Origin of the sequence: Nostocoides sp. F2B08 (assembly GCF_009184895.1) — a bacterium.
Classification (GTDB): domain Bacteria; phylum Actinomycetota; class Actinomycetes; order Actinomycetales; family Dermatophilaceae; genus F2B08.
On the sequence record NZ_WESE01000005.1, the window covers coordinates 230038 to 282518 of the forward strand.

General features: G+C 70.7%; 42 protein-coding genes and 1 pseudogene (1 of these 43 running past the window's edge). 15 read left to right on the forward strand and 28 right to left on the reverse strand.

The genetic code is table 11. The annotated features are described in order from the left end of the window. The 3 genes from GA707_RS13580 to GA707_RS13590 form a co-directional block, all read right to left on the reverse strand. Window positions 1–309: the 5' portion of a carbamate kinase gene (locus GA707_RS13580; protein ID WP_152178977.1), read on the reverse strand. The gene continues 627 nt to the left of window position 1, outside the view; only the first 309 of its 936 coding nucleotides appear in the window; it begins with the start codon at window positions 307–309; the stop codon falls past the left edge of the window. 183 nt (window positions 310–492) lie between these two features. Beyond that, window positions 493–1293, reverse strand: a complete 801-nt coding sequence (locus tag GA707_RS13585) for a DeoR/GlpR family DNA-binding transcription regulator (RefSeq protein ID WP_152178978.1) — start codon at window positions 1291–1293, stop codon at window positions 493–495. Window positions 1294–1298: 5 nt separating this feature from the next. Continuing rightward, on the reverse strand, window positions 1299–3290 hold the full coding sequence (locus GA707_RS13590) for a beta-galactosidase (RefSeq protein ID WP_152178979.1): 1992 nt from the start codon (window positions 3288–3290) through the stop codon (window positions 1299–1301). A gap of 270 nt (window positions 3291–3560) precedes the next feature. Here GA707_RS13590 and GA707_RS13595 point away from each other — a divergent pair, with 270 nt between their 5' ends. From GA707_RS13595 to GA707_RS13610, 4 genes are all read left to right on the forward strand, one after another. Beyond that, window positions 3561–4913 (forward strand): ABC transporter substrate-binding protein, encoded by a 1353-nt coding sequence (locus tag GA707_RS13595; RefSeq protein WP_152178980.1) that lies wholly within the window; start codon window positions 3561–3563, stop codon window positions 4911–4913. 19 nt (window positions 4914–4932) lie between these two features. Further along, the gene (locus tag GA707_RS13600) at window positions 4933–5841 is read left to right on the forward strand and encodes a carbohydrate ABC transporter permease (protein WP_152178981.1); all 909 of its coding nucleotides are present in this window, start codon (window positions 4933–4935) and stop codon (window positions 5839–5841) included. Continuing rightward, window positions 5838–6773, forward strand: a complete 936-nt coding sequence (locus GA707_RS13605) for a carbohydrate ABC transporter permease (protein ID WP_193315336.1) — start codon at window positions 5838–5840, stop codon at window positions 6771–6773. Before GA707_RS13600 ends, GA707_RS13605 begins: the two co-directional genes overlap by 4 nt. 84 nt (window positions 6774–6857) lie before the next feature. Continuing rightward, entirely contained in the window at window positions 6858–7796 is a 939-nt protein-coding gene (locus GA707_RS13610; protein ID WP_226963792.1) for a DMT family transporter, read from the forward strand. A gap of 156 nt (window positions 7797–7952) precedes the next feature. On the opposite strand, the gene GA707_RS13615 is transcribed toward GA707_RS13610, so the two are convergent. From GA707_RS13615 to GA707_RS13695, 17 genes are all read right to left on the reverse strand, one after another. Continuing rightward, complete coding sequence (locus tag GA707_RS13615) at window positions 7953–9449, reverse strand: carboxyl transferase domain-containing protein (protein WP_152178983.1); 1497 nt, start codon at window positions 9447–9449, stop codon at window positions 7953–7955. Then, the gene (locus tag GA707_RS13620) at window positions 9442–10620 is read right to left on the reverse strand and encodes a CaiB/BaiF CoA-transferase family protein (RefSeq protein WP_152178984.1); all 1179 of its coding nucleotides are present in this window, start codon (window positions 10618–10620) and stop codon (window positions 9442–9444) included. The genes GA707_RS13615 and GA707_RS13620 overlap by 8 nt, the downstream gene beginning before the upstream one ends. A 197-nt stretch (window positions 10621–10817) precedes the next feature. Continuing rightward, window positions 10818–11501: a 3'-5' exonuclease gene (locus GA707_RS13625; protein WP_152178985.1), complete on the reverse strand. Its 684-nt coding sequence runs from the start codon at window positions 11499–11501 to the stop codon at window positions 10818–10820. Between the two features lie 7 nt (window positions 11502–11508). After that, window positions 11509–13380 (reverse strand): putative nucleotidyltransferase substrate binding domain-containing protein, encoded by a 1872-nt coding sequence (locus GA707_RS13630; RefSeq protein WP_152178986.1) that lies wholly within the window; start codon window positions 13378–13380, stop codon window positions 11509–11511. Between the two features lie 161 nt (window positions 13381–13541). Beyond that, complete coding sequence (locus GA707_RS13635) at window positions 13542–15527, reverse strand: hydantoinase B/oxoprolinase family protein (RefSeq protein WP_226963793.1); 1986 nt, start codon at window positions 15525–15527, stop codon at window positions 13542–13544. After that, complete coding sequence (locus GA707_RS13640) at window positions 15524–17758, reverse strand: hydantoinase/oxoprolinase family protein (protein WP_152178987.1); 2235 nt, start codon at window positions 17756–17758, stop codon at window positions 15524–15526. The genes GA707_RS13635 and GA707_RS13640 overlap by 4 nt, the downstream gene beginning before the upstream one ends. A 263-nt stretch (window positions 17759–18021) precedes the next feature. Next, entirely contained in the window at window positions 18022–18444 is a 423-nt protein-coding gene (locus GA707_RS13645) for a pyridoxamine 5'-phosphate oxidase family protein (RefSeq protein ID WP_152178988.1), read from the reverse strand. Window positions 18445–18520: 76 nt separating this feature from the next. Continuing rightward, window positions 18521–19627: a cell wall metabolism sensor histidine kinase WalK gene (locus tag GA707_RS13650; RefSeq protein ID WP_152178989.1), complete on the reverse strand. Its 1107-nt coding sequence runs from the start codon at window positions 19625–19627 to the stop codon at window positions 18521–18523. Further along, window positions 19627–20373: a response regulator transcription factor gene (locus GA707_RS13655; RefSeq protein WP_152178990.1), complete on the reverse strand. Its 747-nt coding sequence runs from the start codon at window positions 20371–20373 to the stop codon at window positions 19627–19629. Before GA707_RS13655 ends, GA707_RS13650 begins: the two co-directional genes overlap by 1 nt. A gap of 148 nt (window positions 20374–20521) precedes the next feature. Next, window positions 20522–21337 carry a DUF2202 domain-containing protein gene (locus GA707_RS13660; RefSeq protein WP_152178991.1) on the reverse strand — a complete coding sequence of 272 codons (816 nt, stop codon included), beginning with the start codon at window positions 21335–21337 and terminating at the stop codon, window positions 20522–20524. A 200-nt stretch (window positions 21338–21537) separates the two neighbouring features. Further along, the gene (locus GA707_RS13665) at window positions 21538–22452 is read right to left on the reverse strand and encodes a carbon-nitrogen hydrolase family protein (protein WP_152178992.1); all 915 of its coding nucleotides are present in this window, start codon (window positions 22450–22452) and stop codon (window positions 21538–21540) included. Beyond that, window positions 22449–23105 carry a carbon monoxide dehydrogenase subunit G gene (locus GA707_RS13670; protein WP_152178993.1) on the reverse strand — a complete coding sequence of 219 codons (657 nt, stop codon included), beginning with the start codon at window positions 23103–23105 and terminating at the stop codon, window positions 22449–22451. Before GA707_RS13670 ends, GA707_RS13665 begins: the two co-directional genes overlap by 4 nt. Beyond that, window positions 23102–25489: an aerobic carbon-monoxide dehydrogenase large subunit gene (gene cutA / locus GA707_RS13675; protein WP_152178994.1), complete on the reverse strand. Its 2388-nt coding sequence runs from the start codon at window positions 25487–25489 to the stop codon at window positions 23102–23104. The genes GA707_RS13670 and cutA overlap by 4 nt, the downstream gene beginning before the upstream one ends. After that, complete coding sequence (locus tag GA707_RS13680) at window positions 25486–26064, reverse strand: (2Fe-2S)-binding protein (RefSeq protein ID WP_152178995.1); 579 nt, start codon at window positions 26062–26064, stop codon at window positions 25486–25488. Before GA707_RS13680 ends, cutA begins: the two co-directional genes overlap by 4 nt. Next, entirely contained in the window at window positions 26057–26908 is an 852-nt protein-coding gene (locus GA707_RS13685; RefSeq protein ID WP_255425086.1) for a xanthine dehydrogenase family protein subunit M, read from the reverse strand. The genes GA707_RS13680 and GA707_RS13685 overlap by 8 nt, the downstream gene beginning before the upstream one ends. A 180-nt stretch (window positions 26909–27088) precedes the next feature. Continuing rightward, complete coding sequence (locus GA707_RS13690) at window positions 27089–28588, reverse strand: uracil-xanthine permease family protein (RefSeq protein ID WP_152178997.1); 1500 nt, start codon at window positions 28586–28588, stop codon at window positions 27089–27091. A gap of 384 nt (window positions 28589–28972) precedes the next feature. Continuing rightward, entirely contained in the window at window positions 28973–30370 is a 1398-nt protein-coding gene (locus tag GA707_RS13695) for a CdaR family transcriptional regulator (RefSeq protein WP_152178998.1), read from the reverse strand. A 225-nt stretch (window positions 30371–30595) separates the two neighbouring features. Here GA707_RS13695 and GA707_RS13700 point away from each other — a divergent pair, with 225 nt between their 5' ends. The 3 genes from GA707_RS13700 to GA707_RS13710 are packed head-to-tail and all read left to right on the forward strand — an operon-like array spanning window position 30596 to window position 34274. Continuing rightward, window positions 30596–31360 carry a DUF2877 domain-containing protein gene (locus GA707_RS13700; protein WP_152178999.1) on the forward strand — a complete coding sequence of 255 codons (765 nt, stop codon included), beginning with the start codon at window positions 30596–30598 and terminating at the stop codon, window positions 31358–31360. Next, a complete protein-coding gene (locus GA707_RS13705; RefSeq protein WP_226963794.1) occupies window positions 31357–32874 on the forward strand; it encodes an FdrA family protein in 1518 nt (505 codons plus the stop codon). The genes GA707_RS13700 and GA707_RS13705 overlap by 4 nt, the downstream gene beginning before the upstream one ends. Next, window positions 32871–34274: a DUF1116 domain-containing protein gene (locus tag GA707_RS13710; protein ID WP_152179000.1), complete on the forward strand. Its 1404-nt coding sequence runs from the start codon at window positions 32871–32873 to the stop codon at window positions 34272–34274. Before GA707_RS13705 ends, GA707_RS13710 begins: the two co-directional genes overlap by 4 nt. A gap of 121 nt (window positions 34275–34395) precedes the next feature. On the opposite strand, the gene GA707_RS13715 is transcribed toward GA707_RS13710, so the two are convergent. Beyond that, the gene (locus GA707_RS13715; RefSeq protein WP_226963795.1) at window positions 34396–34989 is read right to left on the reverse strand and encodes an NTP transferase domain-containing protein; all 594 of its coding nucleotides are present in this window, start codon (window positions 34987–34989) and stop codon (window positions 34396–34398) included. A gap of 120 nt (window positions 34990–35109) precedes the next feature. Here GA707_RS13715 and GA707_RS13720 point away from each other — a divergent pair, with 120 nt between their 5' ends. The 3 genes from GA707_RS13720 to GA707_RS13730 all read left to right on the forward strand — a co-directional run bounded on the left by GA707_RS13720 (window position 35110) and on the right by GA707_RS13730 (window position 38045). Continuing rightward, complete coding sequence (locus GA707_RS13720; protein WP_152179001.1) at window positions 35110–36666, forward strand: ATP-dependent DNA ligase; 1557 nt, start codon at window positions 35110–35112, stop codon at window positions 36664–36666. Between the two features lie 103 nt (window positions 36667–36769). Further along, complete coding sequence (locus GA707_RS13725) at window positions 36770–37621, forward strand: bifunctional methylenetetrahydrofolate dehydrogenase/methenyltetrahydrofolate cyclohydrolase (RefSeq protein ID WP_152179002.1); 852 nt, start codon at window positions 36770–36772, stop codon at window positions 37619–37621. A gap of 22 nt (window positions 37622–37643) precedes the next feature. Next, the gene (locus GA707_RS13730) at window positions 37644–38045 is read left to right on the forward strand and encodes a DUF3017 domain-containing protein (RefSeq protein WP_152179003.1); all 402 of its coding nucleotides are present in this window, start codon (window positions 37644–37646) and stop codon (window positions 38043–38045) included. A 119-nt stretch (window positions 38046–38164) separates the two neighbouring features. Here GA707_RS13730 and GA707_RS13735 read toward each other — a convergent pair whose 3' ends face one another. The 5 genes from GA707_RS13735 to GA707_RS13755 all read right to left on the reverse strand — a co-directional run bounded on the left by GA707_RS13735 (window position 38165) and on the right by GA707_RS13755 (window position 46064). After that, window positions 38165–40384, reverse strand: coding sequence for an NADP-dependent isocitrate dehydrogenase (locus GA707_RS13735; protein ID WP_226963796.1), 2220 nt, complete (start codon window positions 40382–40384; stop codon window positions 38165–38167). A 102-nt stretch (window positions 40385–40486) separates the two neighbouring features. Continuing rightward, complete coding sequence (locus GA707_RS13740) at window positions 40487–41476, reverse strand: malate dehydrogenase (protein WP_152179004.1); 990 nt, start codon at window positions 41474–41476, stop codon at window positions 40487–40489. A gap of 160 nt (window positions 41477–41636) precedes the next feature. Next, entirely contained in the window at window positions 41637–43775 is a 2139-nt protein-coding gene (locus GA707_RS13745) for a multicopper oxidase family protein (protein ID WP_152179005.1), read from the reverse strand. A gap of 202 nt (window positions 43776–43977) precedes the next feature. After that, complete coding sequence (gene aqpZ / locus GA707_RS13750; RefSeq protein ID WP_152179006.1) at window positions 43978–44793, reverse strand: aquaporin Z; 816 nt, start codon at window positions 44791–44793, stop codon at window positions 43978–43980. A gap of 83 nt (window positions 44794–44876) precedes the next feature. Beyond that, window positions 44877–46064, reverse strand: a complete 1188-nt coding sequence (locus tag GA707_RS13755; protein ID WP_226963797.1) for a DegT/DnrJ/EryC1/StrS aminotransferase family protein — start codon at window positions 46062–46064, stop codon at window positions 44877–44879. A gap of 80 nt (window positions 46065–46144) precedes the next feature. On the opposite strand from GA707_RS13755, the gene trpS reads away from it, so the two are divergent. The 3 genes from trpS to GA707_RS21820 are packed head-to-tail and all read left to right on the forward strand — an operon-like array spanning window position 46145 to window position 48110. Beyond that, a complete protein-coding gene (trpS, locus tag GA707_RS13760) occupies window positions 46145–47209 on the forward strand; it encodes a tryptophan--tRNA ligase (protein ID WP_152179008.1) in 1065 nt (354 codons plus the stop codon). A 33-nt stretch (window positions 47210–47242) separates the two neighbouring features. Next, on the forward strand, window positions 47243–47758 hold the full coding sequence (locus GA707_RS13765) for a 2'-5' RNA ligase family protein (RefSeq protein ID WP_152179009.1): 516 nt from the start codon (window positions 47243–47245) through the stop codon (window positions 47756–47758). A gap of 55 nt (window positions 47759–47813) precedes the next feature. Continuing rightward, the gene (locus GA707_RS21820; protein ID WP_370460042.1) at window positions 47814–48110 is read left to right on the forward strand and encodes a hypothetical protein; all 297 of its coding nucleotides are present in this window, start codon (window positions 47814–47816) and stop codon (window positions 48108–48110) included. On the opposite strand, the pseudogene GA707_RS13770 reads toward GA707_RS21820, so the two are convergent. Beyond that, window positions 48053–48901: pseudogene (locus GA707_RS13770) on the reverse strand (glycosyltransferase); the annotation flags it as partial. The gene GA707_RS21820 and the pseudogene GA707_RS13770 overlap by 58 nt on opposite strands. 114 nt (window positions 48902–49015) lie before the next feature. After that, a complete protein-coding gene (locus tag GA707_RS13775; RefSeq protein WP_152179010.1) occupies window positions 49016–49477 on the reverse strand; it encodes an adenylyltransferase/cytidyltransferase family protein in 462 nt (153 codons plus the stop codon). Window positions 49478–49596: 119 nt separating this feature from the next. On the opposite strand from GA707_RS13775, the gene GA707_RS13780 reads away from it, so the two are divergent. Next, window positions 49597–51186, forward strand: a complete 1590-nt coding sequence (locus tag GA707_RS13780) for a methylmalonyl-CoA mutase (protein WP_152179011.1) — start codon at window positions 49597–49599, stop codon at window positions 51184–51186. A gap of 342 nt (window positions 51187–51528) precedes the next feature. Then, the gene (locus tag GA707_RS13785) at window positions 51529–52461 is read left to right on the forward strand and encodes a hypothetical protein (RefSeq protein ID WP_152179012.1); all 933 of its coding nucleotides are present in this window, start codon (window positions 51529–51531) and stop codon (window positions 52459–52461) included. The last annotated feature ends 20 nt before the right edge of the window (window positions 52462–52481 follow it).

A 52481-nucleotide genomic window follows, 5' to 3' on the forward strand; every position in this document is an offset into this window, starting at 1 on the left:
GGCGATGCCGCGGGAGGCGAGGGCGGCCTCGAGGGCGTTCAGGGCGACGAAGCCGATCGTGCCCTGGGTCTGGGCCCCGCACCAGTCGAGTGGAACGGGCGGGACGACGTGGGCCGCGATCTCGTTCTTGACGAGCAGGTTGCCCACCTGGGGACCGTTGCCGTGGGTGAGCACGACCTCGTGCCCCTCGGCCGTCAGGGCGGCGACGCTCTCCATGGCGCCGGTGATGGCGGCGATCTGGGCCGCCGGGGTGGCGCTGCCGTCGGCGGCGGTCATGGCGTTGCCGCCGAGTGCGAGCAGGACCCTCATGCTCATCGACTGTATGGACACCGCGTGCTCGGGGCGTTGGCATCATCTGCCGAACAGATGGCCGATCGTTGGCGGACTTCACCGGGGCCGGTGGCGTCCGCGCGCTACGAACACGCGATGGACACGCCATGGACACGGGACGAACACGATGCGAGCGCGCCCCAGACTCGGGCGATGTCCCGGTCAGTGGGCGGCGGACTGGGTGCCGTCGTGTGCCTCGACGACGATCACCTCGTCGATCTCGCTGCGCAGGAGGGCCGCGGCCTCGTCGTCGATGGCCGCGTCGGTGACGATGACGTTCGCCTCGTGCAGCTGGGCCATCGTCGTCAGCCCGACCGTGCCCCACTTGCTCGAGTCGGCCACCACGACGAGGCGGCTCGCGGCTCCGATCATCGCGCGGTTGGTCTCGGCCTCGAGCAGGTTGGGCGTGGTGAAGCCGGTCTCCGGATGCATGCCATGCACGCCGAGGAAGCACGTATCGACGTGGAGGGAGCGCCAGGCGGCGACGGCGAGCGGGCCGACGAGGGCGTCCGAGGGGGTCCGCTCACCACCGGTGAGCAGGATCGTCATGGAGTCCGACCCCGCCTGTTCGAGCACCTCGGCGACCCGGGCGGAGTTCGTGATGACCGTCAGCTCGGGGATGTGGCCGAGGTGGCGCGCGAGCGTATGCGTCGTCGTGCCCGCGGAGACGGCGATGGCGGACCCCGGTTCGACGAGCTGGGCGGCTACCCGGGCGATGGCCTCCTTCTCGGCCTGCTGGCGCTCGCTCTTGATCGCGAAGCCCGGCTCGGCCGCCGACTTCTCGTGGCGCACCCGTGCGCCGCCGTGGACCTTGATGAGCATGCCCGCCTGCTGCATCGCCTTGAGGTCGCGACGGACGGTCATGTCCGAGACCCCGAGCATCTCCGCGAGATGGCTGACCCGGACCGCCCCCGTCCGGTCGAGCTCGGCGAGGATCATCGTCTGCCGCTGGGTCGCGAGCACGTCGCTCAGCCTCTGTGCTCCCGCAGGACGGCCACAGATCCGGCGGCCACCGCATGCACCCCGGACGCCTGTCGGTCCGCGACGAGATCGTGGCCGCTGCAGGCGACCTCGACCGGCTCGTCCGTGTGGTTGACGAGGAACAGCCACGACGTGCCGTCCTCGCCGTGACGCCGCAGGGCCTCCACGCCGGGTGGGACGTCCGCGACCTGCGGCACCCCGGCGTCGCCCACGACCTCGGCCAGCACACGGTCGAGGTCGCGCTGGTCGAGCCGGGTGGCGAGATAGGTCGCCGAGCCGGCCCCGACCCGGTTGCGAGTGATCGCGGGTGCTCCGGGGACCGGACCGTCGACGAACGTGGCGAGCACGTCGGCTCCCACGCTGCGGACGTCCTCGGCCCAGACCGTCCCGCGGGACCCGTCGCTCAGCGTCACGGTCTCGTTCTCGCGCAGCGGCGTGAACTCCTCGGAGACGATGCCGAGCATCTCTCGGAACGCGCCCGGATACCCCCCGAGCCGGATGTGGTCCGACTCGTCGACGATGCCGCTGAAGTATGTGACGACGACGTGGGCGCCGGACTCGGCGGCGGCCCGCACGGCCGCCGCGCCGGCGTCCGTCACGAGGTAGAGGACCGGCACGACGATCACGCGATACCCGGTGAGATCGGTCTCCGGATGGACCACGTCGACCCCGATCCCGCAGTCCGTCAGCGAACGATGGACGGACTCGACCGTGTCCCAGTAGCGCACGTCCTCGCTCGGGTGGGCGTCCAGCTCGCAGGCCCACCACGCCTGCCAGTCGAAGAGGACCGCCACCTCGTTGCGTGAGCGTGCCCCCGCCACCTCGCTGATCGCGGCGAGGGTGCGTCCGAGCCCGACCACCTCACGCCATAGCCGGCTGTCCGTGCCGGCGTGCGGGACGAGGCCGCTGTGGAACTTCTCCGCTCCGGCCCGCGAGGCCCGCCACTGGAAGAACAGGACGCCGTCCGCGCCCCGGGCGACGTGCTGCAGTGCCGAGCGCAGCAGCTCTCCGGGGCGTTTGGCGACGTTGCGGGGCTGCCAGTTCACGGCGCTCGTCGACGTCTCCATGAGCAGCCACGGCTCGCCGCCGGCCACGCCCCGCACGAGGTCCGAGCTGAAGGCCAGGCCACGGTGGTTCTCGGGATCGGCTGCCGTGAGGTAGTGGTCGTTGGCCACGACGTCGAGCTCCGGACCCCACCGGAAGTAGTCCATCTCGCCCTCGTGCGGCATCACCATGAAGTTCGTCGTCACCGGGATGTCGGGTGTGAGCTCTTTGAGGATGTCGCGTTCGCCGAGGTAGATCGCGAGCGCCGCGTCGGAGGAGAACCGGTGGAAGTCGAGCTGGTGCGTGGGGTTGACGAAGGCGGGGGCGGCGCGCGGCGGCTGGATCTCGGCGAAGTCGTCGTAGCGCTGCGACCAGAACGCGGTCCCCCATGCCTCGTTGAGCGCCTCGACGGAGCCGTAGCGCACCTCGAGCCAGCTCCGGAACGCACGGGCGCTCTCGTCGCAGTAGCAGAGCACGTTGTGGCAGCCGATCTCGTTGTTCACATGCCACATGACGACGGCGGGGTGGGACCCGTAGCGCTCCGCGAGTGCGCGGACGATCCGGTGTGAGTGCTCCCGGTAGACCGGCGAGCTCGGGCAGTAGGCCTGTCGTCCACCGGTCCAGAGAGTGACCCCTTCAGCGGTGACCGGCAGCATCTCGGGGTGGCGGTGGGCCAGCCACGGGGGCGGCGAGGCCGTGGCGGTGGCGAGGTCGACGGCGATACCGCCGGCGTGTAGCAGGTCGATGACCTCGTCCAGCCAGTCGAAGCGCAGCTCACCCGGACGCGGTTCGAGGTGCGCCCAGGAGAAGACCCCGAGGGTGACGATGTTGACCCCGGCCTCCTGCATGAGGCGCACGTCCTCGTCCCAGACCTCGCGGGGCCACTGCTCCGGGTTGTAGTCGCCACCGAAGGCGATCGTCGGCCACGCGCGCATGGCACAAGAGTCGCGGTCCGGCGATGACAAGTCAACAAGTTCGTGCAGATCCGTACACGACTCGAACATCTGACCCGGGTTACGACGGCACGGGACATCACAGATGGTGACGATTTGGCTACAAACCCTTGACGAGGGCTGTACGAGGCGTCAAGAATCAGCGGTGCGCTGTTTGATCCTGTTCGATCTCGTGCGTTGTGCTCATCTCGTGCGTGCCGGACTCGGACCGAGCAGTCGATCCACACCGACGTGGCACCAGGAGGCCCTCGCATGACCAAGTCCCTTCCCCCTCAGTCCCTCCCGGCCTCTCTGGCTGCGACCTCGGGACCCACCCGCCGCAACATTCTGCGGGCGGCCGGCCTCGGGGGCCTCGTCCTCGGAAGCAGCAGCCTGCTCGCGGCCTGTGGAGGTTCGGACACCGCCACAGGTGGAGCGACCACCGGCGGCGGCGGTGGCGGCGGCTCCGTCAAGTTCGGAGTCAACGAAGCGCGGGGCTCCGGCCCGGCGTTCACCCGACTCGAGGCGATGGCCAACACCTACGCCGAGGAGACCGGCACCGAGGTCTCCCTCAACGCGGTCGACCACAACACCTTCCAGGAGAGCATCAACACCTACCTCCAGGGCACACCGGACGACGTCTTCACGTGGTTCGCCGGCTTCCGGATGGCCCAGTTCGCCGAGAACGGCCTGCTCGCCGACCTCAGCGACGTGTGGCCGATCGAGGGGCTCGGCGATGCGTTCCGCGAGGCCTCGACCGCCCCCGACGGCAACCAGTACTTCGTGCCGGTCAGCTACTACCCGTGGGCCGTCTTCTACCGCAAGTCCGTCTTCGCCGACAACGGCTGGACCGTTCCGGAGTCGTACGACGACTTCACGGCGCTCATGAGCGACATGCAGGGCGCCGGCATCACCCCGTTCGCCTTCGCCGCGAAGGACGCGTGGGCGCCGATGGGCACGTTCGACATCCTCAACATGCGCCTCAACGGCTTCGACTTCCACATGGCGCTGACCCGCGGCGAGGAGGCGTGGGACAGCCCGCAGGTCAAGACCGTCTTCGAGACCTGGCGCGACCTGCTGCCGTTCCACCAGGAAGACCCGCTCGGTCGCACCTGGCAGGAGGCTGCGACCGCGATGGGCAACGGCGAGTGCGGCATGTACCTCCTGGGCTCCTTCGTCGTGGACGGCGTCGACCCCGAGGTCGCGTCGGATCTGGACTTCTTCACCTTCCCCGAGCTCGATGCGGCGATCGGCTCCGACGCCCTCGATGCACCGATCGACGGCTTCTGCGTCGCCGCCGGCGGACAGGACGTCGACGCGGGCAAGGCCATGGCGGCGTGGCTCGGCACGGCGGCCGCGGCCGACGCGGCCAACTCCGCGGCGGAGGCGCCCTTCATCGCCGCCAACGACGGGGCGAGCACGGACTCGTACTCGGAGCTGCAGAAGAAGTCGGTCGAGGTCGTCCAGCAGGCCGGTTCGATCGCCCAGTTCCTCGACCGCGACACCAACGCCGACCTGGCCAACACCGTCATCGCTCCCGCCATCGGCGAGTTCCTCCAGAACCCGGACGACATCGACACCATCCTGACCTCCATCGCCGACCAGGCCCGCTCGATCCTCGGCTGAGCCGGGAGGGCTGCCAAATATGAGCACCACGACGCCGGTCTCCTCCCGCCCTCGCGAGAGGAGACTGGCGCCGCGCGACCGCCTGGTCGTCGCGACGATGATCATCATCCCCCTGGTGCTGGTCCTCTGGCTCGTGTGGCTACCGGCGCTCGCGTCCGTCTACCTCTCCTTCACCCGGTGGAACGGCTTCCAGATCGGCACGATCGAATGGGTGGGGCTGCAGAACTACCGGGACATCACGACGATCTACCCGCCGTTCTGGCCCGCGATCAGGCACAACCTCATCTGGCTGGTCTTCCTGTTCTTCATCCCGACGCTTTTCGGGATGTTCCTCGCGGTCATCCTCGACCGTGAGATGCGGGGAAGCCGCTTCTACCAGACGGCGTTCTACCTGCCGGTGGTCCTGTCACTGGCCCTCATCGGCTTCATCTGGCAGCTGTTCTACTCACGGGACCAGGGGCTGCTCAACCAGGTCCTGGGCACCCAGATCGACTGGTACGGCGACCCGAACATCAACCTGTGGTCCGTGCTCTTCGCCACCGCCTGGCGGCACACCGGGTACATCATGCTCATCTACCTGGCGGGTCTGAAGGGGGTCGACGTCTCCCTTCGGGAGGCCGCTGCCGTCGACGGGGCCAGTGAGGTCAAGACGTTCTTCACGATCATCTTCCCGGTGATGCGGCCCATCAACCTCATCGTCATCGTCATCGTCGTCATCGAGTCACTGCGTGCCTTCGACCTCGTCTGGATCATCAACAAGGGTCGCAACGGCCTCGAGATCATCGCGGCCCTGGTCAGTCAGAACGTCATCGGCGAAGCCACCAGGTACGGCTTCGGCTCGGCCCTGGCAGTGATCATGATGATCATCTCGTCGGTCTTCATCACGCTCTACCTTCGAGCCGTGTTCTCCGAGGAGAGGCAGCCATGAGCACCGCGACGCCGGTGGCCGCGACCACCCCCGACAAGCCGTCCACGCGTGGATCCTCGAAACGGGTCGAGGGCGGGGTCATCAACCGGCCCCGCGGTCGGATCGCGACGATCATCATGTTCGTGCTGGCCCTGCTCTGGCTCTTCCCGCTCGTCTGGGCGCTGGTCAACTCGTTCCGGGACTACAACTACACCCAGGTCAACGGCTACCTCTCGTTCGGCGGCTGGACGCTGGACAACTACCAACAGGCCTGGACACAGGGCAACTTCGGTCTGCACTTCAAGAACTCTCTCTTCATCACGGTCCCGGCCGTCCTGCTCACGCTCTTCCTCTCCTCGCTGGTCGCGTTCGTGCTCGCACGCTTCAGCTACCGGTTCAACCTCGTCATGCTGGGCGTCTTCCTGGCGGCGAACCTCCTGCCACCGCAGGCGTTGCTCATTCCCGTGTTCCGGATGTTCCGCGAGATTCCGCTCCCCACCTTCATGAGCGACACGGGCACCATGCTCAACAGCTTCTGGGCCCTGATCCTCGTCAACACCGCCTTCCAGCTCGGCTTCTGTGCGTTCGTGCTGAGCAACTACATGAAGACGATCCCCAAGGAGATCTACGAGTCGGCCGAGATCGACGGGGCGAGTATCTGGCGCCAGTACTGGCAGCTGACCATGCCGCTGGTCCGACCGGCTCTGGCGGCCCTGGCGACCCTGCAGGTGACCTGGATCTACAACGAGTTCTTCTGGGCGACGGTGCTCCTCTCGCGCGGCGACAAGTTCCCGGTCACGTCCGCGCTGAACAACCTGCGCGGACAGTTCTTCGTCGACACCAACCTCGTCGCGGCCGGTTCGATCATCGTCGCGCTCCCCGTGCTCATCGTCTTCTTCGTCCTGCAGAAGCAGTTCGTCTCGGGTCTGACCCTCGGCTCCACGAAGGGTTAGCCGACACGGGGCGGTGCAGAGCGCGCCGGAGCGGCCTGGCAGGATCGTCCCGTCCGTGCTGCCGGGTCGAGAAGGAGTATGCCGATGACCGTCCGCGGTGACCGCACCTGGTTGGTGGCCGTGGCCGCCTCGCTCTGGGGCCTGTCCGCGTTGTGGCGCTCACCTCTCGCCCGGGACTACCCGTCGCTCGCCATCGTGTTCTGGGAGCACGTCATCATCGTCGTCCTCGTCTCGCCCTGGGTCGTCCCCGCCGTGCAGCGGCTGCGTCGGGTCAGTGCGCGGACCCAGGGCGCCGTGCTCGTCATCGGTGCGGGCTCCTCGGCACTGGCCACGACGTTGTTCACCGCGGCGTTCCGGCTGGGCGACCCGATCACCCCGCAGGTGTTGCAGAAGCTGCAGCCGCTCATCGCGGTCCTCCTCGCCGCGGTCATCCTCGGCGAGCGGCTGCGCCCCCGTTTCGCGCTGTTCCTCGTCCCCGGCGTCGTCGGAGCCTGGCTGCTCGCGTTCGCGGACCCGTTGGGGGTCACGGTGGCCGGAGCTCAGGCGGCGTTGCTGGCCGTCGGTGCGGCGGCGCTGTGGGCGGCCGGCACCGTCCTCGGCCGGCTGGCGAGTGCCGAGCTGCGCTTCCGCGACCTCACCGCCCTGCGGTTCACCGTGGGTTTGCTGACGCTCGGTCTCATCGCAGGGCTGACCCGCACCCCGGTGTCGTTGCCGTGGAGCCTCGCGCCGTCGCTCGTGCTCCTCGCCCTCGTCCCGGGGCTCCTGGCGCTCGTCCTCTACTACCTGGCGCTCGGCCGCACCCCCGCCTCCCGGGCGACGATGGCCGAGCTCGCGTTTCCCCTGACCGCCGCGTTCATCGGGGTCGTCGCGTTCGCGGCCCGTCCGACCCCGACTCAGTGGCTCGGCTTCGTCATCGTCCTCGTCACCGTCGTGGCGCTGGCCATCCACGAGCAGCGTGCCGAGCACCCCGCTGTCGCCGTTCCGGTCCGGGCCGAGGACGCGGTGCCGGTCCGCACCCGTTGATCGACCCGGGCACCCACAAGGCTGCGGCAACACCCGAACTACGACCGGGCACCTGCACATGCAGATGTCAGGTCGTGGTTCGGGTGCTGCGGTCGCCGTTCGGGCGAGTGGACCTCAGGTGTCGCGGTCGATCCGCCCGTGCGGTGAGCCGTGCACCTAGAGCCGGCGGTACCTGTCGTGCCGAGCGGCCATCCGGACCTCGGGCTCCATCCTCGTCAGCCTGGTCAGCTCGTGCGCGATCGCCTGGGCCATCCGGCGGGAGAACTCGACCGGCTCCTCGGCGGCGTCCGGGCGCTCGGCGACGATGCGGTCCACGATCCCGGCCGCCAGCAGGTCCAGGGACCGCACCCGCTGGCGGTCCGCGATCTCGGGTGCGCGGTCCGGCGTCCGGTACAGGATCGCCGACGCACCCTCCGGCGGCAGCGGCGACAGCCACGAGTGCTGGGCGCAGATGACCCGGTCGGCCGGCATGAGCGCGATGGCGCCACCGCCGGTGCCCTGCCCGAGCAGGACGCAGACGGTCGGCTCCGGCAGCGCGACGAGCTCGGCGAGCGAGCGCGCGATCTCCCCGGCCATGCCGCCCTCCTCGGCCTGCTTCGACAGGGCCGCGCCCGAGGTGTCGATCAACGAGACCAGAGGGATTCCGAGCTCGTGGGACAGCCGCATACCGCGTCTGGCGACTCGCAGACCGGACGGGCTGAGCGGCTTCTCGGCTGCCTCGGCCTGGCGGTCCTGGCCGAGCACGACGCAGGGCACTCCTTCGAAGCGCGCGAGCGCGAGGAACAACGACCGGTCCCACTCTCCGGCGCCGGTCCCGAACAGCGGGATGACGTCGTCGGCGCCGTACCGCAGCACGGCCCGCACGCCCGGACGGTCCGGGTGGCGGGACCGGGTGATCGACTCCCACGCGGGCACGTCGGGCAAGCGCTCGAGCGGCACATCCTCGACGGGCGGCTGCTCCCGCGGGGCCAGCACGAGCGAGAGGAACCTGATCGCGATCTCGCGCAGGTCCTCGACGGGGAGCACCGCGTCGAGCAGGCCGTGGTCCCAGAGGTTCTCGGCGGTCTGGACGCCGTCCGGGAACGGCTTGCCGTACAGCGACTCGTAGACGCGGGCGCCGAGGAAGCCGATCGTCGCGCCGGGCTCCCCGACGGTGACGTGACCGAGCGAACCCCAGGAGGCGAAGACGCCGCCGGTGGTCGGATGGCGCAGGTAGGTGATGTAGGGCAGGCGGGCCGCCTTGAATGCTCCGACCGCGGCGGTGATCTTGACCATCGTCACGAACGCCGGCGTGCCCTCCTGCATGCGTGTGCCGCCGGAGGTCGGCGCGGCGAACAGCGGGATGCGCTCCTCGGTGGCGCGCTCGAACGCCCGCACGATCCGCTCGGCGGCGGCCCGGCCGATCGAGCCGGCCAGGAAGTGGAACTCACCGACGATGGCCGCGACCCGGTGGCCCCCGATGCGGCCCTCGCCGGTGACGATCGACTCGTCGGTGCCGGCCCGTTCCGCCGCGGAGGCGAGGGTCGCCGCATACTCCGATCCGTCCTCGGCCACCCGCAGCGGTGCCTCGTCCCACGAGAGCCACGTGCCCTCGTCGAGGACCGCCGCGATGAGCTCGGCGGAGTTCGGTCGGCGCGGCCGGTTCTCAGCCATCGCCGTGGTCCAGGGAGTCCAGCCACGCGCGGACGGACGCGTTGTGCTCCCCGAGGCGGGGCGGCGGCAGGTGCTCGGCGCGGCCTCCGGCGAACGGGTTGTCGTCGAGGCGGATCGGCGAGCCCGGCAGCGTGATCTCGCCGAGGACCGGGTGGTCGACGCCGAGCAGCAGATGCTGGCTCGCGACCTGGTCCCACTGGTAGACCTCGTCCATCGTCCGCACGCGACCGGCCGGGATGCCGATCTCGGCGAGTCGGGCGAGCAGGTCCTCGCTCGCATACTCGGCGAAGACACCGTTGACCGTCTCGATCACGAGAGGGAGGTTGCGGACCCGGTCGGCGTTGGTGGCCATGCCGGGGGTGGCCGGGTCGATGCCGAACGCCGTCGCGAACTTCACCCACAGGCCCTCGCTGCCGCACGCGATCTGGAGCTTGCCGTCCGCGCACTCGAACAGACCGTACGGCGAGATCGAGGGGTGGTGGTTCCCCTGGGCGCGGGCGACCTTCCCGGCGACCGTGTATGCGGTGCCCTGGAAGGCGTGCACCCCCACCACCGCGGCAAGCAGGGAGGTGCGCACGACGCGCCCCCGCCCGGTCAGGTGGCGCTCGTTGAGGGCGGCGACGACGCCGAAGGCGCCGTGCAGACCGCCGAGCAGGTCGGCGATCGGCACACCCACGCGCTGCGGGTCGTCCGGTCCGGGTCCGGTGATGGACATCAGTCCCGCCTCGCCCTGGGCGATCTGGTCGTAGCCGGCGCGGCCGCCCTCGGGGCCGTCCTCCCCGAAGCCGCTGATCTTGAGGATGACGAGCCGCGGGTTCAGCTCGTGCAGACGCTGGACGGTGAAGCCGAGGCGGTCGAGGACACCCGGGCGGAAGTTCTCGATGAGGACGTCGCCCGCCGCCACGAGCCGGGACAGCATGTCCGTGCCGTCCTCGCTCTTCAGGTCGAGCGTCACGGACTCCTTGTTGCGGTTGCACGACAGGAAGTACGTGGAGATCGGGTCGTCCTCGGGTCCGACGAAAGGCGGCCCGTAGCCGCGGGTGTCGTCGCCTGTGCCGGACTCGACCTTGATGACGCGGGCGCCCATGTCGCCGAGCATCATCGCGGCGTGCGGGCCGGCGAGTGCGCGTGAGAGGTCGATGACGACGATGTCCTGCAGCGGTGCGGTCACGGCACTCACTCAACCACGCCCGGCGTGGTCGCTGAGTTGGCACCCCTTGCCAAAGGTCGCCAACGGACTTGGTAGGTGTTCCGAGAGGCGAGGAGGGGTTTCCTTTTCTTCCTTGGGAAGGAAACGCCGGGTTTGGGACACAACCCTTCTTTCCCGATGGTGGGGATTCCTTCCATGGGAAGAAATCGCGTCACCCCTCAGCTCGACAGCGACTTCAGGGTGATCCCGGTGCGTCCGCCGAGGTGCGCGGCCTGGGCGAGGAACAGCTCGGCGGCCGAGATCGCGTCGGTGAGCGCCTCGTGGGCACGGTAGCGGGGGAGCCCGAAGTGGTCACGAGCCGCCTGCAGCCGCAGCACCCCCGGTCGGACCTCGTCGTCGGAGGCGATCCGCAGCACTCGCCGCTGCAGTGCCATGGTGTCGATCGAACGCGTCAGGAGCGGCGCGCCGTAGAGCCGTTCGCAGGCCCGCGACAGGAACCCGACCTCGACCGGGGCGTGATGTGCGACAAGGGTGCGTCCGGCCAGCGCCGCGAGCAGCGCGGGCAGCGCCTCGGAGAGCGGCAGGCCGGCCGCCAGCCGGTCGTCGGTGAGGCCGTGGATGCCGGCGGACTGCCCTACCTCTCCGTCGGGCACGACGAACAGGTGCTCGGCGCCCCGGTGGACGAGCGCTGGGCCGTCGACGGGGATCAGCCCGATCGACAGGATCTCGTCGGTGCGCTCGTCGAGTCCGGTCAGCTCGAGGTCCACGGCGAGGTAGCGACCCTCGAGCCAGTCGATGCGCGGGTCGTCGATCGGCACCTCGAGGAAGTCGCGCAACGGCCCCGGAGGCGTCGCCCTCGCCGCGGCCGCCCGCCTGCTGTCGAGGGAGCGCCGGAACAGCATCCGCCGCTCAGCCCTGGTCGGGGTATGCGGTGGTCAGGACCGACTGCGCCTGCCGGACGATCTGGAACGCGTCGCGGAGGTGGCGCTTCTCGAACTGGCTGAGCTCGTCCGGAGGGACGAAGTCGTCGGGCTCCGCCCCGGCCCGGACCTGGCGGGCCTGGTGCCGCAGCCGGACATAGGAGATGAACTCGAAGGCGTCCTTGAGGTCGGCGATGCGCTCGGCGCTGAGCCGCCCGGTTCCTTCGACCGCGGTGAGTCGCAGCTGGGTGTTCACCTGCGGGAGGCCCCCGGCTAGCGCATACACCCTGGCGAGGTCGACGACGAGGCGCACGCCGCGGTCCTTGAGGTCCAGGGTGTCGGCGTGCTCGCCGCCCTTCTCGAGGACGAAGCCGCGGAAGAAGCCGATCGGCGGTTGGGTGCGGGTCGCCTGGGCAGCGAGGTGGCCGAGGAACGGCATGCTGTCGGCCGTCTCGGCGAGCGCCGCCCGCTGCAGTTCCTCGAACAGTCGCGCGTCGCCGTGCAGCGGGCGCAGGTCGAAGAAGGACCGGACCCGGTGGACGGTGTCGTCGGAGGGGTTCTCGACCCACCTCGCCACGGTGTCGAGCCACCGGGAGAGACCTTGGCGCATCTGCGGGTTCGTCGCCATCAGGCCGGCGGTGCAGTAGCGGTAGCCGCACGCGGCGAGGCCGTCCGAGACGAACGTCGCCAGCTCGCTCAGGTAGTCGGCGTAGGCGTCCCCGTCCGGACCGGCGAGGGTCTCGTCGTTCAGGATCAGCGCGTGGTCCTGGTCGCTGGACAGGCCGTGCTCGAGCCGCCCGGCCGAGCCGAGCGTGAGCCAGCAGTACGGACCCGGAGGCGGTCCGAGCCGCACCTCGGCCAGCTCGATGAGCCGCCGCTCGATGGCGTCTGCGATCGCGGTCACGACCCGGCCGATGTCGTCGGCGGTGGCGTCCTCGGTGACGAGCTGGCCGACGATCTCGGCCACCCTGGGCTGCACGGCGGCGAGCTGCTCGACGGTGGTCATCTTCTGGATGTCGCCGGCGATGTAGACCGGGTTGGCGCGCTCGAGGCGCATCAGGTCCGTGCTGCTCACGAGGCCGACCACGCGGCCGCCGTCGGTGACGGGCATGTGGTGGATGTTCTTGGCGACCATCGACAGGAGCAGCTCGAACGCCATCGACTCGACCGGTGCGCTGATCGGGTCGGCGGTCATGATGGCGCTCACTGGCTGCTCGATGTCGCGGCCCTCGGCGACGACCCGGTTGCGGAGGTCGCGATCGGTCATGATGCCGACGAGCTCGTCCTCGGCCATGACGAGCAGGCTCGAGACCCGCTCGTCGCGCATCGTCTCGGCGGCGCTGCGGATGGTCGTCGCCGGCGTCACCCACAGGGGTGCGCGGCGGATGATGTCGCCGACCTTGGTCTTGAGCACGGTGGTGCCGCGGTCGGCGGTGTGCACGGCGCGTACAGCCATCCGCATCGTCTCGCTCAGCGAGTGCTGGAAGAACACCGACCACATCGGCTGGGTCCGCGACAGCTCGCGGAACACCTCGCCCGGCATGACGAGGACGAGTGAGTCCTCGATCGCGGTGAGGGTGAACGGCGCGATGCCGTCCGAGAGGAGTGCGGCCCAGCCGAAGCACCGTCCGGTGTCGTAGCGGTCTACGAGCCCGCCGTGCGGGTCACGGACCTCGACCGCGCCGGAGCGCAGGACGAACATCTCGTCGTTGTGACTGCCCGCCGCGACGATCTCGGTGTCGCGGCGGTAGTAGCGCGTCGTCAGGCGCGGCGGCAGGCCCCGCAGCACGCTTTCGGGCAACGCCTCGAACGGCGCGTGCGCGACAAGGAACTCCTGGACCTCCACCAGCTCTGCGACCACACCGCGATCCTGCCAGCACGGGTCGCTCCACGTGCGCGGTTGTGATGCGATCGTCGCCGGGCGGCGCCGAATCCACACTTCAGCGGGCTTGTGTCATGGAGACACGCCGACCGCGTCGCGCTGTCGTCGGCGTGTCTCCATGACACAACAGGGGGCGGGGGTCAGAGCCAGTCGACGTCCGCGGCGTTCGCGCCCGAGGCGAGTCGCGCATACCCCGGACCGCGGTCGAAGAACGGCTCCTCGCTGCGCGTGGCGCGCATTCGTTCGCGCAGCTCGTCGCTCGCCTGCACGTCGACGACCGGCTGGTCCGTGGTCCCGGAGGCGACGACGCCGTATGCGGTGCGCGCCCCCGCGAAGGAGACCTTGCCCCAGCGCAGGTCACGCTCGACCTCGTCGTACGGACGCGTCAGGGGGTCGCCCCAGCCCCCGCCGCCGGTGGTCCGGATGCGGATGACCTGCCCCGCCCGGACGAGCTCGGCGTCGGCGAGTGCGTCGACCTCCCGCTCGTCCGGGCCGCCCGGGTCGATCGTCACCTGGAACGGCGCCCCGGCCTTGCCACCCTTGACGCCCCAGCAGGCGAGGATCGAACGGTCGGCGATGGACATGAAGTGCGCGTCCTTGAGCATTCTGATGTGCTTCTCGTAGCCGAGGCCGCCGCGGTACCGTCCCGCGCCGCCGGAGTCGACGGCCAGGCCGAGCCGCTCGACGATGAACGGGAAGCGGCTCTCGGTGAACTCGGTCGGCAGGTTGCGGCTGTCCGGAACGACGTGGATCGTGTCCTCGCCGTCGGCGTAGTACCGGCCACCCGAGCCGCCGCCGAGCACCTCGCGCATGAGGTAGCTGTTGCCGTCACGGTCCTCGCCGTAGACGCCGGTGTAGCGGATCGTCTCCTGGTCGGCCGGCATCTGCCCGTCGACCGCCTTGGCGACCACGCCCGCGAGGACGCCGAGGAGCCGGAGGATGACGAAGGTCCGGGCGTTCGTCGGCGCCGGGTAGACCGGGGTGAGCAGCGTGCCCTTCTCGGGGAAGCGCATCTCGATGAGCGGCACGATGCCCTCGTTGACGTCGAGCTCGGCCATCCGTTCGGGGGTGTCGGCGAGGTTGCGCAGGATCGGGGCGAGCCACTTCTTGAGGAAGTTGCCGCCGACATAGTCGCCGCAGTGGTTGATCGGCCCCTTCGCCTGGGCCGCCGTTCCGGTGAAGTCGACGATCAGCCGTGGACCGGCAGGGCGGTTGTTCTCCGGGTCGGCCGGTGCGTCGCTGACCTTGGTGAGTGTGATCCGCTGGGTGTGCAGCGTCGGCTCGTCGACGCCGTCGTGCTCGGCGTAGTCCTCCCAGACGTAGGTGCCGTCGGGGATCTTCGAGAGAATCTCGCGGCGGTAGGTCTCGGTCGTCGCGTCGAGGATGGCGTCGAAAGCGCCCTCGACCTGGTCGCGGCCGTAGCGGTCGAACAGCTCGGAGAGCCGGCGTGCGCCCATCAGACACGCCGAGCACTCGGCGTCGAGGTCGGCCGCCAGGCTGTCGGGCATGCGGGAGTTGCGGGTCATGATCCGCAGCGCCGCCTTGTTCGGGACACCCTGGTCCCACAGCTTGATCGGCGGGACCGACAGCCCCTCCTCGAACACGCTCGTCGCGCCGCTGGGCATCGAGCCTGGGCAGCCGCCGCCGATGTCGTCGTGGTGCCCGAAGGCCTGGACGAAAGCGACGACCTCGGGCCCTCGACCATCGTCGTGGAACACCGGCACGGTGACGCACAGGTCGGGCAGGTGGCCGATGCCGCCCTCGGACTCGTAGACGTCGTTGTGGAAGAACACGTCTCCCTCGCGCATCTCCGACAGCGGGAAGTCGCGCGCGACCGGGTGGACGAGGGCCGAGTAGGACCGGCCGGTGAGCTTGCGCAGCTGGCGGTCGTGGATGCCCGCGCGGAAGTCGTGGGCGTCACGGATCATCGGGGAGCGGCTGGTGCGGCCGATGGCCGTCTCGACCTCCATCTCGACGCTCGCCAGGGTGCCCTGGACGATCTCGACGAGGATCGGGTCGACGGACGCCCCCTCCGGCGTCAGTCGACCGCCGTGCTCGTATGCGGTGGGCAGGCCGGCCGGGTTGTCCGGCTTGGCAAGGACGTAGTCCATGTCGACAGCGGTCATCGAACCGCACCTTCCTTCGTGATGACGAGATTGCCGTAGTCGTCGACCCGGACGACGAACCCGGGGTGGACGGGGATCGTCGAGCCGAACTCCTCGACGATGGCGGGACCGGCGAAGGCGTCGCCGGCGCCGAGGCGCTCGCGGGCGTAGACGGTCGTCGGGACGTACCCGTCGGTGGCGTCGAAGCAGACGTCGCGGGTTCCTGTGACGGCCCGCTCGGCGAGCTCGCCGTCGCCGCCCGGGACGGCGAGGATCTCCGGACGGGTGATCGGCCCGATGCCGGTGACGCGCAGGTTGACCCACTCGACGTGCTGGTCGCGGTCACCGCGGAAGTCGTAGCCGTAGAGCTGGCGGTGCTCGCTGTGGAAACGGTCGGCGATCGTCGCGACGAACCGCTCGTCGACGGGACCCTCGGGAGCCGGGACCCGGACCTCGAACGCCTGCCCGACGTAGCGGACGTCGATCGTGCGGTCGAAGCGATGCGACTCGAAGGAGAAGCCCTCCTTGTCCAGTGCGGCACGGGCCTTGCCGGTGAGGTCGTCGATGATGCCCTGGACCACCGCGTGGTCGAGCGCGGACTCGCGCGCCACATGGGTCTGCACGTAGTCGTTCTTGACGTCCACCGTGAGCAGCCCGAAGGCGCTGACGTTGCCTGGGTTCGGCGGCACGACGACCCCGGCGAGGTCGAGGATGTCGACGAGCCGGCAGGCGAGGAGCGATCCCGAGCCGCCGAAGGTCGTGAGCATGAAGTCGCGGACGTCGAGCCCTCGCTTGACGCTCACCTGGCGCAGGGCGTTCGCCTGGTTCCACGCCGAGATCTCGAGGATGCCGGTGGCGCAGCGCTCGAAGTCGAGTCCGAGCTTGCCGGCGAGGTTCTCGATGCCGGCGCGCGCGGCGTCCACATCGAGCGGGATCTCGCCGCCGAGCAGGTGCGGAGGGATCCGGCCGAGCGTGACGTGCGCGTCGGTGATGGTCGGCTCGGTGCCGCCCTTGGCGTAGCAGAGCGGGCCGGGGTCGGCGCCGGCCGACTGCGGTCCGACCTTGAGCGCACCCTCGGGCGAGATCCATGCGATGGAGCCGCCGCCCGCGCCGACGGTCACGACGTCGATCATCGGGATCTTGCTCGGGTAGGCGCCGACCGAGCCCTCGGTCGTGAGCGTGGGCTGGCCGTCGAGGACGACCGAGACGTCGGTGCTCGTGCCGCCGCCGTCGCACGTGAGGACCTTCGGGAAGCCGGCCTTCTGCGCGATGAGCGCCGCGCCGAGCGCTCCCGCCGCCGGCCCGGACAGGACGGTGGTGATCGGCTGGTGCACGACCTCGTCGGCGGAGAGCACCCCACCGTTGGACTTCATGACGTAGAACGGAATCCCACGGGGAGGCTCCGCCCCCCCGTGCACCCCCCCGGACTGCTCGGAGCTCGCTGCGCTCGCGCGACCCTCTGTTGCGTCGAACGAAGCTCCTTCGTCGCCGTTCGCCGAGACGAAGTCGGCGAGCCGGTCGTGGATGTTCGTCACGTAACGGCTGACGTTCGGCTTGACCGCCGCGTCGACGAGGGTGGTCATCGAGCGCTCGTACTCGCGGTACTCGCGCAGCACCTCGCTGCTGATCGAGACGACGGCCTCGGGATGCTCCGCGCGGAGGATGTCCCGCATCCGGAGCTCGTGGGCGTCGTTGGCGTAGGCGTGCAGGAAGCAGACGCCGATCGTCGTGATGCCCTTGTCCCGGAACCACCGGGCGACCGTGCGGGCCTGCTCCTCGTCGAACGGCCGGATCTCGCCGCCCTCGAAGTCCATCCGGCCCGCGACCGTGCGCACCCGGTCGGCCGGCACGATCCGCTCCGGCTTGACCCAGAAGTACGAGTTGCCGTATCCGTCCGGCACCGACTGGCGGGCGATCTCGAGCATGAACTCGTAGCCCTCGGTCGTGATGAAGCCGAGCTGCTCGACCTTGCCCTCGAGGAGCTTGTTCGTTGCCACGGTCGTGCCGTGCGAGACGGCCGTGATGTCGGTGCCGCTCGCGCCCATCAAGCCGAGGATCTTCTCGATTCCGGTGATGAACCCGTCGGCCGGGTTGCTCGGCGTGCTCGGGGTCTTCGTCGTGAGCAGCTCGCCCGAGTCCTCGTCGACGGCGACGACGTCGGTGAAGGTGCCGCCGGTGTCGATCCCGATGCGGATCCGCCGGTGCTCACTCGTGCTGATGTCCCTGGCCTGGTCGGCCGTCACTTCCGTCATGCGTCCATCAAACCGTCGAGCCGCGCGTCGATCGTTGGCAGTCCTTGCCAACGACCGGGCGCTCCTCCGGCAGACCTCGCCAGACCGCATGACGCGACGTGGATAGGACGTCTACTCCGCCAGGAGACAGATGCTCCCCGGGGAGACCTTCGGTTCGTGCCGAGACCGCAATGTCCGGTGATCGGCGGAGGTTGTGTCGCGCGACGGAGGTTGTGTCGCGCGGGAACGGACCGGCGGCGGTATGCGTCGGGCGCCGCGGCGGGTCAGATCGCCCAGTCCGGGGACCGGTCGAGCACGAACCGCCGACCACGGACCTTGTCGACGTCGATGGCGAAGACGTGGTCCTTCCTCGTCGGGACCCATGGTCGGAGCCGGGCCACGACGTCGGCGGTGCCCGGCTCGTCGGTGATCTCCCGCGCGATGCCGTGCACGAGCACGCTCCACGCGTGGTCCTCGTCGTAGTGGTCGGTCTGCAGGGCGACGTCGTCCTCGATCTTCAGGGCGAAGAACTTCGACCCCTCGGCGGTTCGGAAGACGATGCGCGACCCGTCGACGACGTAGTTCACGGGGGTGATGCGGGTCCTGCCTCGAAGGCGGTATCCGATCCGACCGAAGGACGTGGAGCGCAGCAGCTGCCAGCTCTCCTCACGGCCGATCTTGCTCACCACGCCGTCACCGCGCGTCATCGCGATCCCTTCCGCCGAGCGATGGACACCACCGGTGTCCTCCGGTGCAACCCTATGCCCCGACGTCCCGTCACCGTCAGGAGTGTGACGCACCGCTTCGAGGAAGGACCAGCGTGAAGGTCGCACCCTGTCCCCGGCCCGCGCTTCTCGCGGTCAGAGTGCCCCCGTGGGCGGTCGCGATCCGCCGGGAGACCGTCAGGCCGATTCCGGAGCCCTCGTCTCCGGACCCCTGCTCGGGCCGCCGTCTACCCGGCACCCGGTAGAAGCGCTCGAAGACCCTCTCGACATCGGCGGGGTCGAGACCCTCACCGGTGTCCTCGACGCGTGTCACCAGCGTCTCACCGGCGGACTCGACCGACACGCTCACGCGGCCCCCCGAGGGGGTCGCCCGGAGCGCATTGCCGACGAGGTTGGTGATGACCTGGGCGACGCGGTCGGCGTCGACCTCCGCACGCAGCGGTGGGTCACCGACCCGCACGACCAGCTCGACGCCGGCATCCTCTGCCTGGGGGCGCAGCCGCTCGGCGGCCTGACGCACGACCTCGGTGAGGTCGGTCTCCTTCACCGAGAGGTCGAGACGCCCCTCCTCGGCCCGGGAGAGGGAGGACAGGTCGTCGGAGAGCCGGCGCAGCCGGCGCAGCTCGCCGGAGACCAGCGCGAGCGTCTCGTCGTCGGCGGGGAGAATCCCGTCGATCATCCCCTCGACGTAGCCGTCGACGACGGTGAGGGGAGTCCGCATCTCGTGGGCGACCTCACCGAGCAGCCGGACCCGCCGTTCCTCGGTCTCCCGGAGGGATGCGCCCAGCGTGCGCACGCTGTCGGCGAGGTCGTCCAGCTCGCGGGTGCCGGGTGCGGGCACGTCGACGTCGTACCTCCCCGAGGCCATCTCCTGGGTCGCCGAGCTGAGCCGCTCGAGCGGACGCGCCAACCGGTATGCGGCCGCCGCACCGATGGCGGCGGCTGCGAGGGCCCCGACACCCACTCCGACGAGCAGGGCCGAGTCCACGGCGGCGACGAACTGGTCGCGCATCATCCGTCCGGTACCGGGACCGCCACCGAGGCCCCGCATCCTGCGGTCCAGGGCCTGCGGTGCGAGGACCCGCACGAGGAGGAACGTGGCGGCGGCCCCCACCGCGGCGACGAGCAGATGGCTGACCACGAGCCTGACGGTGAGCCGGTTCATCATGTGCTCCCGCCGCGGCCCGGTCCCGCTGACGACGGCTCCCCGATGAACTTGTAGCCGACGCCGCGAACGGTGGCGATGAGTTCGGGAGCAACGGCGTCGTCTCCGAGCGCGCTCCGGATGCTCCGGACGTGCACGTCGACGACACGCTCGTCGCCGTAGAAGTCGTATCCCCAGACCTCCTCCAGAAGCTGGGCGCGGGAGAAGACGCGTCCCGGTGATCTGGCGAGAGCGCGCAGGAGGTCGAACTCGAGGGCGGACAGGGACACCGGCGACCCGTTGCGCGTGATCTCGCGACGCGACTCGTCGATGGTCAGGCCGACGAAGGTGAGCGGCCCGCCCCGCCCGCCGCCGGTCGGATCCTCGCCCTCGGGGATCCGCGAACGGCGCAGCACGGTCCGGACCCGGGCGACGACCTCACGCGGACTGAACGGCTTGGTCACGTAGTCGTCGGCACCACCCGAGAGGCCGATGATGCGGTCCACCTCCTCGGCGCGCGCCGTGACGAGGATGACGTAGACGTCCGACGTGCGGCGCAGGATCCGCAGCACCTCGAGCCCGTCGAGGTCCGGGAGGCCGATGTCGAGGAGCACGAGGTCGGGTGGGTCCTGGCTCTCCGTCGCCTCGTGGAGGGCGTCGGCACCGGTGCCCGCCAGGACGACCTCGAACCCGTCGGCCTCGAGGTAGGCCCGGAGCAGCTCGCGGATCGACGGCTCGTCGTCGACGACGAGGATGCGGCGCGCCATGGTGCCTTGAGCTCCTTCCGCGTGCGGTTCTTCCCGCCCGGCAACGACCGGACCGGGGACCCTCCGAGCGTAGGGCCCCCGGTCTTGCTCACCGGTCCGAGGTCGTGGGCGTCACGTCAACCGGCCGTGTCGTCATTCGGCTGTGTGTTCATTCGCTCGTGTCGTCGTTCTCGAGCTGGTCCCGGAGCCAGCAGTCGCTCAGACCCGCGCTCGGTCCGGGACCCCAGGGACGGATGCCGTCCTCGTCGCTCGGCGACTGGCGGAGCATCTGTCCGTTGCCCGGCCCACGGCCCGTGCCGCCGCCCTGGCCGACGTTGCCCCACGGCCCGTTCTGCATCGGCCCGTTGTGCCGGCCGGGGCGGTACCGCATACCGTCCCCGGTGCCGTCGGGCAGGCCGCCTTCTGAGGCCATGGTGTAGGTGGTCAGGTGGTGCTGGGAGCCGGCGAGGAGACGTTCGAGCACGGTGCGGACATCGGCCTGGTCGGTCTCCTCGATCATCGCCTCGAGATCGGCGATGTCCCGCTCCTCGAGCTCGATCCCGACCTGGAAGGCCGCATCGAGACTCCCGCTTCCCTCGCTCAGCCATCGGTCGTAGAGGGACTGGAGCTCGGGGAAGGCATAACTGCCGGCCTCCAGACCGTCGGAGGGGTCTGCGACGCCGTAGCGCTCGAGCAGCAGGCCGACCTGGTCGAAGTGGCGCTGCTCGCTCGTCGTGATCCGGCTCATCGGGCGGGCGCCGTCATGCTCGATGGCGAGTGCCGCATACAGGTCGCGCGCCATCCGCTCCTCCTCGCGGGTGAAGCGCAGCTGCTCTGCCAGCCCTGGGTCGAGCGCGGCCGCTGTGGCCACCGCAGGGGCGGGCGTCGTGGTCTGCGCCGTTCCGACCGCCTGTGCCGTGGCCGCGAGCCCGACGAGCGATGCCGCCGAGACGACGACCAGGATGTTGCGTGTCATGGTCTTCATCGGGTCCTCCTTCGTGAGATCGATCTGCTGATGCAATCGATTCAACGCGGAGCCCGTGAAGGGCCCCGGCCGGAGTTCGTGAAGGCTCTGTGAATCCGGAAGGAGCTGCGACAGTGAGGCCCCGCGACGCCGGTGTGCCGGATCGGCGTCATCGCACTGCGTCGGCACACCGCTGCCGGGTCCCCGCCCCCGGTGCCGCCTCAGTGCGGGAAGGACGTCTTCGCGGGCGCCTCGAGATCATCGCGGTGGTTGCGGATGAGGTCGAGGTTGCGGTCGCGCAGGTGGTCGAACGCCTGCGGGATGTTCGAGCCCGGAGTGAGCGAGGCAAGGGCCTCGTCGGGGTCGAGCCGGGCCGAGACCCAGCCCTCGTGCGAGGCAGCCTTGGCGACGATGTGACCGATCGGCGTGACGATGTGGCTGTTGCCGAAGAAGTGCACCCCGGCCGGGTCGATTCCGGTCGCGTTCGGGGCGACGATGAACACGTGGTTGTCGTATGCGCGAGCCCGCGAGGTGAGCTCGAAGACGTCCGCCGAGCGCAGCAGCGCCGTCGGCCGGAGGATCACCTCGGCCCCCCGCACCGCCTGGATGCGGGACAGCTCGGGGTAGTCGCCGTCGAAGCAGATGATCATGCCGATCCGGCCGAGGTCGGTATCGCACACGGCCACCGTGTCACCGGGGGTGACCCAGCCGCCGCCCGAGACGGCCTCGCTGCAGAACGGGTGCGTCTTGCGGTACACCCCGAGGATGGCGCCGTCCCGGTCGATGAGCACCGCCGAGTTGTACACGATGCCGCGCTCCGGACCGCGCTCGTAGGTGCCGACGCACAGGACCGCGTCCAGCTCGCGAGCAAGGTCGGCGAAGGGAGCGACGAGGGTATGCGTGGCGTCCCCGCGCGCGGGAAGCTCGCTCACGAGGTCCCACAGGTCCTCGGTCGAGCAGTCCGGCGTGAAGCCGGTCGTCACCGTCTCCGGCAGCACGATGAGCTCCGCGCTGGTCGCCTCGTGACAGCGCCGCGTCCACATGATCGCGTGCTCGATGTTGGCCTGGACAGACTCGGGGGACAGCGGCTCGGTGCGCGGGGCGACCTGCACCGCGGCCGCGGTGAAGGCCCTCATCGCCGCCGCCCGAGCCGCGAGCCGAGCAGGACGCCGATGGCGACGAGCGCACCTCCGAGGACGGTGCCGAGCACGAAGCCCTTGGCATCGCCGAGGTCGAAGCCCCCCGGTGCGGGCGCCCGCCCGGCGTAGACCGCACCGACCCCGGGCGTGGGGGCCTGCGCCGCCGGGGCTCCGGCCATGGCGAGCTCCGGCTCGACGGCGACCGCACCGCCGGTCGCGATGTCGTTGTCGAGCGCGGTGAAGAACTCGCCTGCCATCTTCCGGGTCACGCCGGCGAGCATCCGCTGACCGACCCCGCCGATCGTCCCGCCGACGGTCGCGTCGGCGTCGTAGGAGAGCACCGTGCCACCGCCGTCGTGCGGCGCGAGCCGCACGTCGACGACCGCGTCGATCGTCCCGGGAGCGCCGCTGCCGCTCGCCTTCATCCGCAAGGACTGCGGCTCGTCCTTGTCCGTGATGGCCACCTGACCGTCATACGTTCCCTTGATCGCCGCCACACCGGCGGTGACGCGCATGGCGTACTCGTCGGGGCCGGTCGTGGTCAGGCTCTCGCAGCCGGGCAGGCACCGGGCGAGCACGGCGGGGTCGAGCATGGCTCCCCAGACCTGGTCGACCGGCGCGGTGAGGGTGTTGCTTCCGGAGATCTTCATGAGGCGTCCTTTCGGGCGTGCGCGCGGCGCAGGGCCCAGAGCTCGGGCGGGCTGATCGGCATCGAGGTGATGGGGAAGCCCTCCGCGTCCTCGATCGCGGAGGCGATGACCGCGGTCACCGGGATGGTGCCGGCCTCGCCGGCGCCCTTGATCCCCAACGGGTTGAGCGGGCTCGGGGTCTCGAGGTGGTCGGTCTCGATGAACGGGACCTCCGAGGCGTAGGGCATGAGGAAGTCCATGAACGAGGCGTTGAGGAGCTGCCCGGACTCGTCGTAGACCATTCGCTCGTACAGGGCTCCACCGACTCCCTGGGCGACGCCCCCGTGCACCTGGCCCTCGACGATGAGCGGGTTGATCATGTTGCCGCAGTCGTGGACGACGCAGTAGCGCAGGATCCGGATCTCGGCGGTGACCGGGTCGGTCTCGACGATCGCCGCGTGCATGCCGTTCGCGAAGGTCGCCTGGGTGGGGGAGTAGAAGTCCTGGCCCTCGAGGCCGGGCTCGTCGTCGTCACCGATCGGCGGCTTCTCGACATCGAAGGTCCCGGCGAACTGGGTGGCCTTCTTGGCCGCCTCGTCGAAGGCGTAGCGGAGCGGGTTCGACATGACGGCGATGGTGCCCAGGTCGATGGAGCTGCCCGGGGCGCCCTTGACGGAGATGACGCCGTCCTCGATCTCGAGGTCCTCGGGCGAGACCTCGAGGGCGTCGGCGGCGATCCGCAGCGCCTTGGCGCGCACGACCTTGGCGGCGAGCGCGACGGCGTTTCCGCTCATGACCGCAGCCCGCGAGGCGAAGGTGCCCACCGCATACGCCATCCGACGGGTGTCGCCGGTGGTGACGTGGACGTTCTCGATCGGCACACCGAGCTCGTCGGCGACGATCTGGGCCAGCGAGGTCTGGTGGCCCTGGCCCTGGGTGGTCAGCCCGGTGGCGACGTTGACCCGCCCGTTCGTCTCGATCTGGATGTGCCCGCCCTCGTAGGGACCGACCCCGGTGCCCTCGACGTAGCAGCCGATGCCGAGCCCGACCTTGCGGCCCTCGGCCTCCGCCTGGGCGCGGTAGTCGGCGAAGTCGTCCCAGCCCACGAGCTCCTTGAGCTTGGCCAAGGACGCGGGGAAGTCGCCGGAGTCGTATTTGAGCGGGCGCCCGTCCTGGAACATCAGGCCGTGGTCGTAGGGCATCTCGTCGGGTTGGATGAAGTTGCGCGAGCGCACCTCGGCCCGGTCGATCCCGAGATGGGCCGCGATCGCGTCCATCGTCCGCTCCATGGCGAAGCAGCCCTGCGGGCGTCCCGCGCCGCGGTACGGCGTGACGAGCACCGTGTTGGTGTAGAGCGAGAAGAACTCGACGCGATAGGAGCCGGGCTTGTAGGGACCGAGCAGCTGGGTGGCGGTGATGATCGGCACGATGATGCCGTAGGGCGTGTAGGCGCCGTTGTCGTGCCAGAAGCGCACATCGAGCGCCAGCATGCGGCCCTCGTCGTCGAACCCGACGGTGACCTCTTGGAGCTGGCCGCGCTCGTGCGCCGAGGAGATGAAGTGCTCGCGGCGGTCCTCGGTCCACTTGACGTCGTGGTCGAGGTTGCGCGAGGCCCAGGGGACGAGGACCTCTTCAGGCCACGGGTGCATGATCTTGACCCCGAAGCCGCCGCCGACGTCCGGCGCGATGCACTCGACCTTCGCCAGCGGCAGGTCGAGCTTGGCGGCCACGCAGGCGCGCACGCCGGTCGAGGTCTGCGTCGAGGAGTAGACGCGCAGGGACTCGTCGTCGGAGTTCCACCGGGCGTAGACGCCCTTGCCCTCCATGGGCATGCACGCGCTGCGCTCGATGTCGAGCTCGAGAGTGAGGGTATGCGGTGCTCCAGCCATCGCGGACGTCACGTCGCCGACCTCCTGGACGAGGTGGGCCGAGACGTTGCCCGGCGCGTCCTCGTGGACGAGGTGCGCCGCCTCGCGGGCGTTCTCGATCCCGACGACCGGGGGGAGCTGCTCGTAGCGGACCACGATCCGGTCGACGGCGTCCTCGGCGACGTAGCGGTTGGTGGCCACGACCATGACGACGGCCTCGCCGACGTGGTTGACCTCGCCCTTCGCGAGGGGGTACCCGGTGCGGGCTGCGGTCAGGGCGGGGTGGGGGATGAGGACCGGGAGCGGCTCGCCGACGGCCCCGGGCAGGTCCTCGTGTGTGTAGATCGCGATGACGCCGTCGACGTCGACGGCGGCATCGGTGTCGATCTCGAGGATCCGCGCGTGGGCGTAGGGGCTGCGGACGAACGCGGCCTCGTAGGCGGTGTGACCGAGGTCGTCGAGGTAGCGGCCGCCACCGGTGAGCAGGCGGGGGTCCTCGCGTCGCTGGACCGGTGCGCCGAACTGCCTGGTCGTCATGCTCGCCCCCCCTCGTCGCGCGTGATCTCCTCGCGCTTGATCTCCGCGGCTCGCAGGACGCTCTTGATGATGTTCTGGTACCCGGTGCACCGGCAGAGGTTGCCGGAGATGAGCTCGCGGGCCTCGTCCTCGGTGGGGTCGTCGTGATCCTCGAGGTAGGCCGTGATCGTCGTGACGAAGCCGGGGGTGCAGAAGCCGCACTGGAGGCCGTGGCACTCGGCGAAGGCGCGCTGGACGTGGTTCATCGTCTCCGGCGTGCTGCCCAAGCCCTCGACCGTCGTGATCTCGTGTCGCTGGGCCTGGACCGCGAACATCAGGCAGGCCCGGGTCGGGCTGCCGTCGACGAGGACGGTGCAGGCGCCGCAGACCCCGTGCTCGCAGCCGACGTGGGTGCCGGTCAGGCGCAGGTCGTGGCGGAGGAAGTCGGAGAGCAGGCGACGGGCCGGCACCCGTGCTGAGCGGGCCACGCCGTTGACCGTCACGGTGACGTCGTGCATCTCGTCGGCGAGCAGGTCCGCGGCGGTCACGGCGGAGGTGGTCGTCGAGATCGGGCTCGAGGTCGTCGTGTCAGGCATGGGTCCCTCCGTGGGTAGCGCCGGCAGCGGCGGCGAACGCCCGCCGGGCCAGCTCGCCGGCGAGCATCCGTCGGTAGTCGGCGTCGGCATGGATGTCGGACTCGGGGGCGAGCGCGGCCTGGACCGGCTCGTCGATCACCGACCAGTCGGCCGAGTCGGGGTCCATCCCGCTCAGGATGTCGGTGAGGTCGACGACCCCCGGCACGTCGGTGACGGACACGAATGCGGCCCGGGCCGACGCGATCCGCCCGATCTCGTCGAGGGTGAGCACGGCGGCGACGCCGGCCAGGGCGTAGTCACCGTGACGCCGGGCGGACTCGAGGAAGGCGGTCCGGGTCCGGGCCGGGAAGCGTCCGAAGCGCACGGCCTCGACGATCTCGTCGTGCTCGAGCGCGGTCTCGAGCGCACCCGCGAAGAAGTCGGTGCCGGCGATCTCGCGTCGGCCGTTCGGGCCGACGACCTCGACGACGCCGTCGGTGACGACGAGGATGCTCGGCATCTCGCCGGCCGCGTCGGCGTGCGCGATGGACCCGACCGTCGTGCCCCGGTTGCGGATCGCGGGGTGCGCGACGTTGGACAGGGCCTGACGGAGGAGGGGGAGCGCCGCATACGCCTCGTCGTCGGCGAGCAGCTGCGCGTGCCGCACGAGCGCACCCACGCGGACGCAGTCGTCGCGGACCTCGATGCGGTCCAGACCGGGGATGCCCGCGAGGTCGACGAGGTGGGTCGGGCGGGCGAGCCGCATGGACAGCACAGGGATGAGGCTCTGGCCGCCGGCCAGCACCTTGGCCTCCGGGTGCTCGCGGAGCATCGCCACCGCCTCGTCGAGCGAGTCGGGGCTCAAGTATCGGAATGGTCCCGGTTTCACAACTCGTCCATCCTCTCGTATGCGTGGGCTGGGTGCTCCGGTCGGGCTGACCGGGCCGGGCGCGACCCGGGCCAAAGCGTGCGCCCCGTCTCCCGGGGCCGGCAGACGGGGCGCACGGTGGACTCGGGGTCCGGCGGGTGGCCGCCGGACCGCGGGTCAGAGCTCGTCGTGGCGACGCTCTCGCCCCGGCTGGCCGGGGTAGCCGTCCTGGTAGAGGTCGTCGATGCCGTCGCTGTCACCGTAGACGGTCGGACCGACCGCCGACATCGTGCCGCCGACGCGATCGGCGTCCGCGCGCAGCTCGGCCGGGGCCAGGGCGCGGGCGAGGTGGTAGGCGCCGATGGCCACGATGGTGCCGAAGGCGATGCCGCTCAGGCTGAACGTGTCGGTGATGTTCATCGACACGTTGCCGGTGCCGATGATGATGCCGGCCGCGATGGGCACGAGGTTGATCGGGTTGGCGAAGTCGACGCCGTTCTCCTTCCAGATCTTGGCGCCGAGCAGGCCGATCATGCCGTAGAGGACGACCGTGATGCCGCCGAGGACACCGCCGGGAATGGAGGCGACGAGGGCGCCGAACTTCGGAGAGAGGCCGAACAGCATGGCCACCGCGGCGGCGACGTAGTAGGCCGCGGTGGAGTACACGCGGGTCGCGGCCATGACGCCGATGTTCTCGGCGTAGGTCGTCGTCGGCGAGCCGCCGACGAAGGACGCGACGGCCGTGCCGACACCGTCGGCGCCGATCGCCCTGCCCATGTAGGGGTTGAGGTCGTCACCGGTCATCTCGGCGACCGCCTTGACGTGGCCGGCGTTCTCCGCGATGAGGGCGATGACGGCCGGGATGACGAGGACGATCGCGGCGGCGGAGAAGGTCGGGAAGTGCCATCCGACGACCTCCATGCCGTCCGCTGCGACCGTGGTCTGCTGCGGCAGGCCGAACCAGGAGGCGTCACCGACGGCCGAGGTGTCCCAACGCAGGTGCTCGGTCGGCTCGGTGGCGCCACCGAGGACGGAGAAGATCGGGCCCGTGGTCTGGTCGAGCACCCATGACAGGGCGGTGCCGAAGATCAGGGCGAGGAAGACCGAGATCCGGCTGATGAAGCCGCGGAACGCGACGGCGACGACGATCGTGAAGAGCATGGTCGCGAGGGCGACCCACTGGTCCTGGGGCCAGTAGATGTTCGCGACGACCGGTGCGAGGTTGAAGCCGATGAGCATGACGACCGCGCCCGTGACGACGGGCGGCAGCACCTTGTGGAGCAGGCTCGCACCGACGAAGTGGATGGCCACGCCGACAGCCAGGAGGATCAGACCGGCGACGAAGATGGCGCCGGTCACCTCGGGGGAGTCCCCGCCGTTGGCGCGGATCGCGGCGACACCGCCGACGAAGGCCGCCGAGGTGCCGAGGTAGCTCGGGACCTTGCCCTGGACGATGAGGAGGAACAGGACGGTCGCGATGCCGCTCATCATGATCGCGAGCTGCGGGTTCAGGCCCATGACCAGAGGGAAGACGAACGTGGCACCGAACATCGCCACGACGTGCTGGGCGCCGAGACCGACGGTCTTCGGCCAGGGGAGTCGCTCGTTCGGGGCGACGACGTCGCCCGAGGCCACCCGCTCGGGGCTGACCTGCTTCCAACCGAGACCGAGTGCCATCGGCGGATCCTCTCTAACGGCGAGCCCGCCACAGCGGCGTGGCTCTCTACGGGTTATGGATACAGGGAACCTAGTCGCCGGTGTGGGATCTTCTACTGGCAATACGTGACAGCGGAGGGGCGGCCCCGTTGGTGAGAGTTGTCGCAGCGGGTGCTGCGGATTCCGCAGGTGGGGCGCCTGTCGGCGCCCGTTCACGGGCACGGGGCGCGGTTGGCATGCCGGTGGAGTGGGCCGGCGGTGGGGGTATGCCAGGGGCGTGGAATGTCGCGCGGTTGGCATGCCGGTGGGGTGGGCCGGCGGTGGGGGTATGTCAGGGGCGTGGCATGTCGCGCGGTTGGCATGCCGGTGGGGTGGGCCGACGTCCCCGGCAGGGCGCGCGCGTGCTCAGATGCCGCGCATCTCGTGGATCTTCAGCGCCAGGGCGAGGGTGAGCCGCAGCTGCGGATCGGAGCCGAACGGGCCGAGCATGCGCTCGAGCTTGGCGATCCGGTATCGCAGGGTGTTGTAGTGGAAGAACAGGGCGCGCGCGGTCTCGGCGACGTTCATGTTCGTGTCGATGAGAACCGAGAGCGTGCGGCGCAGGTCGGCGTACTCGGGCGAGTCGTCCGTCGCGAGCTCGGCGAGCGACTCCTCGACGAAGCGGCGCAGGTCGGTGCTGTCCGGGATGAGGGCGAGCAGCCGGTAGATCCCCAGGTCGTCGAAGTGCGCGATCGAGGACGTGCCGTTCATCTGGCGGCCCACAGAGACCGCCTTGAGCGCCTCCTCGTATGCGGTGGGCAGCCCCGCGAGCGAGGTCACCGGACGCGACACCCCGGTGGCGAAGGTGCGCCGCCCGCCGCCGCCGTCGCCGGAGACCACCCGCACCACCTCGCCGACGGTGCGCATGATCGACTCGGTCGGTTGGTCCGTGGCGACGGGGAAGAGTCCGACGACCTCCTGGCTGAAGCCGGCGACGGGGATGCTCGTGTCGCGCGCGGCGACCGCCTGCACCCAGGCCCGCACGAACCGTTGCTGCAGAGCCCGCACCTCCTCGGCGGAGCGATGCGACTCGTCGTCGTTCTCGTCGGTCTCGGCGACGACGACGACCATCGGCCGGTCGATGTTCCAGCCCAGGGAGTCCGCATGCGCGACCGCCTCGGTGTCGCGCCCGGCCCGGCCGGAGAGGGCGTCGCGGAGGAACTCGGCGCGGTACTTGCTCTCGACCGCGGCGACCGCCTGCTCCTTGGTGATCGCCAGCGCCGCCACGGTCGCCGCTCGCTGCAGCAGGTGGATGTCCTCCTCGTCGAGGGCGCGGTCCATGCTGAACGCGGCGATCCGGCCCAGGTCGGTCGACCCGGCGAGCACCCGGACCATGGCCCGTCGCACGCGCTCGCCGCCGCCGGTCCGCAGGCCGACCGGCTCCGACTCGACGATGAGGCGTCCGGTGCGGTCGAAACAGTCGAGCCGGTGGACGTACTCGAGGGCCTGCGGGTCGCCGCCCTCGGCGAGCAGTCGTCCGTCGGTCGTCGTGACGATGGCGGCGGCGCGACCCTCGTCGCCGAGGACGGAGACGAGGTCGGTGCACAGCTCGGTGAGCGAGCCGCCGGCCAGGACGATCCGGTTGAGGATGCGGTGGGCGTCCTCCTCGCGCTGGATGACGGCCGCCTGACGGTCCAGGAGCGTGAGCACCTCGGGCCCGAGCCCGTCGACCGGGACGCCCTCGCTCTCGGCCTGAGCGCGCCATCGCGCGGACACGCGGGGTGCGGTGGTGCCGGTGGCGCTCGAATCGGGCTCAGTGCTCATGTCACCGTCGATGCTCGTGTCACGGTCGATCTGGCAGGTTGTGGCAGAGACGTCGCAGATCGTTGGCAACATCTACCATCCGCCCACGATAGCCCCCTCGGTAGCGTCGAACGGACCGGGTGGCTCGACCACTCGTGTCCGACCACTCGGGGCCCGGGCCGCCCAGCCCACGCGGGGCGTCCCTCGCCGCCACTCATCCGACCGACTCACCACGACAGAGGTGTCATGACCGCCAGCGCTCCGATCCGCGGTGCGGTGAGCAGCCTGTCCGCAGCGCTCGTGCACGGCCCGGTCCGCGAGGCGCGGGTCGCCGCCCGCACGAGGCTGGGCGTGTACCTCCTCCTCGATCGCGACGGCGAGGCCCGCACGACGGACGTGCTGCCCGTCGTCACCTCCGACGCCCTCGCGCTGCCGATCGCGCTGCGGCTTCCGGTCACCTCGGCGACGGTCCGGTGGCCGGTCGAGCAGGGCGAGACGGTGTCCGTCGGGGGCGGATCCGTCTGCGCATCCGGCCTGCTCGTCGAGGCGGTCCGCACCGTCCGCCCGGCCCGCGTTCGTCGCGCCTGGCAACCCCGGACCGAGCGGCGCGGCTCGCCGGGGTGCGCAGCGCATACCCCGTCCTCGATGACCCGGCTGATCGGTCGGCTCGGCAGCGGTCCCGGTCTGACGCCCGAGGCCGACGACGAGCTCGCGGGGCACCTCCTCGTGCGGTGGGCCCTCGGCGGGTGCGTCCCCGATCTCGAACCGCACCTGCACCGCACGACGGCCCTGTCCGCCGCACTCCTGCGCGCCGCCGCGCAGGGGTATGCGGTGCCCGAGGTCGTCGAGTACGTCGACGCCGTCGTCGGCGGCGACCGCGACGGGGCGCTCCGGCTCCGACCGCGCGTCGCGGCGATCGGACACACGTCCGGCCCGGCGCTGCTGCGGGGGATCCACGCCGCTCTCTACGCTCCACCGTCCCACCCGTCCGTCGAAAGGACCGTCGCGTGACCACCGACCAGCCCACTGTCGTCGAGCTCAGGCGCGGCGCGTACCACGACTCGGTGAGCCTCATGCAGGTCTCGCGGGCCGTCGCCGGCACCGAGGGCATCACCTCGGCCCAGGTCGCGATGGCGACCGAGCTGAACGTCGAGGTCCTGACCGGGATGGGCTTCGCCGTGCCCGACGGCGCCGCGGCCAACGACCTCGTCGTCGCCCTGCGGGGCGACTCCGACGAGGCGATCCAGGCGGGTCTGGCCGCCGTCGAGGTCGAGCTCGCCGCGCTCCGGGCCGGCTCACGCGGGGGCGGCGGCATGGGCGAGGCGCCCCCGCCGCGCACCGTCGGCTCGGCGGCGCGCGCCGCGGACGCGACCCTCGCCCTGATCTCCGTGCCGGGGCAGCATGCGGTGACCGAGACCTACGACGCGATCGCGGCGGGCCTGTCGGTCATGCTCTTCTCGGACAACGTCTCGGTGGAGGACGAGATCCGGCTCAAGGACGCCGCCCGCGGGGCCGACGTCATCGTGATGGGCCCGGACTGCGGCACGGCGCTGGTGCGGGGTGTGGCGCTCGGATTCGCCAATGTCGTCCGGGAAGGCTCGGTCGGTCTCGTCGCCGCGTCCGGCACCGGCGCCCAGCAGGTCATGTGCCTGCTCGACGCGGCCGGAGTCGGGGTCAGCCACTGCATCGGCGTCGGCGGCCGCGACCTGAAGTCCGCTGTCGGCGGCCGCTCGACGCGCCAGGCGCTCGCGGCCCTCGCCGACGACCCGCAGACCACGTCGGTGATCGTCGTCTCGAAGCCGCCGGACGACACCGTGCTCGCCGAGATCCGTTCGTACGCCGACGACCTCGGGCTGGACGTGCACTGGGCGATCCTCGGCGAGGGTCGACCCGACCTCACGGCCGCTGTCGAGTCGGCGCTCGGTTCGCTTGGCGCGTCCGTGCCGACCTGGCCCGTGCACGTCGCGGAGCCCGATCCGGAGGGTCTGACCCGAGGGGCCGGCCTGCGCGGGCTGTTCTGCGGGGGAACCCTCGCCGACGAGGCGATGATCGTCGCGGCCGAGCTGCTCAGCGAGCCGATCCGCTCCAACATCGCGCACGACGCCGCGCTCCACGTCGGCGGGCACGAGCGGGTGGCCGGGCATCTCGTCGTCGACTTCGGTGACGACGAGATGACCCAGGGCCGCGCCCACCCGATGATCGACCCGAGCCTGCGGATGGAGCGGATCGCCGCCGAGGCTGCCGACGCGTCCTGCGGGGTGCTCCTGCTCGACCTCGTCCTCGGCCATGGTGCCCACCCGGTCCCGGCCCTCGAGCTCGCCGACGCGATCCGCGACGCGCGGGTCACGGCGCACGAGTCGGGACGAGCGCTCCCCGTCGTCGTCTCCCTCACGGGGACCGACGACGACCCGCAGGGGTATGCGCGCACCGCCGAGGTCCTCGCCGGCGCCGGTGCGTCGATCTTCCTGTCCAACGCCGCGGCCGCGCGGCACGCCGTCGCCCAGCTCGAAGGGAACGCATCATGACCAGCCCGCTGCGAGGACTCCTCGGCACCGACCCCGTCGTCGCCACCGCGGGCGTCGGCCTGTTCGCCGACGCCCTGCGCGACCAGGCCGTCGCCGTGAGCGAGGCCGACTGGCAGCCGCCGATGGAGGGCACCGAGACCGATCTGGCGCGCGTCATGGGCGACCCTCGGCGCGTCGAGGCGAACGCGACGGCGGTCGCCCGGATGACGGCCTCGACCGCCACGCTCGTCGACGTCGTGCCGGCCGGTGAGGCGCTCGGCCTCGAGAAGGGGAGCTTCCTGCACGCCGGACCACCGCTGACCTGGGACCGCGCGTCCGGTCCCATGCAAGGTGCCCTCATCGGTGCCGTGCTCTTCGAGGGACTGGCCGACACGGCCGAGGAGGCCGAGCGTCAACTCGCCTCTGGCGTCTACGAGTTCGAGCCGTGCCACCACCGCGACGCGGTCGGGCCGATGGCTGGCGTGGTCAGCCCGTCGATGTGGATGTACGAGCTGCGTGACGAGGTCCACGACAACACCTCGTGGTGCTCCCTCAACGAGGGGCTCGGCAAGGTGCTGCGCTACGGCGCCTACAACGAGGAGGTCATCACCCGGCTGCACTGGATGACCGACGTCCTCGGCCCACTGCTGCGTCAGGCGGTCCGTTCGGTCGGGTCGATCGACATCACCGCGATCATCGCGCAGATGCTGCAGATGGGCGACGAGGGCCACAACCGCAACCGCGCCGGCTCGCTCATGTTGCTGCGCGAGCTGCTCCCGGGTCTGGTCACCGCCGAGGGCTCGTCCTCCGACATCGCCGAGGCGGTGCGCTTCTCCGGCGCGAACGAGCACTTCTTCCTCAACCTCGGCATGCCCGCCGCGAAGCTGGCCACGCTCGCGGCCCACGGCATACCCGGCTCGACGATCGTGACCACGATGGCCCGCAACGGCACCGACTTCGGGATCCGCGTCTCCGGCACCGGCGATGAGTGGTTCACGGGTCCGGCCCTGACGCCCGAGGGGCTCTTCCTCGGCGACTTCGGGCCGGAGGACGCCAACCCCGACATCGGCGACTCGGCGATCACCGAGACCGGTGGGATCGGCGGTTTCGCGATGGCCGCGGCGCCGGCGATCGTCAAGTTCGTCGGCGGAGACGTGCCGTTCGCGCTCGAGGCGACGCAGCGGATGTACGAGATCACCGAGGCCGAGCACCCGGTGTACCAGGTGCCGATCCTCGAGTTCCGTGGCACGCCGACCGGCATCGACGTCACCAAGGTGGCGCGCACCGGCATCCTCCCGCAGATCAACACCGGCATGGCCGGCGCGGTCGCGGGAACGGGGCAGGTCGGCGCCGGGCTCGTCACCCCGCCGGCGGAGTGCTTCCCCGCCGCGCTCGCCTCCCTGGCCCGCGCGGTCGACTGATCGGGGCGGTGGAGCGGGTTTTCTTCCTGGGGAAGGAAACCCCGGGGTGGGGACACATCGCAGGTCTCCCACAGATGGCCCTTCCTTCCTGAGGAAGAAAAGGCCATCGACCCGCCCACCCTCAGGTCGGCGGTGAGTCCACGTCGTGGCCGGTCGCGAGGTCGGAGCACTCAACGAGCGTGAGGCCCTGCTCGCGCAGGTAGTCACGGGCGCCCTTGTCCTCGCTCGTCGTCGCGAGCACAGCCTCGACGTGGTCCAGCCCGATGAGGACGGGGTGGCCCGGGCTGCCGTCGTAGGTCGCCCGGCCCAGCGCCGACGGGTCGGTGCCGACCTGCCGGATGACGCGCTCGACGACGCGGGAGTCGACGTCGGGCAGGTCGACGAGCGTGACGACGACGGCGCCCACGTCCCGAGGAGTCCGCCGCACGTGGTCGACCGCGGCGAGCAGGCCGGTGCGCAGCGAAGCACTCATGCCCGCTGCCCAGTCCTCGGCGGTGACGACCGTGACCACCATGCCGTCCAGCAGCCGCTCGGCCTCGCCGGCGCGGGCGCCGAGGACGACGATCACATGGTCGCATCCGCCGTCCCGGAGCGCGTCCACCGCGCGGTGCAGCCATGGCCGGCCCGCCTCGTCGTGCACGAGGGCCTTGGGACGGCCCATCCGGGTGCCCGCCCCGGCGGCGAGGAGCAGGCCGATGGCGGTCGGGTCGGTCACGAGCAGATCGTATGCGGGGCGCACCTCCCGCTCCCTCTCACGTGCCCGGACCGCCGGCGGGTCGGCTCAACCGGACCGAGCCCTCGAGCGGTGTCGGTGGCATGCGGTTGACTGGTGGTCATGCTCCTGCGTGTGGTCGTCGACGCCTCGACGCGGGTCGGCGCCACGTCGTCCCGCCTGGCCAAACGTGCCGTCATCGCCGAGGCCATCCGCTCGGCCCACAGCCCGGAGGACGCCGAGCTCGCGGCGCTCTACCTCTCCGGCACCCTGCGCCAGCGCCGCACCGGGATCGGGTACCGCTCGCTGCAGTCGCTGCCGATCGCAGCGGCCGAGTCGAGCCTGACCATCGCCGACGTCGACCACGCCCTCGAGACGATGAGCACCCTCGCCGGGCCGGGCTCGGCCACGAGACGTCGCGAGCACCTCGAGTCGCTGTTCGGCCGGGCCACCGAGGACGAGCAGCGCTTCCTGCGCGGCCTCATCACCGGCGAGGTCCGTCAGGGCGCCCTCGACGGCGTGCTCCTCGACGCACTCGCCGAGGCGTTCGAGGTCCCCGCGGCCCGGGTCCGGCGGGCCGCCATGCTCGGGGCCTCGAGCGCCGCGGTGGCCCACGCGCTGACCGGTGAGGGCGAGGCGGGCTTGGACCGATTCAGCCTCACTCCGGGCTCTCCCGTGCGGCCGATGCTCGCCTCCTCGGCGGCCGACCTCCCGGCCGCGTGGGAGGGCCGCAGCGGTCCGGCCGCCGTCGACGGCAAGCTCGACGGCATCCGCATCCAGGCCCACCTCGTCACCGACGACGACGGCGAGCGGCGGGTCACGGTCTACACGAGGTCCCTCGACGACATCACGGCGCGACTGCCCGAGGTCGTCGAGGTCGTCCTCGGCCTTCCGGCGAGCGCGCTGATCCTCGACGGCGAGGCCCTGGTCATGCAGGACGGTCGGCCCGTGCCCTTCCAGGACAGCGCCTCACGCACCGCGTCCTCCGCCGATGTCGAGACGCTCCGGGCCCGCTGGCCGCTCACCGTCATGTTCTTCGACGTCCTCCACCGCGACGGCGAGGACCTCATCGACCTGCCCACCGCCGACCGGTTCGCCGCTCTCGAGGAGGTGGCCGGCGCATACCTCGTCCCACGCACGGTGACCGACGACCTGGCCGAGGCCGAGGACTTCGCCGCGCGGATGCTCGCCGCCGGCCACGAAGGAGTGGTCGTCAAGGACCTCGACATCCCCTATGCCGCCGGCCGGCGTGGTGCGGGCTGGGTGAAGGTCAAGCCGCGGCACACCCTCGACCTCGTCGTCCTCGCCGTGGAGTGGGGCAGCGGGCGGCGCACCGGTCTGCTGTCGAACATCCACCTCGGGGCGCGGGACCCACGCACCGGTGAGTTCGTCATGCTCGGCAAGACGTTCAAGGGGATGACCGACGAGATGCTCGCGTGGCAGACGACGCGGTTCCTCGAGCTCGAGCGGTCCCGCAGCCGCTACGCAGTGCACGTCCGACCCGAGCAGGTCGTCGAGATCGCCTTCGACGGGCTACAGCGCTCGGTCCGCTATCCCGGCGGGGTCGCCCTGCGCTTCGCCAGGGTGCTGCGCTACCGCGACGACAAGACCGCCGACGAGGCCGACACGATCGACACCGTCCACGAGCTCGCGCGGCGGATGGGCGTGCTCGAGAGCTGAGCTCTCCGACGCGGCCGTCGGACGGCTCTCGCCGACGCGACGCACCGCCGACACCGCGCGGGCGCGTCCGACCGCTTGCACCCGCCCGACTAGGGTGAAGCCCGTGACCGCAACGATCCTCGACGGCAAGGCCATCCTCGCCACGATCAAGGCCGAGCTGACCGACCGCGTCGCCGATCTGGCCGAGCAGGGTGTCACCCCCGGGCTGGGCACGGTGCTCGTCGGCGACGACCCGGCGAGCCACTGGTACGTCTCGGCCAAACACCGCGACTGCGCCGAGATCGGCATCACGAGCCTGCGCCGCGACCTTCCCGCGACCGCGACGCTCGACGACGTCCTGGCCACCGTCGCCGAGCTCAACGCCGACCCCGCGTGCAGCGGATTCCTCGTTCAGCAGCCGACCGGCCTGGACGAGAACCGCATCCTCTCCGCCGTCGACCCCGACAAGGACATCGACGGTCTGCACCCGACGAACCTCGGGTGGCTCGTCCTCGGCGAACCGGCGCCGCTGCCGTGCACGCCGATGGGATGCATCGAGCTGCTGAGGCGCTACGACGTGCCGATCGCCGGTGCCAAGGTCGCCGTTGTCGGACGCGGCCTCACGGTGGGGCGGCCGCTCGGCCTGATCCTCACCCGTCGATCCGAGAACGCGACGGTGACCCTCTGCCACACCGGGACCCGCGACCTCGCGGCCGAGGTCCGTGGTGCCGACATCGTCATCGCCGCAGCCGGGGTGCCGGGCATCATCACGGCCGACATGGTCAAGCCGGGCGCAGCGGTCCTCGACGTCGGTGTCTCACGGGTGGACGGCCGGATCGCCGGCGACGTGGCCCCCGACGTCGCCGACGTGGCCGGCTGGATCAGTCCCAACCCCGGCGGCGTCGGCCCGATGACGCGGGCGATGCTGCTGCGCAACGTCGTCGACGCGGCCGAGCGGCACGCGGGTCTCGCGTAGGCGACCACCGCATACCTCCGCCATGAGCGAACCGGAGCCCGAGGCGCACCTCCGCGACGACGAGGTGCGCGAGATCAGGCGGTATGCGCCGCCCGGCACCGAGGGTCCCGTCCCTGATCCCGGCTCGGCAGTGGCGACGGCCGAGCCGCGGCCGCCGATCGTCAGCAACCTGGGGCTGTGGTGGCTGCTGGCCATCGGGCTCGTCGTCGCCCTGCTGTTCGTCGCGACCGACCACATGTGGCGCGCGGGCGCGAGCTTCGCCTGCTCGATGTGGCTGGCGGCCGCGATCCGGGCGTTCTACCCCGACGAGCGGGCGGGCGGGCTCGTCGTCCGGCAGCGCTGGCTGGACGTGGCCATGCTCGTCATCGGCGGCATCCTCGTCGCCGTGTCGGCGTTCACGCTGGACCTGCGCGACCTGCGCTGAGCCCGGAGTCCGCGGGTGGTCCATTGCCGCGTTTGGTCCGTTGCACTGCGTTCGGCGCGCTACAGCACACCGAACTCAGGACAACGGACCAAACACGCGACCGGGCGGCGCGGGAATGCTCAGGACGCGAGCGACGCCAGCGCCGCGTTGAACGTCGGGCTCGGGCGCATCACCGCCGCGGCCTTCTCGTCATCGGGTCGGTAGTAGCCGCCGATGTCCGCGGGGGAACCCTGCACGGCGATGAGCTCGTCGGTGATCGTCTGCTCCTGCTCCCGCAGCGACGACGCGAGCGCGCTGAACCGCTCGGCGAGCTCGGCGTCGCTGGTCTGCTTCGCCAGCTCCTCGGCCCAGAACAGCGCGAGGTAGAAGTGGCTGCCGCGGTTGTCGATCTGCCCGACCCGGCGCGCCGGCGACTTGTTCTCGTCGAGCAGGGTGCCGGTCGCCCTGTCGAGCGCGTCGGCGAGGACGAGCGCCTTGGCGTTGTCCGTCGTGTCCCCGAGGTGGCGGAACGACTCGGCCAGGGCAAGGAACTCACCGAGGCTGTCCCAGCGCAGGTAGTTCTCCGAGGTGAGCTGCTGGACGTGCTTGGGCGCCGAGCCGCCGGCGCCGGTCTCGAACAGTCCGCCGCCGTTCATGAGCGGGACGACCGAGAGCATCTTGGCACTCGTGCCGAGCTCGAGGATGGGAAACAGATCGGTGTTGTAGTCGCGCAGGACGTTGCCCGTCACCGAGATGGTGTTCAGCCCCTGCCGGATCCGCTCGACCGAGTGCGCGGCGGCCGCCTCCGGCGCCATGATCGAGATGTCGAGACCGTCGGTGTCGTGGTCCGCAAGATAGGTGCGGACCTTCTCGATGAGCCGGGCGTCGTGGGCGCGGTTCTCGTCCAGCCAGAACACCGCCGGGTCGCCGGTCGCCCGGGCGCGGGTGACCGCGAGCTTGACCCAGTCGCGGATGGGAGCGTCCTTGGTCTGGCAGGCGCGCCAGATGTCGCCGGCGCTGACCTCGTGCTCCATGAGGACCTCTCCGCCCTCGGCGACGACCTGGACCTTGCCGTCGGCGGAGATCTCGAAGGTCTTGTCGTGGCTGCCGTACTCCTCTGCCTTCTGGGCCATCAGCCCGACGTTCGGTACCGAGCCCATCGTCGTCGGGTCGTACGCGCCGTGCTTCTTGCAGTCCTCGATGACGGCGGAGTACACCCCTGCGTAGCTGCTGTCCGGGATGACCGCAAGGGTGTCGTGCTCCTCGCCGTCCGCACCCCACATGTGCCCCGAGGTGCGGATCATCGCCGGCATGGACGCGTCGATGATGACGTCGCTCGGCACGTGCAGGTTGGTGATGCCCTTGTCGCTGTTGACCATCGCCAGGCGCGGTCCGTCGGCGAGCGCCTGCTCGAAGGCCGCACGGATCTCCTCCCCACCGTCGATCGAGTCCAGTCCGGAGAGCACCGCGGCCAACCCGTTCGTGCCGTCGAGTCCGGCCGCCATGAGCCGGTCGCCGTACTCGGCGTAGACGTCGGCGAAGTAGACCCGCACGACATGACCGAAGATGATCGGGTCCGAGACCTTCATCATCGTCGCCTTGAGGTGGACCGAGAACAGGACGTCGAGCTCCTTGGCCCGCCGGACCTGCTCACGGAGGAATTCGTCGAGCGCGGCCGCCCGCATGACGGTGGAGTCGACGACCTCGCCCTGGAGCACCTTCAGGCCGCTCTTGAGGGTGGTGACCGTGCCGTCGGCTGCGATGTGCTGGATCGTCAGGATGTCGTCGGAGCCGAGCACGGCGGACTGCTCGTTGCTCGCGAAGTCGTCCTGGCCCATCGTCGCGACCTCGGTGCGCGAGTCCGAGCTCCACTCGCCCATCGAGTGGGGATGCCTGCGTGCGTAGCCCTTGACCGCCTCCGGCGCGCGACGGTCCGAGTTCCCCTCGCGCAGCACGGGGTTGACGGCCGAGCCCTTCACGGCGTCGTACCGGGCGCGCACGTCCTTCTCCTCGTCCGACTGCGGGTCGTCGGGGTAGGCGGGCAGCGCATACCCCTTGTCCTGCAGCTCGGCCACCGCGGCCTTCAGCTGCGGCGTCGAGGCGCTGATGTTCGGCAGCTTGATGATGTTGGCCTCGGGCGTCGTCGCTAGGCGGCCGAGCTCGGCGAGGTCGTCGGCGATCCGCTGGTCCTCCGGGAGGACGTCGGCGAACGCCGCGAGGATCCGGCCCGAGAGGGAGATGTCGCGCGTCTCGACCTCCACCCCCGCCTGGCCGGCGTAGGCCTGCACGATCGGCAGGAACGAGTAGGTCGCGAGCATCGGGGCTTCGTCGGTCAAGGTGTAGATGATGGTGGAGCTCACGTCGGGGGAGTCCTTTCGGGTGCGGTCGGCAGACGGCGGCAGCGACAGGGGTATGCGGCACGCGCCCGGGCCGACCGGCTGCGGTCGACCCGGACCTGGTGCTCAGATCAGGCCGAGGCCCTTGACGGCCTCGCGCTCCTCCGCGAGCTCGGCGACGGAGGCGTCGATGCGCTGCCGGGAGAAGTCGTTGATGTCGAGGTCCTGCACGATGGACCACTCGCCGCCCGAGGTGGTGACGGGGAAGGACGAGATGAGCCCCTCGGGAACGCCGTAGGAGCCGTCTGAGCACACCGCCATCGAGACCCAGTCGCCGTCGGCCGATCCGAGCGCCCAGTCGCGGGCGTGGTCGACGGTGGCGCTCGCAGCGCTGGCGGCACTCGACGCGCCTCGCGCCTCGATGATCGCGGCCCCGCGCTTGGCGACGGTGGGGATGAACGTCTCGGCGAGCCAGGCCTCGTCGTCGACGACCTCGGCGGCGTTCCTGCCGGAGACCTCGGCGTGGAAGATGTCGGGGTACTGGGTCGCGGAGTGGTTGCCCCAGATCGTCATCTTGCGGATGTCGGTGACGGGAACGCCGGTCTTGGCGGCGAGCTGGCTGATCGCGCGGTTGTGGTCGAGGCGGGTGAGGGCCGCGAAGCGCTCGCGCGGGATGTCGGGCGCGTTGCTCATCGCGATGAGGGCGTTGGTGTTCGCTGGGTTGCCGGTGACCGTGACCCGCACGTCGTCGGCGGCGACGGAGTTCAGCGCCTTGCCCTGGGGGGCGAAGATGCCGCCGTTGGCCTCGAGCAGGTCGCCGCGCTCCATGCCGGGTCCGCGCGGGCGGGCGCCGACGAGGAGCGCGTGGTTGACGCCGTCGAAGATGATGTTCGGGTCGTCGCCGATCTCGACCTTCGCCAGGGTCGGGAACGCGCAGTCGTCGAGCTCCATGACGACGCCCTCGAGAGCCTTCAGGGCCGGCGTGATCTCGAGCAGCCGCAGCTCGACGGGGGCGTCCGGCCCGAAGAGCGAGCCGCTCGCGATGCGGAACAGCAGGCTGTAGCCGATCTGGCCCGCTGCTCCGGTGACGGCGACCTTGACGGGGGTGGTGCTCATGGCGGTTCCCTCACTCCTTCGTGGGTGGGCGCAGGCGACAGCGTGCCGCCTTCACGCGGATACGTCCCTGACGCTAGCAGCGGCAGGCGTGCTCGACCCACTCAGGTCCGCGCCGTCCGGCGCAGCCTCGGACCGCCCACCGGAGTGGCTCACTCGACCGTCAGTCGGTCGGTGCGCCCCCACCCACCTCCCCGACCTGCATCGGACGCATCATCTCGTTGTCCTCGTGCTCGAGGATGTGACAGTGCCAGACGTAGCGGCCGGGCGTCGAGAACGTCGCCCGGATGCGCGTGACCTGCTCGGGGTAGGCGATGACCGTGTCCTTGCGTCCGGACTCCCAGGGCATCGGCGGCACGGGGGGCGCGTCGCCGAGCATGAACCCGTGGCCGTCCTCGGGGATCACGATGCCCTGCCGGTCGATGACGTCGAAGCTGACCTCGTGCAGATGGATCGGGTGGGCGTCGGCGGTGAGGTTGTAGATCTCCCAGGTCTCCGTCGCGCCGGGCTCGACCGTCTCGCTGACCTCCGCCGACCACATCCGCTCCTCGGCGTGCAGCATCCCGTCGCCGTGGTCCATGACGACCCCGAGCAAGGCCGCGATCGGCGCCTCCGTGTTCTCGTCCGGCTCGTGAAGGTGCTCGATGAGGGCGAGTCTGCGGACGTGGTCGGGCTCCGGCACGGGCGGCGGTGCCGGCAGCACGAGCCGCTCCGGCGGCGTCGTCCGGTCGGCGCCCCGGCGACGCGCGACCCGGAACTGCATGACCTGGCCCGTGGTCGCCGGGTCGGCCGGGTCGAAGTCGAGAATCGGTTCGCCCCCACCGAAGGGCTCGTCGGGACCGAGGTTGGTCAGCACGTGCGCCCCGAGCGGAACCGACGTGAAGTCGACGATGAGGTCGGCCCGCTCGGCCGGCCCGAGCAGCACCCGGTTGTCGTATGCGGTGGCCAGGTCGAGCGGTGCGTCGAGGAAGCCGCCGTCGCCGCCGATCTGCCAGACGCGCACGCCGGGGATCGCGGCGAAGTCGAGGATGAGGAAGCGGGAGCCGCACCCGTTGAGCAGCCGCAGCCGGTACCGGCGCTGCTCGACCTCGAGGTAGGGCCAGGTGCGGCCGTTGACGATGATGGCGTTGCCGAAGAACTCCGGGTTCCAGATCGGCGGGATGGGGGAGTCGGGCTCCCCGATGTACGGCCCCTCGTATCCGTCGAAGAACGCCCGCGAGTCCGGGTAGAACAGCTGTCCGTCGTCGGTGAAGGAGCGGTCCTGGATCGCCAGGAGCACCTCGTGGTGGCGCGGTTGCCCCTGGTTCGGGGTGCCCGGTGCGGGGCCGGGGAGCACCGCACGCCGTCCGGTCGCGGAGTCGATGACGGCGTCGTCGCCGTAGGGTCCGCCACGGACGATGTAGAAGCCGGCGGGTCCGGCATAGACGTTGGTCCTGGTCAGCCCGAGGGCGTGGTCGTGGTACCAGAGCGTGGAGGCGGGGTTGTCGTTCGGGTACTGGAAGGTGGCTTCGCCGGCACTCCACGCAACGCCGAACTTCGAGTCTGCGACCGAGCGGAAGTACTCGAACCACCGGCCGTGGTGCGCGTACCCGCCGGGGATGTCGGAGGCGTCGGGCAGGTACCACGCCTCGGTGTAGCCGTCGCTCTCCTCGCCGACGCCCATCGCCCCGTGGACGTGGGTGATGATCGGGACCGGCCCGGAGTATGCGGTGTACTGCGTCGCGGGATCGGTGAACTCCTCGGGTGGCACGTAGGTCAGGCCGTCGAAGCTCGGCGTCTGGTCGGTGCGCTCCCGGCCGTCGGCGTTCGCCCGCTGCTCCGGGTTGGCCCAGTGCAGCGTGGGGTCGACGGGCAGGAGGTGTGGCAGGTACCGACCTTCGGAATCCGTGAGACCGTTCACCCAGGTGACGCGCACCGGGGTCCCGTGCTCGGCCTCGATGGTCATGCTCGGGGCGAAGAAGAGCACCTGACCCCGGCCGACGTCTTCGGGTCCGTAGCCCCACACCGTCGTCGCCGGCCGATCCGGCGGCAGGACCTGCTGGTCGAACTGGCGCATCGCGATGCGATAGACGTCCACCAGCCGACCGTCGTGACGTGTCCGACCCGAACGTGGCATCGCCGGCGGTTCGACGAGCGGCGCGACGAACTTGGGCACCTCACCCAGTGGGAGGGTCGCGGGTCTGGTCGATGCCACCGCCGTGGCGCGGGCACCCGGTGCGCCCGCGTAGAGCGTGAGCACCCCCGATGCCGTGAGAACGAGGAACGATCGGCGGCCGACGACCGGCCCGGACGACTGTGTCATGGCTGTGCTCCCTCGGCGTGCTCACGCATCTGCCTCTATGCAGGCTAGGGCCGGGGATCATGGCTGTCAGGGCCTTGGGCGGGGATGGCCCGTTCAGCCGATGTCGGGCATCAGGAGCCCTCGTCGTCGGGTGCGTTCCTCCGCCGACCGGTGCGAAGTCTCGCCCCGAACACGGAACTACGCACCAAACGAGGCGGTGGGGTCAGCGGGGGGCGTCGGGGTCGACGTGGTCGGCGACCTTGACGTCCTCGAGGTCGATGGTGCCATCGATGTCGCGGTCGCGGCGGTCGATGCCCGTGATGAGGACGAACGTTGCCCCTGCGATCGCGGCGCCGACCATCGGCGCGAGCCAGAACACCCACAGCTGCGCGGGGGCCCCGTCCCCGTTGAAGAACGCCACAGCGGTCGAGCGGGCCGGGTTGACCGAGGTGTTCGAGATCGGGATCGAGATGAGGTGGATCAGGGTGAGCCCGAGGCCGATGGCGATCGGAGCGAATCCGGACGGCGCCCTGTCGTCGGTCGCCCCGAGGATGATGTAGAGGAACACCGCGGTGAGGATGACCTCGGCCACGATCACGGCGACCAGGCCGTAGCCGCCGGGGGAGTTGTCGCCGTAGCCGTTGGCGGCCATGTTGCCGATCCGGTCCCAGCCGGGCTGGTCGCGCGCGATGCCCCAGATCGCCGTCGCGCCGAGGCCTCCGCCGAGCAGCTGCGCTCCGATGTAGCCCGGCACGTCGCGCCACTCGAAGCGGCCGGCGACGGAGAGGCCGACCGTCACGGCCGGGTTGAAGTGAGCTCCGGAGATGTGCCCGACCGCATAGGCCATGGTCATGACGGTCAGGCCGAACGCGAGTGCGACGCCGAGGAAGCCGACCCCCAGCAGCAGGCTCTGGCCCGCCACGATGTTGCCGGCGACGAAGCTCGCGGCGAACACGGCGGTGCCGCACCCGCCGAAGACCAGCCAGAACGTCCCGAGGAACTCGGCGCCGAGCTTCTGACCGAGGGTTGTCTCACGCATGGTGACCATCCTGTCGTGCGGGAGCCGCAGGGCTCACATCCCGGTCGCTGCTGCAGCCGGGGCCGCTGGACAACGCGGCGAGCCTAGCGTCCCAGATGTGCCAGCAAAGTAGCGACGACACGCTCGATATCGGTGTCGCGCAACCCCGCTCCGCTCGGGAGTGTGACGCCGTGCGCGAACAGGTCGTCGGCGACTCCCGAGACGAACGCCCGGGCGCCGGACAGAGCCGGCTGTCGGTGCATCGGCTTCCACAGGTGGCGCACCTCGATACCCGTCGCGTTCATCGCGGCGACGATCTCGTCGGCGGTGGTCGCGTGCTCGGCGGGGTCGACGACGATCCCGGTCAACCAGCAGTTGTCCTCCTCGTCGTCGCGACCCTCCTCGCGGCCGAGGAAGCGGATGCCGGGAACCTCGGCCAGTCCGGCGGCGTAGAGGTCGCGGATCTCGCGGCGACGGGCGACGAGGTCGTCGAGCCGGACGAGCTGTGCCCGGCCGAGGGCCGCCAGCAGGTTCGAGAGCCGGTAGTTGTAGCCGGTCTCGGTGTGCTCGTACCAGGGCACCGGCTGGCGGGCCTGGGTCGAGAGGTAGCGCGCCCGCGCGATCAGGTCCCCGTCGTTCGACAGGAGCATCCCGCCGCCGGAGGTCGTCATGATCTTGTTGCCGTTGAACGACTGCGCGGCCGCGAGGCCGAACGAGCCCGAGGGCCGACCGCGGAAGCTGGCCCCCACCGACTCCGCCGCGTCCGCGATGACGGGTATGCGCTGGTCACCCCCGTGCGTCGCGACCACCTGGTCGATGACGTCGTAGTCGCAGACCCGGCCGAAGAGGTCGACGGGGACGACGGCCGCGACGTCGACGCCCTCGCGGCGCAGCGTGCCGAGCGCGTCGTCGAGGAGCAGCGGGTCGATGTTCGCGTCCCCCGGGCGGGAGTCGACCAGGACCGGTGTGGCGCCGGTGTACGCCACGGCGTTCGCCGTGGCCGCGAACGTCATCGAGGACATCACGACGGCCCGACCCGGGCCGGCACCCACGCCCTCGAGAGCGAGGTGGAGCGCAGCCGTGCCCGACGAGAGCGCCAGCGCGTGCTCGACCCCGCACCGCTGTGCCATCTCGGTCTCGAAGGCGTCGACGTGCGGCCCGAGAGGTGCGACCCATCCCGAGCGCAGCGCGTCGAGGACGTACTCCTCCTCGAGGTCGCCCACGGTCGCCTGCGACAACAGGATGCGACCGTCGTCGTCCGGGGCGTCCGGGATGGGGGGCTGGGTGCTCACCTGCAGGAGCCTAACCAGCCGACGGGGTGCGCACCGCATACCGTTTGGGGCTGGCCGAGCCGGGTGCGAGAATCGCGGCCATGTCCAGCGCCTCCGCCGACCCGACGACCCCCGCCGAGCCGACCACCGCCGAGCGGCCGCGGATCCTCTCCGGCATGCAGCCGACGAGCGACTCGCTGCACCTCGGCAACTACCTCGGGGCGCTCGTCAACTGGGTGGGGCTGCAGGAGGAGTTCGACGCGTACTACTTCGTCGCCGACCTGCACGCGCTCACCGTTCCGACCGATCCCGAGGTGCTGCGGCGCCGCACCCGGATCACCGCCGCCCAGTTCATCGCCGGCGGCGTCGACCCCGAGCGCTCCTCGGTCTTCGTCCAGAGCCACCTGCACGAGCACCCGGCGCTCGGCTGGGTCATGGGCTGCCTCACCGCATTCGGCGAGGCGAGCCGGATGACCCAGTTCAAGGACAAGACCTCCAAGGGCCAGAACGCCAACGTCGGGCTGTTCACGTACCCGATGCTCATGGCCGCCGACATCCTCATGTACGACGCGGCCTACGTCCCGGTCGGCGAGGACCAGCGCCAGCACCTCGAGATCACCCGAGACCTCGCTCTGCGGTTCAACCAGCGCTTCGGCGACGGGCTCGTCGTGCCCGAGCCGTACATCCTCAAGGAGGGCGCGAAGATCATGGATCTCACCGAGCCGACGTCGAAGATGTCCGGCTCGACCTCGCCCGAGAAGGGTCTGATCCTCCTGTCCGACGAGCCCGGCCGCATCGCGAAGAAGATCAGGGCGGCCGTGACCGACACCGACGGCGAGGTGCGCTACGACCCGGACGCCAAGGCGGGTGTCTCCAACCTGCTCGTCATCCACTCGATCCTCTCGGGCAGGCGCATCGAGGAGATCGAGCGGGACTTCGTCGGTCGCGGCTACGGCGACCTGAAGAAGGAGGTCGCCGAGATCGTGGTCACGGCGCTCGAGCCCTTCCAGACGAGGATGGCCGAGCTTCTCGGAGACCCGGCCGAGCTCGACCGGATCGTCGCGCGCGGCGCCGAGCGCGCCCATGAGGTCGCGCGCCGCACCGTCGCCCGCGTCTACGACCGGATGGGTCTGCTCCCCCCGGTGCCCCGCGCCGATCGGGTTTGAGCGTTGTTACCCGTGGGTTAAGGTGCTGCGGTCATGGCGACCATCGGCGTAGCGATCGCGATCCCCGAACCCCACGGCGCCGCGTTGCAGCGGTTCCGTGAGGACTTCGGTGACCCCATGGCCTGCCAGATCCCCGCGCACATCACGATCCTGCCGCCCACCGAGGTCCCCGAGGAGGACCGCGCGCGCTTCGAGCATCACCTCCAGTGGGTATGCGCCGGCTTCGAGCCGTTCGAGGTGCACCTGCGCGGCACAGGCACGTTCCGCCCCGTCTCGCCGGTCGTCTTCATCCAGCTCGCCGCCGGGATCGCGCAGTGCGAGTGGCTCGAGTCCGCGGTGCGGTCCGGACCCGTCGACCGCGACCTCGAGTTCAACTACCACCCGCACGTCACGGTCGCCCACCACCTGCCCGACGCGGCACTCGACCGGGCCTTCACCGAGCTCGCGTCGTACGAGGTGCGCTTCCCCGTCGACGCCGTGCACGTCTACGAGCACGGCGGCGACGGCGTGTGGCGGCCCGTCACGCGCTTCGAGTTCGGTCTGGCCTGACGGCTGTTCGGAGCACCGGCTCGACCGGTGCCGACCTCCCGCGGACGGCGGCGTAGTGCTCCAGCAGCTGCTCGGTGAGCACACCCCACGATCGGCCCTCGACCTCGAGCTGACCGGCGGTTCCCAGCCGCCGACGCAGGGCCGGGTCGGCGACCAGGCGGAGCACCTGGTCGCGGAGGGCGCCCGGGCGGTGCGGGTCGAAGAGGAAGCCCGTGCCGCCCGGCCGGACGAGGTCGAGCGGGCCCCGCTCGCCGGTGCCACGACGGGCAGCGACGTCGCCGCCGCCTCCTGCAGGGTCTGCCCGAAGGTCTCGGCGGTGCCGGTGTGGACGAACACGTCGCACGCCGCATAGGCGTCGGCCAGGTCGTCGCCGTCGCGGAACCCGACGAAGTGGGCGCCCACGAGGCGTCGCTCGAGCTCGGGGCGGCTGGGTCCGTCGCCGACGACGAGGACGGTGACCCCGCACAACCCGACCACCTCCGCGAGCCGCTCGACCTCCTTCTCCGGCGCCAGGCGCCCCACATAGCCGACGATCACCTCACCGCGCGGAGCGAGCCGCTCGCGGAGTCTGCGGGACCCGCTGCCCGCTCGCCGCGTGGGGCTGAACAACGTCGTGTCGACCCCGCGTCGCCACAGGTGGACCCGCTCGATCCCGGCCCGCTGGAGGGCCTCGACCGACGCCGTCGAGGGGGCGAGCGTGCGGTCGACGCAGTCGTGGATGCCGCGCACCCAGCGCCAGGCCGCACGCTCGGCGGACCGGCCGACCACGCCCGGAGCGTGGTGGCGGAGGTAGGCGGGAATGTCCGTCTGGTAGACCGCGACGCAGGGGAGTCTCAGAGCGGCACAGGCGTGCACCCCACGTCTCCCGACCGCGAACGGTGACGCGAGATGCACGATGTCGGGGCCGATGTCCCGGAGCAGTCGGTCCACGCGTGCGGTCGGCAGTCCCGTCGGGAACTCTCGGACGCGCACGGTGGGCAGGCTGTGGACCCGGGCCCCCGCATACCGATCGGTCGTCGGTCCCGGGCCGATGATCTCGACCTCGTGACCGCGAGCGGTCAGTTCCTCGGTGATCCGGCAGACGCTCGTGGTGACCCCGTTGCGGGAGGGGAGGAAGGACTCGGTGACGATCGCGATCCGCACGGATCGACCGTGGCAGGCGCCGGTGCGGATCCGGTGACCTGCCGGAGAGTGTCCGGTGACGCTCCGGTGAGCAGCAGGTGCGAGACCCGTCCCGCTAGGCCTGGGATGCCGGGCTCAGGGGCCCTCGCCGAGCTCCTCGAGGATCCGGCTGCTCGAGTCGGCCTTGTCCTGGCCGCCGACTCCGAACGCCATCTCGATGCCGAGCTCGGCGCAGACCTCGGACTCGCTCGTCGGCATCGCGTCCGGGTCGCGCCGGTCGCCGCCGTTGCAGAACACCAGCGAGCTGCCCGGGTATGCGGCGCGCACCTTGCGCAGCGAGTCGGTGACGCTGCCGTCGGTGTCGACCGCGACGAAGGCGTCGTCGACCACCCGGAGTGCCCGCACGATCCGCAGGCGGACGTCCTCCGTGAAGATGACCTTGCCCTTCTTCATCCGCTGCTGCTCGTCGGAGTTGACGATGACGACGAGGTGGCCGTCGCCGAGCTCGCGGGCGGCCTCCATCATCTGGAGATGGCCGATGTGGAGAGGGTTGAAGTAGCCGCTGACGATCGCGGCGCGAGCGGGAGCGGGCTGCATGCGCAGCAGGGTAGCCGGTGGGGCGTTCGCGCGGCTCCGACGGACGGCGGAGTCAGGGTGCGGTGAGGTCGGCCACGGCCCCTGTCCGCGGTTCGGCGCGCCCCACTACGGTTGGACCCATGAGTGACACCGGCGCCCGCAGCGAGTCCGACCTCCCCATCAAGGCCGTCTACGGCCCGGACGACCTCGACGGGTTCGACGCCGGTTCGCGACTGGGTGATCCAGGGGCGTATCCGTTCACCCGGGGGGTCTACCCGTCGATGTACACCGGTCGGCCGTGGACCATGCGCCAGTACGCCGGGTTCGGCACGGCCAAGGAGTCCAACGAGCGCTACCACGAGCTCGTGGCGAACGGCACCGGAGGGCTCTCGGTCGCCTTCGACCTGCCGACGCAGATGGGCTACGACAGCGACGAGTCGATCGCCAGCGGCGAGGTCGGCAAGGTCGGCGTGGCGATCGACTCGATCGACGACATGCGGGTTCTCTTCGGCGGGCTGCCGCTGGACAAGATCTCGACGTCGATGACCATCAACGCCCCCGCCGCGACCCTGCTGCTCATGTACCAGATCGTCGCCGAGGAGCAGGGGGTGCCGGCCGACAGGCTGACCGGCACGATCCAGAACGACGTGCTCAAGGAGTACATCGCCCGGGGCACCTACATCTTCCCGCCGAAGGAGTCCCTGCGGCTGATCTCCGACATCTTCGCCTACTGCCACACGGAGATCCCGCGCTGGAACACGATCTCGATCTCGGGCTACCACATGGCCGAGGCCGGGGCGACGCCCGCGCAGGAGATCGCCTTCACGCTGGCCAACGCGATCGCCTACGTGCGGGCGGCGGTCGACGCCGGGCTGCACGTCGACGACTTCGCCCCACGGCTGTCGTTCTTCTTCGTCGCGCGCACGACGCTGCTCGAGGAGATCGCGAAGTTCCGCGCGGCACGGCGCATCTGGGCGCGCATCATGAAGGAGGAGTTCGGCGCGCAGAACCCGAAGTCGATGATGCTCCGCTTCCACACCCAGACCGCCGGTGTCCAGCTGACGGCGCAGCAGCCGGAGGTCAACCTCATCCGTGTCGCCCTCCAGGGCCTCGGTGCGGTCCTCGGTGGGACGCAGTCGCTGCACACGAACTCCTACGACGAGGCGATCGCGCTGCCGACCCAGAAGGCCGCACGTCTGGCGCTGCGCACCCAGCAGGTCATCGCGTACGAGACCGACGTGACCAAGACCGTCGACCCCTTCGCCGGGTCCTATGTCATCGAGTCGATGACCGACGACCTCGAGCGGGCGGTGACCGATCTCATCGAGGCGGTCGAGGACCGTGGCGGTGCGGTGGCCGCGATCGAGCAGGGGTTCCAGAAGAGCGAGATCGAGCGGAGTGCCTATCGGATCGCGCTGGAAATCGACGAAGGGGAGCGGACGGTCGTGGGCGTCAACCGGTTCCGGATCGACGAGGAGGAGCCGTACGAGCCGCTGCGCGTCGACCCGCAGATCGAGGCCGACCAGTGCGAGCGGCTGGCCGCCCTGCACGCCGAGCGCGACAACGCGGCGGTGGAGGCGGCGCTGGAGCGCCTCAAGGAGGCCGCGCGCGGGACTGAGAACGTCCTGTACCCGATGAAGGAGGCGCTGCGCGCCCGTGCAACGGGTGGCGAGGTCAGCCACGCGCTGCGCGAGGTGTGGGGCACCTACACCCCGCACGACGCCTTCTGAGTCGGATCGGACCTCCGCTCCACGTCTCCGCCGGCGCCGCGCCCTCCTCCCCGAGACGGTTGCTCGCGCGGTGGGCATGCCGGTGTGTGGTGGGGTGCTGCCGGGTGTGCCAGGGGCGCGGTGTGTCGCGCGGTGGGCATGCCGGTGTGTGGTGGAGTGCTGCCGGGTGTGCCAGGGGCGCGGTATGTCGCGCGGTGGGCATGCCGGTGTGTGGTGCGGGCTGCCGGGTGTGCCAGGGGCGCGATCAGCCGTCGTCCACACTGAACGACCTTCCGGGCGGGTCGTCCACACATATCGTTGCGGCGTCTTCCGCAGGGTGGGTAGCCAGGCCAACCTCCCGGTATGGAAATTCCCCGACGCCGACTTCCGCGTGACGTCCGCAGCCGTCGAGCCGCCGGGATCGCAGCGCGGTACGGCGGCGTCGCGCATCGAGCCGACCTCAGGAAGGTCGGCGTGGGTCGCGACGACGTCCGCGGTGAGGTCGAGGCGGGGCGCTGGCGGCGACTGGGTCGCCACACCGTCGGGGTGACCACAGGCGATGTGACGGGTCCGGCCCAGTGGTGGCACGCGATCTGGGAGAGCGGCGCCGGGGCGATTCTCGACGGCGTGTCTGCGTTGCTGGCCAGTGGGATGACCGGCTTCTCCGCGGACGCGATCGACGTTGCGATCCCCAAGCGCAACAGGCGTCACCGCGTAGCAGGCGTGCGGTTGCGCCATTACTCCGTCATGCCTCCCTCGACTCGGGGCGGGATCCCTCGCGTGGTTCCCGAGAGGGCGCTGCTCAATGCGATGCAGTGGGCCATGACCGACCGGACCGCTGCTCTCCTGCTGTGTCTGGCGGTCCAGCAGAGGATCGTCTCTCCGCAGCGGTTGACCAGCGCCTTCATGACCCTCACCCGTTGTCGTCGCCGTGCATTCATCAAGGCGGTGATCCGCGACGTATGCGATGGCGCCCACTCGCTCGGCGAGCTCGATGTGGCGTCGTTGTGTCGGCGTTACGGTCTCCCGCCCCCGACCCGCCAAGCAGTCCGTCGGACGCCGGGCGGACGGGTCTATCTCGATCTCGCCTGGGAGGACGTCGGGCTCGTCGTCGAGATCGACGGCGGTCACCACGCGACCGCCCTGAGTCCGGTGCTCGATGCTCTCCGGCAGTGTCAACGGACAGCGGGATTTCCTTGTGTGCGGACAGGTGACTTCCCTGTCGGCGGACAGGTGTTCTCCCTGTCGGGGGTTAGGTCAGGGGCATCACTCCTCGTCCTTCGGTGGCGTCGCTGAGGCGGAGGCTGGTGCCGTCG

What these genes read in the sequence shown, in the direction of transcription:
- GA707_RS13590 (WP_152178979.1), bottom strand. Translation starts at nt 3,290, where the DNA reads ATGCGCGCGTGGCCGACGATCGCCTTCGGTGGCGACTACAACCCGGAG.
- GA707_RS13595 (WP_152178980.1), top strand. Translation starts at nt 3,561, where the DNA reads ATGACCAAGTCCCTTCCCCCTCAGTCCCTCCCGGCCTCTCTGGCTGCG.
- GA707_RS13600 (WP_152178981.1), top strand. Translation starts at nt 4,933, where the DNA reads ATGAGCACCACGACGCCGGTCTCCTCCCGCCCTCGCGAGAGGAGACTG.
- GA707_RS13605 (WP_193315336.1), top strand. Translation starts at nt 5,838, where the DNA reads ATGAGCACCGCGACGCCGGTGGCCGCGACCACCCCCGACAAGCCGTCC.
- GA707_RS13610 (WP_226963792.1), top strand. Translation starts at nt 6,858, where the DNA reads ATGACCGTCCGCGGTGACCGCACCTGGTTGGTGGCCGTGGCCGCCTCG.
- GA707_RS13615 (WP_152178983.1), bottom strand. Translation starts at nt 9,449, where the DNA reads ATGGCTGAGAACCGGCCGCGCCGACCGAACTCCGCCGAGCTCATCGCG.
- GA707_RS13625 (WP_152178985.1), bottom strand. Translation starts at nt 11,501, where the DNA reads ATGCTGTTCCGGCGCTCCCTCGACAGCAGGCGGGCGGCCGCGGCGAGG.
- GA707_RS13635 (WP_226963793.1), bottom strand. Translation starts at nt 15,527, where the DNA reads ATGACCGCTGTCGACATGGACTACGTCCTTGCCAAGCCGGACAACCCG.
- GA707_RS13640 (WP_152178987.1), bottom strand. Translation starts at nt 17,758, where the DNA reads ATGACGGAAGTGACGGCCGACCAGGCCAGGGACATCAGCACGAGTGAG.
- GA707_RS13645 (WP_152178988.1), bottom strand. Translation starts at nt 18,444, where the DNA reads ATGACGCGCGGTGACGGCGTGGTGAGCAAGATCGGCCGTGAGGAGAGC.
- GA707_RS13650 (WP_152178989.1), bottom strand. Translation starts at nt 19,627, where the DNA reads ATGAACCGGCTCACCGTCAGGCTCGTGGTCAGCCATCTGCTCGTCGCC.
- GA707_RS13655 (WP_152178990.1), bottom strand. Translation starts at nt 20,373, where the DNA reads ATGGCGCGCCGCATCCTCGTCGTCGACGACGAGCCGTCGATCCGCGAG.
- GA707_RS13660 (WP_152178991.1), bottom strand. Translation starts at nt 21,337, where the DNA reads ATGAAGACCATGACACGCAACATCCTGGTCGTCGTCTCGGCGGCATCG.
- GA707_RS13665 (WP_152178992.1), bottom strand. Translation starts at nt 22,452, where the DNA reads ATGAGGGCCTTCACCGCGGCCGCGGTGCAGGTCGCCCCGCGCACCGAG.
- GA707_RS13670 (WP_152178993.1), bottom strand. Translation starts at nt 23,105, where the DNA reads ATGAAGATCTCCGGAAGCAACACCCTCACCGCGCCGGTCGACCAGGTC.
- cutA (WP_152178994.1), bottom strand. Translation starts at nt 25,489, where the DNA reads ATGACGACCAGGCAGTTCGGCGCACCGGTCCAGCGACGCGAGGACCCC.
- GA707_RS13680 (WP_152178995.1), bottom strand. Translation starts at nt 26,064, where the DNA reads ATGCCTGACACGACGACCTCGAGCCCGATCTCGACGACCACCTCCGCC.
- GA707_RS13690 (WP_152178997.1), bottom strand. Translation starts at nt 28,588, where the DNA reads ATGGCACTCGGTCTCGGTTGGAAGCAGGTCAGCCCCGAGCGGGTGGCC.
- GA707_RS13695 (WP_152178998.1), bottom strand. Translation starts at nt 30,370, where the DNA reads ATGAGCACTGAGCCCGATTCGAGCGCCACCGGCACCACCGCACCCCGC.
- GA707_RS13700 (WP_152178999.1), top strand. Translation starts at nt 30,596, where the DNA reads ATGACCGCCAGCGCTCCGATCCGCGGTGCGGTGAGCAGCCTGTCCGCA.
- GA707_RS13710 (WP_152179000.1), top strand. Translation starts at nt 32,871, where the DNA reads ATGACCAGCCCGCTGCGAGGACTCCTCGGCACCGACCCCGTCGTCGCC.
- GA707_RS13720 (WP_152179001.1), top strand. Translation starts at nt 35,110, where the DNA reads ATGCTCCTGCGTGTGGTCGTCGACGCCTCGACGCGGGTCGGCGCCACG.
- GA707_RS13730 (WP_152179003.1), top strand. Translation starts at nt 37,644, where the DNA reads ATGAGCGAACCGGAGCCCGAGGCGCACCTCCGCGACGACGAGGTGCGC.
- GA707_RS13740 (WP_152179004.1), bottom strand. Translation starts at nt 41,476, where the DNA reads ATGAGCACCACCCCCGTCAAGGTCGCCGTCACCGGAGCAGCGGGCCAG.
- GA707_RS13745 (WP_152179005.1), bottom strand. Translation starts at nt 43,775, where the DNA reads ATGACACAGTCGTCCGGGCCGGTCGTCGGCCGCCGATCGTTCCTCGTT.
- aqpZ (WP_152179006.1), bottom strand. Translation starts at nt 44,793, where the DNA reads ATGCGTGAGACAACCCTCGGTCAGAAGCTCGGCGCCGAGTTCCTCGGG.
- trpS (WP_152179008.1), top strand. Translation starts at nt 46,145, where the DNA reads ATGTCCAGCGCCTCCGCCGACCCGACGACCCCCGCCGAGCCGACCACC.
- GA707_RS13765 (WP_152179009.1), top strand. Translation starts at nt 47,243, where the DNA reads ATGGCGACCATCGGCGTAGCGATCGCGATCCCCGAACCCCACGGCGCC.
- GA707_RS13775 (WP_152179010.1), bottom strand. Translation starts at nt 49,477, where the DNA reads ATGCAGCCCGCTCCCGCTCGCGCCGCGATCGTCAGCGGCTACTTCAAC.
- GA707_RS13780 (WP_152179011.1), top strand. Translation starts at nt 49,597, where the DNA reads ATGAGTGACACCGGCGCCCGCAGCGAGTCCGACCTCCCCATCAAGGCC.
- GA707_RS13785 (WP_152179012.1), top strand. Translation starts at nt 51,529, where the DNA reads ATGGAAATTCCCCGACGCCGACTTCCGCGTGACGTCCGCAGCCGTCGA.